The organism is Citrobacter sp. R56 (genome assembly GCF_016811995.1).
In the GTDB taxonomy this organism is placed as follows: Bacteria; Pseudomonadota; Gammaproteobacteria; order Enterobacterales; family Enterobacteriaceae; genus Citrobacter_D; species Citrobacter_D enshiensis.
In genome coordinates, this window is sequence record NZ_CP069159.1 from 3,047,136 (window position 1) to 3,104,806 (window position 57,671).

The 57,671-nt window shown below is 55.2% G+C and carries 55 protein-coding genes, 1 pseudogene and 1 riboswitch (2 of these 57 cut by a window edge); of the genes and pseudogenes, 30 read left to right on the forward strand and 26 right to left on the reverse strand.

Going from position 1 to position 57,671, the window contains the following annotated elements; translation table 11 throughout:
• The 5 genes from dps to ybiO form a co-directional block, all read left to right on the forward strand.
• A protein-coding gene (dps, locus tag JM656_RS14460; protein WP_162383360.1) for a DNA starvation/stationary phase protection protein Dps crosses the window boundary here: on the forward strand, positions 1-264 show its 3' portion. The gene continues 240 nt to the left of window position 1, outside the view; 264 of the gene's 504 nt are visible here — the last part of the coding sequence; the start codon falls outside the window, past its left edge; the stop codon is at positions 262-264.
• Positions 265-629: 365 nt separating this feature from the next.
• Positions 630-1,376, forward strand: a complete 747-nt coding sequence (gene glnH / locus JM656_RS14465) for a glutamine ABC transporter substrate-binding protein GlnH (RefSeq protein WP_192611669.1) — start codon at positions 630-632, stop codon at positions 1,374-1,376.
• Between the two features lie 126 nt (positions 1,377-1,502).
• A complete protein-coding gene (gene glnP / locus JM656_RS14470) occupies positions 1,503-2,162 on the forward strand; it encodes a glutamine ABC transporter permease GlnP (RefSeq protein ID WP_203358390.1) in 660 nt (219 codons plus the stop codon).
• Positions 2,159-2,881 (forward strand): glutamine ABC transporter ATP-binding protein GlnQ, encoded by a 723-nt coding sequence (gene glnQ / locus JM656_RS14475; protein ID WP_192611668.1) that lies wholly within the window; start codon positions 2,159-2,161, stop codon positions 2,879-2,881. Before glnP ends, glnQ begins: the two co-directional genes overlap by 4 nt.
• 119 nt (positions 2,882-3,000) lie before the next feature.
• On the forward strand, positions 3,001-5,232 hold the full coding sequence (ybiO, locus tag JM656_RS14480) for a mechanosensitive channel protein (RefSeq protein ID WP_203358391.1): 2,232 nt from the start codon (positions 3,001-3,003) through the stop codon (positions 5,230-5,232).
• A gap of 5 nt (positions 5,233-5,237) precedes the next feature.
• On the opposite strand, the gene rlmF is transcribed toward ybiO, so the two are convergent.
• Entirely contained in the window at positions 5,238-6,164 is a 927-nt protein-coding gene (gene rlmF, locus JM656_RS14485) for a 23S rRNA (adenine(1618)-N(6))-methyltransferase RlmF (protein ID WP_203358392.1), read from the reverse strand.
• A gap of 287 nt (positions 6,165-6,451) precedes the next feature.
• Here rlmF and mcbA point away from each other — a divergent pair, with 287 nt between their 5' ends.
• The 5 genes from mcbA to ybiJ all read left to right on the forward strand — a co-directional run bounded on the left by mcbA (position 6,452) and on the right by ybiJ (position 10,920).
• Entirely contained in the window at positions 6,452-6,712 is a 261-nt protein-coding gene (mcbA, locus tag JM656_RS14490; RefSeq protein WP_203358393.1) for a DUF1471 family periplasmic protein McbA, read from the forward strand.
• Between the two features lie 304 nt (positions 6,713-7,016).
• Entirely contained in the window at positions 7,017-9,302 is a 2,286-nt protein-coding gene (locus JM656_RS14495; RefSeq protein ID WP_203358394.1) for a catecholate siderophore receptor Fiu, read from the forward strand.
• Positions 9,303-9,347: 45 nt separating this feature from the next.
• Positions 9,348-10,025, forward strand: a complete 678-nt coding sequence (gene ybiX, locus JM656_RS14500; RefSeq protein WP_203358395.1) for a PKHD-type hydroxylase YbiX — start codon at positions 9,348-9,350, stop codon at positions 10,023-10,025.
• A gap of 82 nt (positions 10,026-10,107) precedes the next feature.
• Positions 10,108-10,374, forward strand: coding sequence for a DksA/TraR family C4-type zinc finger protein (locus tag JM656_RS14505; protein WP_203358396.1), 267 nt, complete (start codon positions 10,108-10,110; stop codon positions 10,372-10,374).
• A 285-nt stretch (positions 10,375-10,659) separates the two neighbouring features.
• On the forward strand, positions 10,660-10,920 hold the full coding sequence (gene ybiJ / locus JM656_RS14510; protein WP_203358397.1) for a DUF1471 family protein YbiJ: 261 nt from the start codon (positions 10,660-10,662) through the stop codon (positions 10,918-10,920).
• A 108-nt stretch (positions 10,921-11,028) separates the two neighbouring features.
• On the opposite strand, the gene ybiB is transcribed toward ybiJ, so the two are convergent.
• The 3 genes from ybiB to rhlE all read right to left on the reverse strand — a co-directional run bounded on the left by ybiB (position 11,029) and on the right by rhlE (position 15,668).
• Positions 11,029-11,997: a DNA-binding protein YbiB gene (gene ybiB, locus JM656_RS14515; protein ID WP_203358398.1), complete on the reverse strand. Its 969-nt coding sequence runs from the start codon at positions 11,995-11,997 to the stop codon at positions 11,029-11,031.
• A 29-nt stretch (positions 11,998-12,026) separates the two neighbouring features.
• Positions 12,027-14,171 (reverse strand): ATP-dependent DNA helicase DinG, encoded by a 2,145-nt coding sequence (gene dinG / locus JM656_RS14520; RefSeq protein ID WP_203358399.1) that lies wholly within the window; start codon positions 14,169-14,171, stop codon positions 12,027-12,029.
• 105 nt (positions 14,172-14,276) lie between these two features.
• Positions 14,277-15,668 (reverse strand): ATP-dependent RNA helicase RhlE, encoded by a 1,392-nt coding sequence (gene rhlE, locus JM656_RS14525; RefSeq protein ID WP_203358400.1) that lies wholly within the window; start codon positions 15,666-15,668, stop codon positions 14,277-14,279.
• Positions 15,669-15,897: 229 nt separating this feature from the next.
• Here rhlE and cecR point away from each other — a divergent pair, with 229 nt between their 5' ends.
• The 5 genes from cecR to JM656_RS14550 are packed head-to-tail and all read left to right on the forward strand — an operon-like array spanning position 15,898 to position 21,540.
• Positions 15,898-16,575, forward strand: coding sequence for a transcriptional regulator CecR (gene cecR / locus JM656_RS14530; protein WP_203358401.1), 678 nt, complete (start codon positions 15,898-15,900; stop codon positions 16,573-16,575).
• Positions 16,572-17,567: a secretion protein HlyD gene (hlyD, locus tag JM656_RS14535; RefSeq protein WP_203358402.1), complete on the forward strand. Its 996-nt coding sequence runs from the start codon at positions 16,572-16,574 to the stop codon at positions 17,565-17,567. The genes cecR and hlyD overlap by 4 nt, the downstream gene beginning before the upstream one ends.
• Positions 17,560-19,296, forward strand: coding sequence for an ATP-binding cassette domain-containing protein (locus JM656_RS14540; RefSeq protein ID WP_203358403.1), 1,737 nt, complete (start codon positions 17,560-17,562; stop codon positions 19,294-19,296). Before hlyD ends, JM656_RS14540 begins: the two co-directional genes overlap by 8 nt.
• Positions 19,289-20,422, forward strand: coding sequence for an ABC transporter permease (locus tag JM656_RS14545; RefSeq protein ID WP_203358404.1), 1,134 nt, complete (start codon positions 19,289-19,291; stop codon positions 20,420-20,422). The genes JM656_RS14540 and JM656_RS14545 overlap by 8 nt, the downstream gene beginning before the upstream one ends.
• 11 nt (positions 20,423-20,433) lie before the next feature.
• Complete coding sequence (locus tag JM656_RS14550; RefSeq protein WP_192611653.1) at positions 20,434-21,540, forward strand: ABC transporter permease; 1,107 nt, start codon at positions 20,434-20,436, stop codon at positions 21,538-21,540.
• Here the strand turns inward: JM656_RS14550 and JM656_RS14555 are convergent.
• Positions 21,502-21,912, reverse strand: a complete 411-nt coding sequence (locus tag JM656_RS14555) for a YbhQ family protein (protein ID WP_203358405.1) — start codon at positions 21,910-21,912, stop codon at positions 21,502-21,504. The two genes, JM656_RS14550 and JM656_RS14555, sit on opposite strands and share 39 nt — an antisense overlap.
• Before the next feature lie 133 nt (positions 21,913-22,045).
• On the opposite strand from JM656_RS14555, the gene JM656_RS14560 reads away from it, so the two are divergent.
• From JM656_RS14560 to JM656_RS14570, 3 genes are read left to right on the forward strand one after another with little or no spacing between them, the layout of a single operon-like run.
• Positions 22,046-22,807 (forward strand): endonuclease/exonuclease/phosphatase family protein, encoded by a 762-nt coding sequence (locus JM656_RS14560; RefSeq protein ID WP_203358406.1) that lies wholly within the window; start codon positions 22,046-22,048, stop codon positions 22,805-22,807.
• Positions 22,804-24,045 (forward strand): cardiolipin synthase ClsB, encoded by a 1,242-nt coding sequence (clsB, locus tag JM656_RS14565; RefSeq protein ID WP_203358407.1) that lies wholly within the window; start codon positions 22,804-22,806, stop codon positions 24,043-24,045. The genes JM656_RS14560 and clsB overlap by 4 nt, the downstream gene beginning before the upstream one ends.
• A complete protein-coding gene (locus JM656_RS14570; protein ID WP_203358408.1) occupies positions 24,045-25,007 on the forward strand; it encodes a YbhN family protein in 963 nt (320 codons plus the stop codon). The genes clsB and JM656_RS14570 overlap by 1 nt, the downstream gene beginning before the upstream one ends.
• Before the next feature lie 48 nt (positions 25,008-25,055).
• Here the strand turns inward: JM656_RS14570 and JM656_RS14575 are convergent, their stop codons facing one another.
• The 6 genes from JM656_RS14575 to moaA form a co-directional block, all read right to left on the reverse strand.
• Positions 25,056-25,760: a Bax inhibitor-1/YccA family protein gene (locus tag JM656_RS14575; protein ID WP_203358409.1), complete on the reverse strand. Its 705-nt coding sequence runs from the start codon at positions 25,758-25,760 to the stop codon at positions 25,056-25,058.
• 51 nt (positions 25,761-25,811) lie between these two features.
• On the reverse strand, positions 25,812-26,264 hold the full coding sequence (moaE, locus tag JM656_RS14580) for a molybdopterin synthase catalytic subunit MoaE (protein WP_203358410.1): 453 nt from the start codon (positions 26,262-26,264) through the stop codon (positions 25,812-25,814).
• 1 nt (position 26,265) lies between these two features.
• Positions 26,266-26,511: a molybdopterin synthase sulfur carrier subunit gene (gene moaD / locus JM656_RS14585; RefSeq protein ID WP_203358411.1), complete on the reverse strand. Its 246-nt coding sequence runs from the start codon at positions 26,509-26,511 to the stop codon at positions 26,266-26,268.
• Entirely contained in the window at positions 26,504-26,989 is a 486-nt protein-coding gene (gene moaC, locus JM656_RS14590) for a cyclic pyranopterin monophosphate synthase MoaC (protein WP_203358412.1), read from the reverse strand. Before moaC ends, moaD begins: the two co-directional genes overlap by 8 nt.
• Positions 26,990-26,991: 2 nt before the next feature.
• Complete coding sequence (gene moaB, locus JM656_RS14595; RefSeq protein WP_203358413.1) at positions 26,992-27,504, reverse strand: molybdenum cofactor biosynthesis protein B; 513 nt, start codon at positions 27,502-27,504, stop codon at positions 26,992-26,994.
• 20 nt (positions 27,505-27,524) lie between these two features.
• Positions 27,525-28,514, reverse strand: a complete 990-nt coding sequence (gene moaA / locus JM656_RS14600; protein WP_192611643.1) for a GTP 3',8-cyclase MoaA — start codon at positions 28,512-28,514, stop codon at positions 27,525-27,527.
• Positions 28,502-28,647: riboswitch (molybdenum cofactor riboswitch) on the reverse strand. (Overlaps the previous gene by 13 nt.)
• 266 nt (positions 28,648-28,913) lie before the next feature.
• Here moaA and yvcK point away from each other — a divergent pair.
• On the forward strand, positions 28,914-29,822 hold the full coding sequence (gene yvcK, locus JM656_RS14605) for a uridine diphosphate-N-acetylglucosamine-binding protein YvcK (RefSeq protein ID WP_203358414.1): 909 nt from the start codon (positions 28,914-28,916) through the stop codon (positions 29,820-29,822).
• Between the two features lie 56 nt (positions 29,823-29,878).
• Here yvcK and uvrB read toward each other — a convergent pair whose 3' ends face one another.
• The gene (gene uvrB, locus JM656_RS14610; protein WP_203358415.1) at positions 29,879-31,900 is read right to left on the reverse strand and encodes an excinuclease ABC subunit UvrB; all 2,022 of its coding nucleotides are present in this window, start codon (positions 31,898-31,900) and stop codon (positions 29,879-29,881) included.
• A 583-nt stretch (positions 31,901-32,483) separates the two neighbouring features.
• Between uvrB and JM656_RS22350 the strand changes: the two are divergent.
• Positions 32,484-32,636 (forward strand): annotated as a pseudogene (locus tag JM656_RS22350) (ABC transporter ATP-binding protein); the annotation flags it as partial.
• On the opposite strand, the gene bioD reads toward JM656_RS22350, so the two are convergent.
• Genes bioD through bioB form a run of 4 tightly spaced genes read right to left on the reverse strand, consistent with a single transcriptional unit; the run spans position 32,602 to position 36,226 of the window.
• The gene (bioD, locus tag JM656_RS14615; RefSeq protein WP_203358416.1) at positions 32,602-33,300 is read right to left on the reverse strand and encodes a dethiobiotin synthase; all 699 of its coding nucleotides are present in this window, start codon (positions 33,298-33,300) and stop codon (positions 32,602-32,604) included. The pseudogene JM656_RS22350 and the gene bioD sit on opposite strands and share 35 nt — an antisense overlap.
• Positions 33,293-34,048, reverse strand: coding sequence for a malonyl-ACP O-methyltransferase BioC (gene bioC, locus JM656_RS14620; RefSeq protein ID WP_203358417.1), 756 nt, complete (start codon positions 34,046-34,048; stop codon positions 33,293-33,295). Before bioC ends, bioD begins: the two co-directional genes overlap by 8 nt.
• On the reverse strand, positions 34,035-35,189 hold the full coding sequence (gene bioF / locus JM656_RS14625) for an 8-amino-7-oxononanoate synthase (protein ID WP_203358418.1): 1,155 nt from the start codon (positions 35,187-35,189) through the stop codon (positions 34,035-34,037). Before bioF ends, bioC begins: the two co-directional genes overlap by 14 nt.
• The gene (gene bioB, locus JM656_RS14630; RefSeq protein ID WP_203358419.1) at positions 35,186-36,226 is read right to left on the reverse strand and encodes a biotin synthase BioB; all 1,041 of its coding nucleotides are present in this window, start codon (positions 36,224-36,226) and stop codon (positions 35,186-35,188) included. Before bioB ends, bioF begins: the two co-directional genes overlap by 4 nt.
• Before the next feature lie 86 nt (positions 36,227-36,312).
• On the opposite strand from bioB, the gene bioA reads away from it, so the two are divergent.
• Positions 36,313-37,602, forward strand: coding sequence for an adenosylmethionine--8-amino-7-oxononanoate transaminase (gene bioA, locus JM656_RS14635; protein ID WP_203358420.1), 1,290 nt, complete (start codon positions 36,313-36,315; stop codon positions 37,600-37,602).
• A gap of 65 nt (positions 37,603-37,667) precedes the next feature.
• The gene (locus tag JM656_RS14640) at positions 37,668-38,144 is read left to right on the forward strand and encodes a kinase inhibitor (RefSeq protein WP_203358421.1); all 477 of its coding nucleotides are present in this window, start codon (positions 37,668-37,670) and stop codon (positions 38,142-38,144) included.
• Between the two features lie 48 nt (positions 38,145-38,192).
• Here the strand turns inward: JM656_RS14640 and hutH are convergent, their stop codons facing one another.
• From hutH to hutI, 5 genes are all read right to left on the reverse strand, one after another.
• On the reverse strand, positions 38,193-39,713 hold the full coding sequence (gene hutH, locus JM656_RS14645) for a histidine ammonia-lyase (RefSeq protein WP_203358422.1): 1,521 nt from the start codon (positions 39,711-39,713) through the stop codon (positions 38,193-38,195).
• A 1-nt stretch (position 39,714) separates the two neighbouring features.
• Positions 39,715-41,400 (reverse strand): urocanate hydratase, encoded by a 1,686-nt coding sequence (gene hutU, locus JM656_RS14650; protein WP_203358423.1) that lies wholly within the window; start codon positions 41,398-41,400, stop codon positions 39,715-39,717.
• A gap of 136 nt (positions 41,401-41,536) precedes the next feature.
• On the reverse strand, positions 41,537-42,274 hold the full coding sequence (locus JM656_RS14655) for a histidine utilization repressor (RefSeq protein ID WP_203358424.1): 738 nt from the start codon (positions 42,272-42,274) through the stop codon (positions 41,537-41,539).
• A gap of 39 nt (positions 42,275-42,313) precedes the next feature.
• Positions 42,314-43,255 carry a formimidoylglutamase gene (gene hutG / locus JM656_RS14660; protein ID WP_203358425.1) on the reverse strand — a complete coding sequence of 314 codons (942 nt, stop codon included), beginning with the start codon at positions 43,253-43,255 and terminating at the stop codon, positions 42,314-42,316.
• The gene (hutI, locus tag JM656_RS14665) at positions 43,252-44,475 is read right to left on the reverse strand and encodes an imidazolonepropionase (protein ID WP_203358426.1); all 1,224 of its coding nucleotides are present in this window, start codon (positions 44,473-44,475) and stop codon (positions 43,252-43,254) included. Before hutI ends, hutG begins: the two co-directional genes overlap by 4 nt.
• Before the next feature lie 229 nt (positions 44,476-44,704).
• Here hutI and JM656_RS14670 point away from each other — a divergent pair, with 229 nt between their 5' ends.
• Positions 44,705-45,988, forward strand: a complete 1,284-nt coding sequence (locus JM656_RS14670) for a putative acyl-CoA thioester hydrolase (RefSeq protein ID WP_203358427.1) — start codon at positions 44,705-44,707, stop codon at positions 45,986-45,988.
• Positions 45,989-46,075: 87 nt separating this feature from the next.
• Here the strand turns inward: JM656_RS14670 and pgl are convergent, their stop codons facing one another.
• The gene (gene pgl / locus JM656_RS14675) at positions 46,076-47,071 is read right to left on the reverse strand and encodes a 6-phosphogluconolactonase (protein ID WP_203358428.1); all 996 of its coding nucleotides are present in this window, start codon (positions 47,069-47,071) and stop codon (positions 46,076-46,078) included.
• 162 nt (positions 47,072-47,233) lie between these two features.
• On the opposite strand from pgl, the gene JM656_RS14680 reads away from it, so the two are divergent.
• The gene (locus JM656_RS14680) at positions 47,234-48,052 is read left to right on the forward strand and encodes a pyridoxal phosphatase (RefSeq protein ID WP_203358429.1); all 819 of its coding nucleotides are present in this window, start codon (positions 47,234-47,236) and stop codon (positions 48,050-48,052) included.
• Here the strand turns inward: JM656_RS14680 and modC are convergent, their stop codons facing one another.
• The 4 genes from modC to JM656_RS14700 form a co-directional block, all read right to left on the reverse strand.
• Positions 48,053-49,111, reverse strand: coding sequence for a molybdenum ABC transporter ATP-binding protein ModC (modC, locus tag JM656_RS14685; RefSeq protein WP_203358430.1), 1,059 nt, complete (start codon positions 49,109-49,111; stop codon positions 48,053-48,055).
• A gap of 2 nt (positions 49,112-49,113) precedes the next feature.
• Positions 49,114-49,803 (reverse strand): molybdate ABC transporter permease subunit, encoded by a 690-nt coding sequence (gene modB / locus JM656_RS14690; RefSeq protein WP_192611625.1) that lies wholly within the window; start codon positions 49,801-49,803, stop codon positions 49,114-49,116.
• A complete protein-coding gene (gene modA / locus JM656_RS14695; protein WP_203358431.1) occupies positions 49,803-50,576 on the reverse strand; it encodes a molybdate ABC transporter substrate-binding protein in 774 nt (257 codons plus the stop codon). The genes modB and modA overlap by 1 nt, the downstream gene beginning before the upstream one ends.
• A 166-nt stretch (positions 50,577-50,742) precedes the next feature.
• Positions 50,743-50,892, reverse strand: a complete 150-nt coding sequence (locus JM656_RS14700) for an AcrZ family multidrug efflux pump-associated protein (RefSeq protein ID WP_203358432.1) — start codon at positions 50,890-50,892, stop codon at positions 50,743-50,745.
• Positions 50,893-51,020: 128 nt separating this feature from the next.
• Here JM656_RS14700 and modE point away from each other — a divergent pair, with 128 nt between their 5' ends.
• From modE to galM, 6 genes are all read left to right on the forward strand, one after another.
• Positions 51,021-51,809, forward strand: coding sequence for a molybdenum-dependent transcriptional regulator (gene modE, locus JM656_RS14705; RefSeq protein WP_203358433.1), 789 nt, complete (start codon positions 51,021-51,023; stop codon positions 51,807-51,809).
• 67 nt (positions 51,810-51,876) lie between these two features.
• Positions 51,877-53,349, forward strand: coding sequence for a molybdate ABC transporter ATP-binding protein ModF (modF, locus tag JM656_RS14710; RefSeq protein ID WP_203358434.1), 1,473 nt, complete (start codon positions 51,877-51,879; stop codon positions 53,347-53,349).
• 208 nt (positions 53,350-53,557) lie between these two features.
• Entirely contained in the window at positions 53,558-54,574 is a 1,017-nt protein-coding gene (gene galE / locus JM656_RS14715) for a UDP-glucose 4-epimerase GalE (RefSeq protein ID WP_203358435.1), read from the forward strand.
• 9 nt (positions 54,575-54,583) lie between these two features.
• Positions 54,584-55,630 carry a galactose-1-phosphate uridylyltransferase gene (gene galT, locus JM656_RS14720; RefSeq protein ID WP_203358436.1) on the forward strand — a complete coding sequence of 349 codons (1,047 nt, stop codon included), beginning with the start codon at positions 54,584-54,586 and terminating at the stop codon, positions 55,628-55,630.
• Positions 55,631-55,633: 3 nt separating this feature from the next.
• Positions 55,634-56,782, forward strand: a complete 1,149-nt coding sequence (gene galK, locus JM656_RS14725; RefSeq protein WP_203358437.1) for a galactokinase — start codon at positions 55,634-55,636, stop codon at positions 56,780-56,782.
• Positions 56,776-57,671: the 5' portion of a galactose-1-epimerase gene (gene galM, locus JM656_RS14730; RefSeq protein ID WP_203358438.1), read on the forward strand. It continues 145 nt past the right edge of the window; the window shows 896 of its 1,041 coding nt (coding positions 1-896); its start codon is at positions 56,776-56,778; the stop codon falls past the right edge of the window. Before galK ends, galM begins: the two co-directional genes overlap by 7 nt.

A 57,671-nucleotide genomic window follows, 5' to 3' on the forward strand; every position in this document is an offset into this window, starting at 1 on the left:
GCTGAACGCGCAGTACAGCTGGGTGGCGTGGCATTAGGCACAACGCAAGTCATTAATAGCAAGACGCCGCTGAAAAGCTACCCGCTGGACATCCATACCGTACAGGATCACCTGAAAGAGCTGGCCGATCGCTATGCAATAGTCGCTAACGATGTGCGTAAAGCCATCAGCGAAGCGAAAGATGAAGACACCGCGGATATCTTCACCGCCGCCTCTCGCGATCTCGACAAATTCCTGTGGTTCATTGAATCCAACATCGAATAAGCACGTCATAAGTAATCCCTCTAATAACCCTCGCTCTGGCGGGGGTTTTGCACTTTTATGGTGCGCCAAAGGATCCTCCCGCCCTGCTAAAGTGAATAAATTGTAATAATCACTTCACACAATCGTTAACGAGAGATTGTTTTAGCAACAATTTTTACGCTAAATAGTCGTACCGTTTGCACCAGGACAATTCTGCACTAATTCAGTGCCCCAAAACGGTGCGAAGCGTCGACTTTGCCCTGCTTATTGTGCAACGACATAAAACACATGCCTGTTAAAACAATGAGTTGCAAAGTTGGCATGTTTTTTTCATTACATTATCTGTTCTCGCAGGGGATCGCCCCGTGGATATAAAAGGAAATGCTATGAAGTCTGTATTAAAAGTTTCACTGGCTGCACTTACCCTGGCTTTTGCGGTGTCCTCTCACGCCGCGGATAAGAAACTCGTTGTCGCAACCGACACGGCCTTCGTTCCGTTTGAATTCAAACAGGGCGACAAATACGTTGGCTTTGATGTGGACCTGTGGGCTGCCGTAGCAAAAGAACTGAAGCTGGATTATGAACTGAAACCGATGGATTTCAGCGGCATTATCCCTGCGCTGCAAACCAAAAATATCGATCTGGCGCTGGCAGGCATCACCATTACAGAAGAACGTAAAAAAGCAATCGACTTCTCTGATGGCTACTACAAAAGTGGTCTGTTAGTGATGGTGAAAGCGAACAACAACGACGTCAAAAGCGTAAAAGATCTGGATGGTAAAGTCGTTGCCGTGAAGAGCGGAACCGGTTCTGTTGATTACGCGAAAGCCAACATCAAAACCAAAGATCTGCGTCAGTTCCCGAACATCGATAACGCGTATATGGAGCTGGGCACCAACCGCGCAGACGCTGTTCTGCATGATACGCCAAACATCCTGTACTTCATCAAAACTGCGGGCAACGGCCAGTTTAAAGCGGTCGGTGAGTCTCTGGAAGCGCAGCAGTACGGTATTGCTTTCCCGAAAGGCAGCGATGAACTGCGCGAGAAAGTGAACGGCGCGCTGAAGACACTGCGTGATAACGGCACCTATAACGAAATCTACAAAAAATGGTTCGGTACTGAACCTAAATAAAACAGCCTGAATATCGGCTCGTCGTGCCCGGTGGCGCTCACGCTTACCGGGCCTACGTTTTAGCCCCTGTCCACATCCGGCAACATGGGCATTTGAATAATTTCACCACGGTAACAGGAACGACATATGCAGTTTGACTGGAGTGCCATCTGGCCCGCCATTCCGCTTCTCATTGAAGGCGCCAAAATGACCTTGTGGATTTCGGTCCTCGGTCTGGCCGGCGGTTTGGTTATCGGGCTGGCAGCAGGCTTTGCGCGCACCTATGGCGGTTGGATTGCCAACCACGTTGCGCTGGTCTTTATTGAAGTCATCCGCGGTACGCCCATCGTCGTGCAGGTAATGTTTATCTACTTCGCACTGCCAATGGCGTTTAACGATCTGCGGATTGACCCGTTCAGCGCCGCCGTCGTCACCATCATGATCAACTCTGGCGCCTATATCGCCGAGATTACGCGTGGGGCCGTGCTCTCAATACATAAAGGTTTCAGCGAAGCCGGACTGGCGCTTGGGCTCTCTCGCACAGAGACCATTCGTCATGTCATTTTGCCACTTGCGCTGCGCCGCATGCTGCCGCCGCTGGGTAACCAGTGGATCATCAGCATTAAAGATACTTCACTGTTCATTGTTATCGGCGTGGCTGAACTCACTCGTCAGGGCCAGGAGATCATTGCCGGTAACTTCCGCGCACTGGAAATCTGGAGCGCCGTTGCGGTGTTCTACCTGATCATTACGCTGGTACTGAGCTTTATTCTGCGTCGTCTGGAAAGAAGGATGAAAATCCTGTGATTGAATTTAAAAACGTCTCTAAGCATTTTGGTCCAACCCAGGTGCTGCATAACATCGATCTGAACATCCGTCAGGGCGAAGTGGTCGTTATTATCGGGCCTTCCGGCTCCGGTAAATCCACCCTGCTGCGCTGCATCAACAAACTGGAAGAGATCACCTCTGGCGATCTGATCGTCGATGGCCTGAAAGTGAACGATCCGAAGGTGGACGAGCGCTTAATCCGCCAGGAAGCGGGGATGGTGTTTCAGCAGTTCTACCTCTTCCCGCATCTGACGGCGCTGGAAAACGTCATGTTCGGTCCACAACGCGTACGCGGTGCGAAAAAAGAGGACGCGGAGAAACTGGCCAAAGAGCTGCTGGCGAAAGTCGGGCTGGCGGAACGTGCTCATCACTATCCGTCTGAGCTTTCCGGCGGCCAGCAACAGCGCGTGGCGATCGCCCGTGCGCTGGCGGTGAAGCCCAAAATGATGCTGTTTGATGAGCCGACCTCTGCGCTCGATCCTGAACTGCGCCACGAAGTACTGAAAGTGATGCAGGATCTGGCGGAAGAAGGTATGACGATGGTGATCGTGACGCACGAGATCGGCTTCGCCGAGAAAGTGGCCTCGCGTCTGATCTTTATCGACAAAGGCCGCATTGCGGAAGACGGTAACCCGCAAACCCTGATTGAAAATCCACCCAGTCAGCGTTTACAGGAATTTTTACAGCACGTCTCCTGATCCCCGCTCCACCTCCCTTCTTTTGGAAGGGAGGTTCCCTGCGAATTGTCCCATTTCAAATCCCTCCTCCCCCATCCTCTATACTTATCTTTTTGTTTTACTTTCTCACTGGAGGAGTCATGCGGTGGATTCTGTTCATCCTCTTCATTCTACTGGGCGCTCCCGCCCATGCAGTCGCGATACCCGGCGTAACGACGGGCACGCCGTCTCAAGCGGACGCGACACCCACAACGGAACCTGATGTCGAACAAAAGAAAGCGGCCTATGCAGCGCTCGCGGACGTACTGGAAAACGAGACGTCGCGTAAAGAATTGATTACGCAGTTACGGTCAGTCGCGAAGACGCCTCCCGCAGAGCCGGTGCCTAACATCACGCCCCCCACGCTTGCTGAAGAAAAAACCGTGCTGGAGAATGTCACTGACATCAGTCGCCACTACGGCGATGCGCTCTCCGGGAAGTTTGCCCAACTCTATCGCAATATTACCGACGCCCCGCACAAACCCTTCAATTCACAATCGTTTACAAATGCTCTGACCCATTTTTTAATGCTGGCGGCCTCCGTCTTCACCTTTTACTGGGTCATCCGTCTGTGTACGCTGCCGCTGTATCGCAAAATGGGTCAGTGGGCGCGTAACAAAAATCGCGATCGCAGTAACTGGCTACAGCTACCGGCGATGATTGTTGGCGCGTTTATTATCGACCTGCTGCTGCTGGCGCTGACGTTATTTGTCGGGCAGATACTGAGCGACAAAATGAACGCCGGTAGCCGCACCATCGCATTTCAGCAGAGTCTGTTCCTCAACGCGTTTGCGCTGATTGAATTTTTCAAGGCTATCCTGCGCCTGATATTTTGCCCTGGCGTGCCAGAGCTGCGTCCATTTAATCTTCAGAATGACGGAGCACGCTACTGGAACCGCCGCTTAAGTTCGCTCAGCAGCCTGATTGGCTATGGATTGATTGTCGCCGTCCCTATTATCTCCAACCAGGTGAATGTCCAGGTCGGGGCGATGGCTAACGTCATCATCATGTTGTGCATCACCTTATGGGCACTGTATCTGATCTTCAAAAACAAGCAGGAGATCACTGAGCATCTGCTGGATCTGGCGGAACGTTCGCTGGCGTTTTTTAGTCTGTTTATCCGCGCCTTTGCCCTGGTGTGGCACTGGCTGGCCAGCGCCTATTTCATCGTGCTGTTTTTCTTTTCTCTGTTTGATCCCGGCAATAGCCTGAAATTTATGATGGGTGCCACGGTACGCAGTCTGATCATTGTTGGCGCCGCCGCGTTTATCTCCGGAGTCTTCTCTCGCTGGATAGCCAAAACCATCACCCTGTCTCCCGAAACGCAGCGAAACTACCCTGAGCTGCAAAAGCGGCTCAATAACTGGATTTCTATGGCGCTGAAAGTGGCGCGATTCCTGACGGTCTGTATCGCCGCGATGCTACTGCTGAATGCCTGGGGATTATTCGACTTCTGGAACTGGCTGCATTACGGCGCGGGTGAAAAAACGGTGGATATCCTGATCCGCATCGCGCTGATTCTGTTTTTCTCTGCCATTGGCTGGACTGTACTGGCCAGCCTGATAGAAAACCGTCTGGCCTCCGATGTCCACGGGCGTCCGCTGCCCAGCGCCCGCACGCGCACGTTGCTCACGCTGTTTCGTAATGCGCTGGCGGTGATCATCAGTACCATCACCATCATGATTGTGCTCTCGGAAATCGGGGTCAATATCGCGCCGTTACTGGCAGGCGCCGGGGCGCTGGGGCTGGCGGTTTCATTTGGCTCGCAAACGCTGGTGAAAGATATTATTACCGGGATCTTTATCCAGTTTGAAAACGGCATGAACACCGGCGATCTGGTGACGATTGGTCCGTTAACCGGGACGGTGGAACGGATGTCTATTCGCTCAGTGGGTGTACGTCAGGATACCGGGGCTTATCATATTGTTCCGTGGTCCTCGATTACCACCTTCGCCAACTTTGTACGCGGTATTGGTTCGGTCGTGGCGAATTATGATGTGGATCGTCATGAAGATGCTGACAAAGCTAACCAGGCACTGAAAGATGCCGTTGCGGCGGTGATGGAAATAGACGATGTGCGCGGCCTGATTATTGGCGAGCCGTCATTCTCCGGCATTGTGGGCCTAACCAATACCTCATTTACGCTGCGCGTATCGTTTACCACATTGCCGCTGAAGCAGTGGACTGTCCGCTTCGCGCTCGACACTCAGGTCAAAAAACACTTTGACCTCGCCCATATCCGTACGCCGGTACAAACCTATCAGGTTCTACCGGCACCAACAGGGGGGACTGCGGCGGCACAACCTCTGCCGCCTGACGAACCGACGCTCTAGGCCGGTCAGCGTTTCTGCGTCATAAAGCGGCGACGCTGATCGTTATCCATAAAGGTCCAGGCGATAAAGCGACTCTGCTTTTGCCCCTGGGCCATCTCTTTTTTAACGACTTTGACCGCACCAACATCCGTTAAGGCACGATACAGCGGGGGCAAATTCTCACCGCGCGAGACCAGCGTGGTAAACCACATTACCTGACGGCCAAACGCCTGGCTTTCCGCGATCATTTTTTTGATGAACGCCACTTCGCCGCCTTCACACCATAACTCCTGCTGCTGCCCGCCAAAATTCAGCGCATCGTCTTTATCCTGCCCCAGGTTACGGCGTTTACGCTCGCTGCCGGCACGCGCAGAAGCGGCCGAGTCATGGAATGGCGGGTTACACAGGGTGGCTTCAAACTGTTCATTTTTATGAATAATGCCGTTGAAAATCGCCGTAGGATCTTTTTGTCGACGCAAACGGACTGACCGGGTTAACCCCGGATTTCCCTTAATAATCGCCTGGGCGCTGGCGAGCGCCTCATCGCTGGTTTCGCTTCCGGTAAAGCGCCAGCCATATTCATGCGCCCCAATCAGCGGGTAAATACAGTTCGCCCCCACGCCCACGTCCAGGATGCTCGCCGTGGTTGGAATGGTTCCCGTCGTCTCACCGAGCAGATCCGCCAGATGGTGGATATAATCCGCGCGCCCCGGTACCGGTGGACACAAAAAACCGTCCGGAATATCCCAGCTCGTCACGGCGTAGAAATGCGCTAACAGCGCTTTGTTCAACGCTTTTACTGCCAGCGGGTTGGCAAAATCAACGCTTTGTTCGCCGCCTGGCGTGCGAACGAGAAATTGCGTCAGCTCTGGCGTGACCTGGCATAATGTCGCAAGATCGTAACGACTGTGGTGACGGTTACGGGGGTGTAATCCCGGTTTCTGGGGGGACATGGCATTCTCCTTTTAGCAGCGGCGTAAGATACCCGTATAACGCAACGCGGTAAACATGCTTAAGCGGCGAAAACCTTTATGACGCCAGAAGGTTATCGACAAAGCGCATAAATTTTACTGCCAGAGCCCCCCAAATAAGCAATATTTATATCCTTGATTTGTCAATATTCGTCAATATATATCGTTCAAAAAATGAGCGCATCTTCATCGATTTTTTGCGTTAATTGTCGTCCTCTGACGTCCTAAACTTATCAGGCACTACCTGTTGTTTCTCAGAGGAAGTCATCATGAAAAAATGCCTCACTTTACTTGCAGCCACCGTACTTACCGGCCTGACGTTTGCCTCATTTGCCGCACCGCCAATCACCAGTCCAGAAACCGGACAGCTAAGAGCGTCTGGTACCGTTTCCGCTTCAGGAGCGACTAACCTGAGCGATCTGGAAGATAAACTGGCTGAAAAAGCGCGTGAGCAAGGCGCTAAAGGTTTTGTGGTTAACTCCGCAGGCGGTAACAATCAGATGCACGGCACTGCAACCATCTACAAATAATGTTCTTACCTGCTCAACTGCATTCATCCTGGATGCAGTTTTCCTCCTCTCCTGTCGCTCTTTCGCTTCTTCAATATCCGCTTAATTTGTAAACACCGCGTGTGAAATTTGAAGACCATGTAAATAAATGTATTTATTTTTTTACGAATGAATGATAGAAAGTCGCGCCAAGTGATAATCCTTATCAAAATCATTATCACTTACGATTTCACGCCGACGAGACCTGCAGTGGCATGACATCCGCAGAGATGTCCACTTCGCGGCGTGGAAATATCAATCAAATAATAAAAAGTCGCTAATTAACATGGATAAAAATCGCAACCTGCCTTCCAGTAGCTTCCATTCGCTCACGTTTTTTGCCGGTCTGTGTATCGGACTTTCGCCTGTTGCACAGGCAGTCGCCGCAGATGATCAGGCAAAGAAACAGGATGATACGTTAGTCGTGGAAGCCTCCCCCCCGTCGCTTTACGCCCCGACGCAATCCGCCGATCCGAAATTTTCGCGCCCGGTGGCGGACACCACACGCACAATGACGGTGATTTCAGAACAGGTGATCAAAGATCAGGGCGCCACCAATTTGACCGATGCTCTGAAAAACGTGCCCGGCGTTGGCGCTTTCTTTGCAGGCGAGAACGGTAACTCCACCACCGGCGATGCGGTTTATATGCGTGGCGCCGATACCTCAAACAGCATCTACATTGACGGCGTGCGTGACATTGGCAGCGTCACGCGCGATACCTTCAACACGGAGCAGGTTGAAGTGATCAAAGGCCCGTCCGGGACCGATTACGGCCGCAGCGCGCCGACGGGCTCGATCAATATGATCAGCAAACAGCCACGTACCGACTCGGGCATTGATGCCTCTGCCAGCGTGGGGAGCGCATGGTTCCGCCGTGGTACGCTGGATATTAATCAGGTGATAGGCGAAACCACCGCCGCTCGCCTGAACCTGATGGGCGAAAAAACGCACGACGCGGGCCGTGATAACGTTAAAAATGAACGTTACGGCGTCGCCCCTTCCGTCGCTTTCGGTCTGAGTACACCGACTCGTCTGTATCTGAACTATCTGCACGTGACCCAGCACAACACGCCAGACGGGGGGATCCCGACCATTGGTTTACCTGGCTATTCTGCCCCTTCTGCTGGCACATCCGCGCTCAACAGTTCTGGCAAAGTGGATACGCACAATTTTTACGGCACGGATTCTGACTACGACGATTCCACGACCGACACCGCCACCATGCGTTTCGAACATGACCTGACCGACAGCACCACCCTGCGTAACACCACACGCTGGTCACGCGTCAAACAGGATTATCTGATGACCGCCGTGATGGGCGGCGCATCGAACATCACGCAGCCTGACAGCAACGTTGACTCCTGGACCTGGTCCCGTCTGGCGAATACCAAAGATGTCAGCAACAAGATCCTGACCAACCAGACCAACCTGACGTCGACGTTTTATACCGGTTCCATCGGGCATGACATCAGCACGGGTGTTGAATTTACCCGTGAAACCCAGACCAACTACGGTGTAAATCCTCTGACGCCGCCTCCGGTCAATATTTACAACCCCAATAGCAACGTTCACATTGGCGGGCTGACCCGTAATGGCGCAAACGCCAATGGCCAGACCGACACCTTCGGCATCTACGCGTTTGATACCCTGCAAATCACCCGCGACATTGAACTCAACGGCGGCATTCGACTCGATAATTACCGTACCGAGTACGATAGCGCCACCGCCTGTGGCGGCACTGGACGCGGAGCGGTGGCGTGCCCGGCGGGTGCAGCGAAAGGTTCTCCGGTCACGACAGTGGACACCGCGAAATCGGGTAATCTGGTGAACTGGAAAGCAGGCGCGCTGTACCATCTGACGGACAACGGCAATATTTATGTTAACTACGCCATTTCTCAGCAACCGCCAGGCGGAAATAACTTTGCCCTTGCCCAGAGCGGCAGCGGCAACAGCGCTAACCGTACTGACTTCAAACCGCAGAAAGCGAAAACCAGCGAAATTGGCACCAAGTGGGAAGTGCTGGATAAACGTCTGCTGTTAACCGCCGCGATATTCCGTACCGATATCGAAAATGAAGTTGAACAGAACGACGACGGGACGTACTCCCAGTACGGGAAGAAGCGCGTAGAAGGGTATGAACTTTCCGTTGCCGGGAACATCACGCCAGAGTGGCAGGTTATCGGCGGCTACACCCAACAGCACGCTACCATTCGCGACGGCAAAGATGTGGCGCAGGATGGTTCCTCTTCCCTGCCGTATACGCCGGAACACGCCTTTACGCTGTGGAGCCAGTATCAGGCCACCAATGATCTCTCCGTCGGGGCTGGCGCGCGCTATATCGGCAGCATGCACCGGGGTTCCGACGGTGCAGTCGGCACGCCATCTTATACCGAAGGCTATTGGGTCGCGGATGCAAAACTGGGATACCGCGTGAACCGCACTCTCGATTTCCAGTTGAACGTCTACAACCTGTTTGATACTGACTACGTCTCCTCGATTAACAAGAGCGGATACCGTTATCATCCGGGTGAACCGAGAACCTTCCTGTTCACGGCCAATATGCATTTCTGATTTGCATCGCGTGGGGCCACGGCCCCACTTTTCGGAGAATCGCACATGATGTACCACATTCCGGGCGTTTTAACGCCGCAAGGCGTCGCGCAATGTCGACAACAACTCGAGCAGGCTGATTGGATCGATGGTCGGGCGACCACTGGCGCTCAGGGGGCTCAGGTCAAAAATAACCAGCAGGTTGATACCGGAAGCGAACTGTATATAGCTTTACAGAAAGCGGTACTGTCAGCCATCAACCAGAGCGCCCTGTTTTTCTCAGCCGCCTTGCCGAAAACAATTTCCATGCCGTTGTTTAACCGCTATCAGGATAATGAAACCTATGGTTTTCACGTTGATGGCGCAGTTCGCAGCCACCCGGAAAGCGGCTGGATGCGCACCGATCTTTCCGCAACCTTATTCCTAAGTTCGCCGGAGAGCTATGACGGTGGGGAACTGATTGTTAACGATACCTACGGGCAGCATGCGGTGAAGTTACCGGCCGGCGATGTGGTGCTGTATCCCTCCAGCAGCCTGCATTGCGTCACCCCCGTAACACGGGGAGTCCGCGTTGCATCATTTATGTGGGTCCAGTCGATGATCCGCGATGATAAGAAACGCGCGATGCTATTTGAACTGGACAAAAATATCCAGTCGCTCAAAAGTCGCAACGGCGAAAGTGACGAGATCCTCTCTTTACTCAACCTCTACCATAATCTGCTGCGTGAATGGTCTGAAATCTGAGAAGACGCTGTCTTGACGGTACGATTATTGCCCCCACATTCACTACAATTACCCTATGAAATGAATGTGGAGGTAACGGCTTATGGCATCCGGATGGGCAAATGACGACGCCGTGAATGAGCAGATCAACAATACCATTGAAGATGCTGTCGCACGCGTTCGCGGGGAATTACCCCAGGGTGAAAGTCTGCATGAATGCGAAGAGTGTGGCGATCCTATACCCGAAGCCCGGCGCAAAGCCGTTCCGGGAGTGAGATTATGTCTCGCCTGCCAGCAGGAGAAAGATTCAAGAAACGAAACATTCTCAGGATATAATCGCAGAGGATCGAAAGACAGCCAGTTACGTTGACTTATCTTTACCGAAAAAATCGCGCAACGCGTTTTTCTTTACGCTCACGGTTTTTGGCGAACTGCGTAGCAAAATGTGCCGTTATCCTTTGCTCTGTAAACGGCAACAACAAGAACTGTAAATGCATAATCCGAATTTATTAATAATCAATAAGTTATTTGTCATTCAATATTTTTGATTAACGCCGTCAATTCTATTCGATTTTATCTCTCGCTAAATAACGTGATACTTATCACATCGACGGAACATCGTCTTACTAACAGAATAACCTGCGAGAAATTAACTATGAAAACCATCAAATATGCTGTTGCCGCTATCGCTCTGTCTGGACTCTCTTTTGGCGTTTTCGCTGCCGAGCCGGTAACGGCTGCACAAGCACAAGACATGAATAAAATCGGTGTAGTTTCTGCGGAAGGCGCCACTACCCTGGACGGTCTGGAAGCGAAACTGGCTGAAAAAGCCGCTGCTGCTGGCGCAAGCAGCTATAGCATTACCTCTGCATACAGCAACAACAAAATGAGCGGTACTGCGGTTATCTACAAATAATTTTTTGTCTGTATGCCAACAGACGCCCTGCTCCATCCCTCATAGACCTGTGTGTTACCCTTTGTTTGCCCGTCCACCACTGGACGGGCTTTTTTTTACCTGAATCCGTTAAAAACTCTGACCAACGCGTGCCAGACCGTCTGTCAGTGTCTCCACCTCGCCAGTTGCCACCAGACAGCAGGCCATTTGAATTTTCAACGCGTCAGGAACCGGCTCGCTACCCATCAGACAGCGCTCAATCCAACGCGCCGTGGTTTCTGGATCTTTCGCGACAGGCAGTGGCACCGGCTCCTCGGGCATCTCACGTTGACGATCCACAATCACCTGCACTCCACGCTTATCGATCAGGCTAATTTGCGGGCAGCGCTGCGGATTGGCGTACACTTCCCCTTCGGTGCCATGCATCAGCAGACTGCGTCCGCCAATGTCACCAAAGAACTTCGCCACACGTGGGACATATTCCGGATGAGAAACGCTGGCGAGACGTAAGGCGGCATCTTCTGCAAAAGGCGTCGCCAGCTTCGCCAGCGTGTGTGCACTGTTACGCACCCCCATTCGCCAGCGCATCGCCAGCTGTTTTTCCAGCGGCGGGCACAGTGTGCCGACGGGAATGAACACCGGTTGGTGTCCGTCGAGTTTTGCCTGCGCCTGACCGACGCTCAGGGTCGGCGTAATTCCCAACAGTTCAAAAATGGTTTCGGTCAATACGCGAGTCGGATCTTCGCTCACCCCGTGAACCACCACCGGAAAACCCAGTTTACGCAGCAGGATAGCCAACAGCGGCGTCAGGTTCGCCTGTTTACGCGCCCCGTTATAGCTGGGGATCACGATAGGCATCGGTTTTGCCACTGGCGGTGTCAGACGAATAGTGTGCTTCTGCATCGCTTCATAGAAGCCCAGCATTTCGGCTTCGCCCTCTCCTTTAATGCGCAGCGCAATCAGTACGCCGCCCATTTCCAGGTCAGGGACTTCCCCCTTTAGCATATGGGTATACAGGCCGCGTGCGGTGTCCTGGTCCAGATCGCGGGCATGATTTTTACCTCGCCCAACCTCTTTGATGATTTTGCGGTAATCCATCGAAAACTCCTTGCGGGGTGCACACACCATTAGCGCCGTCTGCGGCGAGTCGCTTTTGCTTTTGTTTTTACTATAACGTCTGGCACGACAGGTTGCTCTATCGGAAAAATGGGTAACGCATTCAGTAAACGCTTGCCGTAATTTTTGGTCAACAGACGCTTGTCGTAAATCACCACTTCCCCCCAGCAGCCGTGGCTACGGATCAATCGCCCCACCTGTTGGATTAAATTAAACGACGCGCTGGGCAAACTCTGCACTTCAAAGGGGTAACGGTTCAGGCTTTTCAGCCACTCCCCTTCGGTGATGACCACCGGGCTGTCGATGGGCGGGAAAGCAATCTTGTGAATATGTACCTGGGTGAGCAAGTCGCCTTTCAGATCCAACCCTTCCGCAAAAGATTGCAGACCCACCAGCACGCTGCGTTCGCCATTTTCCACCCGCTTGCGGTGCAACTCCACCAGCCGGTATCGCGGCTGATCGCCCTGAACTAACAACAGCAGACGTAAATCCGTCACATGCTCAAGAAACCGTTGCATCGCCCTGCCACTGGCAAACAATACCAGCATGCCCTGGTGTTTTTTGCTCTCAAGCGCCTGACGAAAATAGGCCGCCATCTCCGCAATATGTTGCTCTTCGTTATCGATAAGCGGCTCATACTGCATTTGCGGTATGACGATTTTCCCCTGTTCTACATGGTTGAAGGGCGAGTCGAGGGCCACGAAACGGTCGCCCGCTTTCTCCTTCAGTCCACTCATCTCCTGCAAGCGAGAGAAACTGTTCAGCGAACGTAGCGTGGCGGAGGTCACTACAATATGCGGCACGCTGCGCCAGAGCAGCCTTTCCAGCTGATCGCTGACGCGGATCCCGACACAGTGAAACCAGACGTGCATTTGCCCGTCGCGCACATCACGGGTGGCCCATTTGGAAACCGGCGCGCCGGACGATTGCGCCAGCGACGCCAGACGCCACAGCTTGCTTTGCGCTTCGAACATGCCCAACGCACGGTTCATCTGCAAAATCACCCGATGCAGGCGAACGATGTCGTGGGTGCCGGTTTTTTCACTGAGATCGTTGAGAAACAGTTCCGCCAGCCCGCGCAACATTTCGGTGAGTTTCGCCAGCCGCTGACAAATCTCCATCACCTCTGCGGGCAATTCGCCCATTGAGAAGCGATGCTCCGCCTCCTGGGTGGCGGGCATATAAAGATTCAGAATCGCATTCAGCGAGGCAATCAGTTCATACAGCTCTTCGCAGTGCGCGTTCAGACGCTCAGGGATAGCCAACGGCGGCGTGGTTTTTGGCCGAAACTGTTCCAGACAGGTCGCCACCAGTTTGCTAAACAGATCGAGTTGCAGGCGATACCAGGGCGCCGTGATTTCAGCACTCATTTCCAGCGCATCGCGTGCGACATCGGGCAGATGATGCCCTTCATCCAGCACCAGCAGCAGATTTTTCGGATCCGGCAAAACCGCTTCGCTCTCCATTGCCGCCATCACCAGCGCATGGTTTGCCACCACCACTTCGGCTTCCTGGATCTCACGGCGCGCCACAAAGAACGGACATTCGCGGTAATAGTGGCAGTTACGGTTGAGGCAGCCGGCTTTGTCGGTGCTCAGACGCTGCCACAGTGAATCATCAATGGCGATATCGGTATGATCGCGTAAACCATCCCACTTGTAGCTGTCCAGATCGCCCTTCAGCCGGGCGCAGCGTTTTTGCTCTTCCTGATTGTTAGGTGTGAGTTCATCGTCAAGAAACGCCAGCAGATCCTGTTGGTCAGGTTCGGTGCTGGCCAACGCTGCCAGATTGCGCGGACACACATACCGCCCACGCCCAAAGGCGGCGGTGAACTTAAGATCGGGAATAATTTTTCGCAGCAGGGGAAGGTCTTTGCTGTAAATCTGATCCTGCAAAGCCACGTTGGCGGTACTCACCACCAGCGTTTTTTGTTCTTCGCGCGCGATGGCGATACCGGGGATCAGGTACGAGAGGGTTTTCCCGACGCCGGTCGGCGCTTCGATCGCCAGATGCCGTCCGTCTTCCCCGGCCAGCGTTTTAGCGACGTCAGCAATCATCTGCCGCTGCGGCGCACGGGGAATAAAGTCGGGGATCTGTTCCTGAAGCGCCTTATACCAGGCAGCAATTTGCGCTTTTAGCGCAGCGGTCAATGCCATGAGAAAACCTGAAATACTGTATAAACAGCCACTATTGTGGCACTTTCCTGGACGGGTCGCAAAAAGAAAAACCCGACCATTCGGTCGGGCTTCCCGTTTACTGCATTACTCTGCCGAAGACAGTCTGCGCGGACGGCGTGGCGGGCGCGGCTTATCGCTCGCCGGTTTCGCATCACCTGACCGGCGCGAAGGTTTGGCCCCGGCTTTAGGCGCACTACCTTCTGAACGACGCGGTTGCTGCTGACCACGGCCTGCACCGCCCTGACCTTGCCCCTGTGGGGATCGGCCACGACCGCCGCCGCCGCCGCCACCACGTTGCTGCTGGCGACCGTTTTGAATCGGCTCTGCTTTAATGGACGGGTCCGGCTCATAGCCCGGCAGCGCGATACGCGGGATCTCTTTTTTCAGCAGTTTTTCGATGTCACGCAGCAGTTTGTGTTCATCAACACAGACCAGCGACAGCGCTTCACCGGTTGCCGCCGCACGCCCGGTACGACCGATACGGTGGACGTAATCTTCCGGCACGTTCGGCAATTCATAGTTCACCACATGCGGCAACTCTTCAATATCCAGGCCACGCGCTGCGATATCCGTGGCGACCAGTACGCGAATGTCACCGGATTTAAAATCAGCCAGCGCACGCGTACGCGCCCCTTGCGATTTATTGCCGTGGATGGCCGCGCTACGAATGCCGTCTTTATTCAACTGCTCCGCCAGGTGGTTAGCGCCATGTTTGGTGCGGGTGAAGACCAGCACCTGCCGCCAGTCGCCCTGACCAATCATCTGCGACAGCAATTCACGTTTGCGTTTCTTATCAACAAAATGGACGTGCTGCGTCACCTGCTCGGACGCCGTGTTACGACGCGCGACTTCGATTTCCAGCGGATTACGCAGCAATTTTTCAGCCAGCGCTTTGATGTCGTCGGAGAAGGTCGCGGAGAACAGCAGGTTCTGACGTTTCGGCGGCAATTTAGCCAGCACACGACGAATGTCGTGGATAAAACCCATGTCCAGCATGCGGTCAGCTTCATCCAGCACCAGAATTTCAATCTGATCCAATTTGACGGCGTTTTGATGTTCCAGATCGAGCAAACGGCCAGGGGTTGCCACCAGCACGTCTACGCCGCCACGCAGTTTCATCATCTGCGGGTTGATGCTTACCCCGCCGAAAACCACCAGCGAGCGAATGTTCAGGTATTTGCTGTAATCCCGCACGTTCTCGCCAATTTGCGCGGCCAGTTCACGGGTTGGAGTCAGGATCAACGCTCGTACCGGGCGACGTCCCTTAGCATGCGGTTCATTGGAAATAAGATGCTGCAGCAGCGGCAGCGTAAAGCCCGCTGTCTTACCCGTACCCGTTTGCGCACTGGCCATCAGGTCACGGCCTTGCAGCACCGCAGGGATCGCCTGCTGCTGGATAGGGGTGGGTTCACGGTAGCCCTGCTCTGCAACGGCGCGCAAAATATCAGGATTTAAACCCAGGGAATCAAAAGACATAACTACTCCGAACCGCCCCGACCGTTCCCGGTGTAGTTTTCAGGGAGATACTCGCAAAAGAGATGACAAAAACCACAGTGTCATGAAGGGGCGGAGTGTAACAGTTTTTGTGACGTACCGCATAAATTATCCCGGAGCGTACCTGAAACAAAATAAAGCGCCGGGCTGGACAAGCGTAAAAATCAGTCATAATGTTAATCAATCGATTGATTAATACTTAGGTCATGCCATGAATACCTCAACCATGACGACCAAAGGCGAGCAGGCGAAGAGCCAGCTGATTGCCGCTGCCCTTGCGCAGTTCGGTGAATATGGCCTGCATGCCACCACCCGCGATATCGCCGCGCAGGCCGGGCAGAATATCGCCGCCATTACCTACTATTTTGGCTCAAAGGACGATCTCTACCTCGCCTGCGCCCAGTGGATTGCCGACTTTATTGGCGGGCAGTTTCGCCCCCACGCCGAGGAGGCGGAACACCTCTTCGCCCAGCCGCAGCCCGATCGCGGTGCGATGCGCGAACTGATTCTGCGCGCGTGTAAGAACATGATCATGCTGCTGACCCAGGAAGACACGGTGAATCTCAGCAAATTCATCTCACGCGAGCAGCTCTCGCCAACGGCGGCCTATCAACTGATACACCATCAGGTTATCGCCCCACTGCATACCCATCTGACGCGGCTGATTGCGGCCTATACCGGCAGTGATGCCGAAGATACCCAAACCATTTTGCATACCCATGCGCTGTTAGGGGAAGTGCTGGCGTTTCGTCTGGGAAAGGAAACGATCCTCAAGCGCACAGGCTGGTCGCAATTTGATGAGGAGAAAACTGCGCTGATTTACCAGACGATCACCTGTCATATCGATCTCATTCTGCAAGGTTTAACGCAAAGGAGTCTGGACTCATGAAGAAACCCGTCGTTATCGGACTGGCCGTAGCGGTGCTTGTCGCCGTGATTGCTGGTGGAACGTGGTGGTACCAAAGTCGGCAGGATAACGGGCTGACGCTGTATGGTAATGTGGACATTCGCACCGTCAATTTAAGCTTCCGCGTCGGCGGCCGACTCGCTTCACTGGCGGTTGACGAAGGCGATACCATCACCTCCGGGCAGGTGCTGGGCACACTCGATAAAGCGCCGTATGAAAACGCATTAATGCAGGCCAAAGCGGGCGTCTTAGTCGCAAAGGCACAGTATGACCTGATGCTGGCAGGCTATCGCGATGAAGAGATTGCCCAGGCCGCCGCCGCCGTCAAACAGGCGCAGGCCGCCTTTGACTACGCGCAGAACTTTTATCAGCGTCAGCAGGGATTGTGGAAAAGCCGTACGATCTCCGCCAACGATCTGGAAAACGCCCGCTCGTCCCGTGACCAGGCGCAGGCAACGCTGAAATCGGCGCAGGACAAACTGAGCCAGTACCGCACCGGTAACCGCCAACAGGATATCGCCCAGGCGAAAGCCAGCCTTGAACAGGCGCAGGCGCAACTGGCGCAAGCCGAACTCGACTTGCAGGATACCGCACTGGTCGCTCCCTCTGACGGGACGCTGTTAACCCGCGCCGTGGAGCCGGGCAGCATGCTGAATGCTGGCGGCACGGTTCTCACCCTCTCGCTGACGCGTCCGGTCTGGGTTCGCGCCTACGTCGATGAGCGTAACCTGAGCCAGGTACCGCCGGGTCGAGAAATTTTGCTGTATACCGATGGCCGCCCCGATAAGCCCTATCACGGCAAAATCGGTTTTGTTTCTCCGACCGCAGAATTCACCCCGAAAACCGTCGAGACCCCGGATCTTCGCACCGATCTGGTTTATCGCCTGCGCATTGTGGTAACGGACGCCGATGATGCGCTACGCCAGGGAATGCCAGTGACACTGAAGTTCGGTAATGAGGCGCGGCATGAATGACGCCGTCATTACGCTAAACGGACTGGTTAAACGCTTCGCGGGAATGGAAAAGTGCGCCGTGGCTCCGCTCGACTGCACGATTCACGCGGGCTATGTCACCGGGCTGGTGGGGCCGGACGGTGCCGGGAAAACCACCCTGATGCGGATGCTAGCGGGACTACTGAAGCCCGACGGCGGCCAGGCTTCGGTGATTGGTTTTGATCCGATTCGCGACGACAGCGCGCTGCATGCCGTGCTCGGTTATATGCCGCAAAAATTTGGCCTGTATGAAGATTTGACCGTCATGGAGAACCTTAACCTCTATGCCGATCTGCGCAGCGTCACTGGCGAGACGAGAAAAAAAACGTTTGAGCGTCTGTTGGAATTCACCTCGCTCGGCCCATTTACCGGGAGGCTGGCCGGTAAACTCTCTGGGGGTATGAAACAGAAGCTGGGGCTGGCCTGTACGCTGGTCGGCGCGCCAAAAGTTCTGCTGCTCGATGAACCCGGCGTCGGCGTGGACCCGATTTCACGACGCGAGCTGTGGCAGATGGTGCATGAGCTGGCGGGTGACGGAATGCTGATTCTGTGGAGCACCTCGTATCTGGATGAAGCCGAACAGTGTCGCGACGTGCTGCTGATGAACGAAGGTGAACTTCTCTATCAGGGCGAACCGACGGCACTGACGCAAACCATGGCGGGCCGCAGTTTCTTAATCAGCAGTCCGCAGATAAACAACCGCAAGCTGTTGCAGCAGGCGTTAAAACTGCCGCAGGTCAGTGATGGCATGATTCAGGGGAAATCCGTTCGCCTGATCCTGAAAAAAGAGGCCACGGCTGACGATATTCGCAACGGCGAAGGGATGCCGGAAATCGCGATTGATGAAACTGCGCCTCGCTTTGAAGATGCGTTTATTGATCTGCTCGGCGGAGCGGGAACGTCAGAATCCCCGCTTGGCGCAATCCTGCATACGGTAGAGGGAACGCCCGGCGAGACGGTGATTGAAGCAAAGCAATTGACCAAAAAGTTTGGGGATTTTGCCGCGACCGACCAGGTGAATTTTGCCGTCAAGCGTGGAGAGATTTTTGGCCTGCTCGGCCCCAACGGCGCGGGGAAATCCACCACCTTTAAAATGATGTGTGGTCTGCTGGTGCCGACCTCTGGTAAAGCGCTGGTCCTGGATATGGATCTGAAGGTCAGCTCGGGCAAGGCGCGTCAGCATTTGGGCTACATGGCGCAAAAATTCTCCCTCTACGGCAACCTGACGGTGGAGCAAAACCTGCGTTTCTTCTCCGGCGTCTACGGTCTGCGGGGACGCGCGCAAAACGAAAAAATTGCGCGGATGAGCGAAGCCTTTGGTCTGAAAAGCATTGCGTCGCATGCCACTGATGAACTGCCTCTGGGATTTAAACAGCGCCTGGCGCTGGCCTGCTCGCTGATGCACGAACCGGATATTCTCTTTCTTGATGAACCAACCTCAGGCGTAGACCCCCTAACCCGCCGCGAATTTTGGCTGCATATCAATAGCATGGTCGAAAAAGGCGTGACGGTCATGGTCACCACCCACTTTATGGATGAAGCGGAATACTGTGACCGTATTGGGCTTGTGTATCGCGGGAAACTGATCGCCAGCGGCACCCCGGATGACCTGAAAGCGCAGACCGCCGACAACGACACGCCGGACCCGACGATGGAGCACGCGTTTATCACCCTCATCCACGACTGGGACAAGGAGCATACGCATGAGTAACACCGTACTCTCCTGGCGCCGGGTGCGCGCCCTGTGCATCAAAGAAACGCGCCAGATCGTTCGCGATCCCAGCAGTTGGCTGATTGCGGTGGTGATCCCGTTGCTGCTGCTGTTTATTTTTGGCTACGGCATCAACCTCGACTCCAGCAAGCTGCGGGTGGGGATCCTGCTTGAGCAGCAGAGTGAAGAGGCGCTCGACTTTACGCACACCATGACGGGCTCACCCTATATCGACGCCACCATCAGCGATAACCGTCATGAGCTTATCGAAAAGATGCAGGCCGGGCGCATTCGCGGTCTGGTGGTGATCCCGGTCGATTTCGCTCAGCAAATGGCGCGGGCCAATGATACCGCCCCGATTCAGGTGATCACCGACGGCAGCGAGCCGAACACGGCAAACTTTGTGCAAGGCTATGTCGAGGGGATCTGGCAGATCTGGCAAATGCAGCGGGCGGAAGATCGCGGGGAAGAGTTTAAACCGTTGATTGACGTACAGACCCGCTATTGGTTTAACCCGGCCGCCATCAGCCAGCATTTTATTATCCCGGGGGCGGTCACCATCATTATGACGGTGATCGGCGCCATCCTCACCTCACTGGTGATCGCGCGCGAATGGGAACGCGGCACCATGGAAGCGCTACTTTCCACCGAAGTCACCCGCGTGGAATTACTGCTGTGTAAGCTGATCCCCTATTACTTCCTCGGGATGCTGGCGATGCTGCTCTGTATGCTGGTTTCGGTGTTTATTCTCGGCGTGCCGTATCGCGGTTCGCTGTTGATCCTGTTTTTTATCACCAGCCTGTTTTTACTCAGCACGTTGGGGATGGGACTGCTCATCTCGACCATTACCCGTAACCAGTTTAACGCCGCCCAGGTCGCGTTGAACGCCGCCTTTTTGCCCTCGATTATGCTGTCGGGGTTTATCTTCCAGATCGACAGCATGCCTGCAGTGATCCGCGCGGTGACGTACATTATTCCGGCGCGCTATTTCGTCAGTACCCTGCAAAGCCTGTTTCTGGCCGGTAATATCCCGGTGGTGCTGATGATCAACGTCCTGTTTTTAATCGCGTCGGCAGTCATGTTTATTGGTCTGACGTGGCTCAAAACCAAACGTCGGCTGGATTAGGGGAGAAGAGCATGTTTCATCGCTTATGGACGTTAATCCGCAAAGAGCTACAATCGCTGCTGCGCGAGCCGCAGACCCGCGCGATCCTGATTGTGCCGGTGCTGATTCAGGTTATTCTGTTTCCCTTTGCCGCCACGCTGGAAGTCACCAACGCCACCATCGCCATTTATAACGAAGATAACGGCAAGCATTCGGTCGAGCTGACCCAACGTTTTGCCCGCGCCAAAGCCTTTACGCATATTCTGCTGCTCAATAGCCCGCAAGAGATCCAACCGACCATCGATACCCAGAAAGCGCTGTTACTGGTGCGCTTCCCGGCAGATTTCTCGCGGAATCTGGATACCTTCCAGCAGGCGCCGATGCAGCTGATTCTTGACGGACGCAACTCCAACAGCGCGCAAATCGCTGCCAACTATTTGCAGCAAATCGTCAAAGATTACCAGCAGGAGCTGATGGACGGTAAGCCCAAACCCAACAACAGCGAGCTGGTCGTGAGAAATTGGTACAACCCGAATCTGGACTATAAATGGTTCGTGGTGCCGTCACTGATCGCCATGATCACCACCATTGGCGTGATGATCGTGACCTCGCTTTCCGTTGCCCGTGAACGCGAGCAAGGTACGCTGGATCAACTGTTAGTTTCCCCTCTGACCACCTGGCAAATTTTCATCGGCAAAGCCGTCCCTGCGCTGATTGTTGCTACCGGGCAGGCCACTATCGTGCTGGGCATCGGCATCTGGGCATACCAAATTCCCTTTGCCGGTTCGCTGGCCCTGTTCTACTTCACGATGGTGATTTACGGTTTATCACTGGTCGGTTTCGGGCTGCTGATCTCATCGTTGTGCGCCACTCAGCAACAGGCGTTTATCGGCGTGTTTGTCTTTATGATGCCGGCGATTTTGCTCTCGGGGTACGTTTCCCCGGTCGAGAATATGCCCGTCTGGTTGCAGAATTTAACGTGGATAAACCCTATCCGCCACTTTACGGATATCACCAAGCAGATTTACCTGAAGGATGCGAGTTTGAAGATTGTCTGGGGAAGTTTGTGGCCGCTACTGGTGATAGCAGCCACAACGGGATCAGCGGCGTATGCGATGTTTAGACGCAAAGTGATGTAACTTTTTCTCTTTCGCCAGTAACGAAACCACCGCGGGTCCGGCAAGGATTGCCAGCCCCGCAACAGCCAACAGTACGTTGTTTTGCAAAACACGAGACAGCAGCCACAGCGCAATCATTGCCGCGCCGAAATACCAGGTTGTGGTCAGCTCTTCCAGTACATCCGCAACGTCACGCCAGCGCTGTTCATGGTGGCGTTGTAACGCCAGCATCAGCAACACTGTCACGCCGTAAACCACGCAAAGCCCGAGCCCTACGTGTACCAGTGTACCGCTCATCCAGCCCGTCACCAGCAACGCCACTACCAGTAAATGCAACACAATCTGCCAGCAACTTAGACCCGTTGCGACACGAACACGTTGTTGCCACCTCATGGCTAATCTCCTGAAGGATTTTTGTCTAATTACTCAGAGTACCGGACTTTACGGAAAATTCCGTAAGACCGCATCTTTTTGTGACGACGACTACACTATTTTTATTCAGGAAAGTGATGCAAACAGGAGAATTATGCCCGGACAAACGCAGCGATTTTCATTCAACGTGCTCACCCTCAATACCCACAAAGGTTTCACGGCGTTTAACCGTCGTTTTATTTTGCCGCAACTGCGGGAGGCGGTGCGAACCGTCAGTGCGGATATTGTCTGTTTGCAGGAAGTGATGGGCGCCCATGAAGTTCACCCCCAGCGCATTGCAAACTGGCCGGAGACTCCCCATTACGAGTTTCTCGCCGATACCCTGTGGCGTGATTTCGCTTACGGGCGTAATGCCGTTTACCCGGAGGGGCACCACGGCAACGCCGTACTCTCGCGCTATCCCATTGAATATGATGAAAATCGTGACATCTCCGTTGGCAACAGCGAAAAACGCGGCGTGCTTTATTGCCGCATTATGCCGCCGCAGTTGAGCCGACCGATCCACGTCATGTGCGTACATCTGGGCTTGCGTGAAACCCATCGCCAGAAGCAGCTCAACATGCTGGCCGACTGGGTAAACAGCTTACCCGTTGGCGAACCGGTAATTGTCGCCGGGGATTTTAATGACTGGCAACAACAGGCTAACCGTCCGTTAAAGGCCCGTGCGGGCCTGGAGGAGATCTTCACTCGCGCCCACGGTCGCCCGGCGCGAACGTTCCCGGTGCGCCTGCCGTTACTGCGCCTTGATCGCATTTATGTCAAAAACGCCAACGCCAGCGCCCCCACGGCGCTACCGCTGCATCACTGGCGACACTTATCTGACCATGCGCCTCTGAGTGCGGAGATTCATCTATGAAATGCGGCTGGCGTGAAGGCAATCAGATTCAGTTACTGGAGAACGGCGATCGGTTTTACCCTGCCGTGTTTGACGCCATCGCCCAGGCGGAGCAGAAAATCATTCTGGAAACCTTTATCTGGTTTGACGATGAGGTAGGAAGACAACTGCACGCGGCCCTGCTCAATGCCGCCCAACGTGGCGTACACGCCGAAGTGTTGCTGGACGGGTACGGTTCCCCGGATCTCAGCGACGCTTTTGTTGAAGCGCTGACGGCGGCAGGGATTATTTTTCGCTATTACGATCCCCGCCCCCGCCTGCTGGGGATGCGCACCAATCTGTTCCGCCGGATGCACCGAAAGATTGTGGTGATCGATGCCCGGATCGCCTTTGTTGGCGGGATTAACTACTCCGCCGAACAGATGTCCGACTATGGCCCTGAGGCCAAACAGGATTACGCCGTTCGGGTTGAAGGGCCGATTGTGGAGGATATTCTGCAATTTGAGCTGGAGAACCTGCCGGGACAGCGCGCAGCGCGCCGCTGGTGGCGGCGCCATCATCGCGCGGAAGAAAATCGCCAGCCAGGCGAAGCGCAGGCGTTGTTTGTCTGGCGCGATAATGACGAACACCGCGACGATATCGAACGCCATTACCTGAAAATGCTCACTCAGGCAAAACGCGAAGTGATGATTGCGAACGCCTATTTCTTCCCGGGCTATCGCCTGCTGCATGCGATGCGCAACGCGGCCCGACGCGGCGTGCGCGTAAAGCTTATCGTGCAGGGTGAACCCGACATGCCGATTGTCAAAGTCGGCGCGCGGCTGCTCTACAACTATCTGGTCAAAGGCGGCGTACAGATTTTTGAATATCACCGTCGCCCTCTGCATGGCAAAGTGGCATTGATGGATGACCACTGGGCAACCGTAGGTTCCAGTAACCTTGACCCACTCAGTCTGTCGCTCAATCTGGAAGCGAACATCATCATTCATGATCGAACATTTAACCAGACGTTACGCGACAATCTCAGCACAATCATTGCCGATGATTGCAAACAGGTTGATGAGTCGATGTTGCCCAGACGCACCTGGTGGAATCTCACCAAAAGCGTACTGGCGTTCCACTTTTTGCGTCACTTCCCCGCGCTGATCGGCTGGCTTCCGGCCCATACTCCGCATTTAACACGGGTTGAACCACCAGCCCAGCCAGCGATGGAAACTCAGGACCGGGTAGAAGCGCAAGATACGGGGGGCAAACCCTGATGGCTAAATCGCGTGCACGCTGGCGGCGGGCTAAAAAAATCCTCACCTGGCTGTTTTTTATTGCCGTCATCGTACTGCTGGTGGTCTACGCCAGCAAAGTCGACTGGAGCGAGGTCTGGACGGTTGTCCGCGACTATAACCGGATGGCCATGGCTGGCGCTGTTGGGCTGGTGATCGTCAGCTACCTACTCTACGGCTGTTATGATTTGCTCGCGCGCCTCTACTGTGGGCACCGGCTGGCAAAGCGGCAGGTGATGCTGGTCTCTTTCATCTGTTACGCCTTCAATCTGACCCTCAGTACCTGGGTTGGCGGTATCGGGATGCGTTACCGACTGTATTCCCGTCTCGGCTTACCGGGCAGCACGATCACGCGGATTTTCTCACTCAGCATCGCCACCAACTGGCTGGGTTACATCGTGCTGGGGGGCGTGATCTTTACCTTTGGCGTGGTGCAACTGCCTGACCATTGGTATATCGATGAAAATACGCTGCGTATTCTGGGCGTGACGTTGCTTTTGATCATTATGCTGTACCTGTGGTGCTGCGCCTTTGCGAAGCATCGACATCTCACCATCAAAGGGCAAAAGCTGGTGTTGCCCTCCTGGAAGTTCGCCCTCGCACAGATGGCCATTTCCAGCATTAACTGGATGGTGATGGGGGCGACCATCTGGCTGTTAATGGGGCAGTCCGTAAACTATTTCTTTGTCCTTGGCGTGTTACTGGTGAGCAGTATCGCAGGCGTCATTGTGCATATTCCGGCAGGGATTGGGGTACTGGAAGCCGTTTTTATCGCCCTTCTCGCAGGAGAACATACCTCTCAGGGTACGATAATCGCCGCCCTGCTCGCCTGGCGGGTGCTCTATTATTTTATTCCGTTGCTGCTGGCGTTGATCTGTTATCTGGTACTGGAGAGTCGGGCGAAGAAATTGCGGGCAAAAAACGAGAAGGCGATGGCGAAGTGATTTTTGCCGGATGGTGTTCAGTACGAACGCCATCCGGCACCACAGCAATTAACGGCGATTACCGAAAATGCGCAGCAGCATCAGGAACAGGTTGATGAAGTCCAGATACAACGTTAATGCGCCCAGTATGGAGTACTTGCGCAGATTAGCGCTGTCACGGACGTCGATCTGCTCGCCAATGTTTTTCAGCTTTTGCGTGTCGTAGGCGGTCAGTCCGACAAACACAATCACCCCGATATAGGTCACCGCCCACATCAGCGCTTCGCTTTTCAGCCAGAAGTTGACCAACGATGCCAGAACGATACCAATCAGCGCCATAAACAGCATGTTGCCGAAACCACTGAGATCGCGCTTAGTGGTGTAACCGTACAGGCTCATCGCACCAAACATGCCGCCCGAGACCACAAAGGTGCTGGCGATGGAAGAGTAGGTATAGACGATAAAAATGCTCGACAGCGTTAATCCCGTCAGCGCGGAATAAAGCATAAACAGCGTGGTCGCCATCCCGGCGCTGAGTTTATGCACCATCGCAGACAGCACAACCACCAACGCAAGCTGAGCGATAATCAAACCAAAGAAGGTGATTTTGCTGGAAAAGATAAACATCATCAGTTCAGGCGTATTGGCGGCATACCACGCAATAAACGCCGTCAGCAGTAAACCGCAGGTCATCCAGCCATAGACTTGCGCCATGTAGGTTTGCAGGCCGGGACGTGCCTGCACGATAGAATCGGATCGTGGAAATCGGTCCATGATAATCTCCTGGTTGAAAGTGATACCTGTCACTAAGCGTATCACATTATCTCACCAGCGTTTCGCCGCCTGTTGATCGCTATCACGCGCTTCTACCCAGCGGTCGCCCTCCGGCGTCGCTTCACGCTTCCAGAACGGCGCACGCGTTTTCAGATAATCCATAATGAACTGTCCGGCTTCAAACGCGCTGCTGCGATGCGCGCTGGTCACGCCGACAAAAACGATTTCATCGCCTGGCCACAATTCGCCGATGCGATGAATCACCGTCACCCGCCCCAGCGGCCAGCGGCTACGCGCTTCATCGACGATATCCGCCAGCGCCTTTTCCGTCATGCCTGGGTAGTGCTCCAGCGTCAGCGCCTTCACGCTGTCGCCAAGATTATGATTGCGGACTTTCCCGGTGAACGTGACAACGGCACCATCTTCATCGCGTTCCGCCAGCCAGGGATACTCTTCCCCTACGCTAAACGGGGCAGGCCCGACAATAATTCGCGTTTCAGCCATCTCAGCCTCCCGTCACTGGCGGGAAGAACGCCACTTCATCACCGTCAACCAACGGTTGATCAAAGCTGACTAATGTCTGGTTAACCGCAGCCAGCAGTTTGCCATCTTCCAGCGCCAGCGCCCAACGATCGCTTTGTGCCGCCAGATGCTGACGCAGCGCATCCACCGTGGTGAACCTGGCTGGCAGTTCCAGCGCATCGGTATTGACCAGTTCGCGCACCTGCGCGAAGAAAAGCACCTTAATCATCGGCATCCACCTTAAAATCGCCCGACTTGCCGCCGCTTTTCGCCAGCAAGCGTACCGGGCCAATCACCATGTCTTTTTGCACGGCTTTGCACATGTCGTAGATGGTCAACGCCGCAACAGATGCCGCGGTCAGCGCCTCCATTTCCACACCGGTCTTCCCGGTCAAACGGCAGACAGATTCGATACGCACACGGTTGTGCTCCGGTTCCGCCTTCAGTTGTACTTCTACTTTGCTCAACAGCAGCGGATGACACAGCGGGATCAGCTCCCAGGTGCGTTTGGCGGCCTGAATCCCGGCAATACGGGCGGTCGCAAAAACGTCGCCTTTATGGTGACTGCCAGCGATGATCATCGCCAGCGTTTCGCTATGCATCGTGACAAAGGCTTCCGCGCGCGCCTCGCGAACGGTTTCCGTTTTGGCGGAGACATCCACCATGTGCGCTTCGCCAGCGGCGTTAATATGGGTCAGTTGCGACATACTTATTTCTTCAAATGGGGGTGGAAATTGCACGGACGCGTGCGGGCATCCAGTTGCGGCGCAATAATATTGTCCCACGCGGTGCGACACGCTTTGGTGGAACCCGGCATGGCGAAAATTAGCGTTTTGTTGGCCACGCCTGCCACCGCGCGAGACTGCAACGTCGCGGTGCCAATCTCTTCAAAAGAGAGCATGCGGAACACTTCGCCAAACCCTTCAACTTCCCGGTCAAACAGCGGCAATAACGCTTCCGGCGCCTGGTCACCTTCAGTCAGCCCCGTCCCACCGGTTATCAGCACCACCTGCACGTCGTCGCTGGCAATCCAGGCGGAAACCTGGGCACGAATGGCGTAACGGTTTTCTTTTACGATGGCTTTATCGACCACTTTATGGCCAGCTTCCAGCGCGGAATCACGCAAAAAATGGCCTGACGTGTCATCTTCTTCGCCGCGACGGCTGGAAATCGTAAGAATAGCGATACGGGTTGGGATAAATTCAGTACTTACCTGACTCATCTGAAATCTCCTTTTAGCGTTTATCCACCAATGTACGATAAATTTTGCGTAATTCCGGTCTGGTTCTGATGCAGGAAATGGGTCTGTTTTTTCTCCAGCAGTGCGGCCGAAATGCGGTCTTCCAGCGCATGCTGTTGAGCGTCATCTTCCAGCAGATCGCGCAGACTGACGCCGCCTTCGCCAAACAGGCACAGGTGGAGTTTACCCACTGACGACACGCGCAGACGGTTACACGTTGCGCAGAAATCTTTCTCATACGGCATGATCAGACCAATTTCACCGGCATAGTCAGGGTGACAGAACACCTGTGCCGGGCCGTCGCTGCGCTTGCGTAGCTGATGGAGCCAGCCGCGACGCAACAGTTCGTCACGCAGCACCTGACCAGAAATATGGTGTTTACGGAAGAGTTCGCTCCCCTCTCCTGTTTCCATCAGTTCGATGAAACGCAGTTGGATGGGGCGCGCCTGAATCCAGGCAAGGAAGGTGTCCAGCTGATGGTGATTCACATCGCGCATCAACACGGTATTAACTTTGACCTTTTCAAACCCGGCGTCAAAGGCGGCATCGATTCCTGCCATCACCTGCTGAAATTTATCCTGCCCGGTAATGGCATGAAACTGGCGGGCGTCGAGGCTGTCGACGCTAACGTTGATGCCGGTCAGACCGGCGTCGCGCCAGTTCGCCGCATCACGCGCCAGGCGGTAGCCATTAGTGGTGACAGCAATCTGGCGGATCGCGGCATTTTCACGCACGGCGGCGATGATGTCGGTAAAGTCACGACGTAAGGACGGTTCGCCGCCCGTCAGACGCACTTTCTCTGTGCCGAGGTTCGCAAATGCGCGCGTAACCCTGCGAATTTCGTCGACGGTCAGAAAGCCATTATTGGTGACCCCGCCAGGCTTGTAGCCATCCGGCAGGCAGTAGGTGCAACGAAAGTTACACACATCGGTAATCGACAAACGTAAGTAGTAAAACTTACGCGCGAAAGCATCGGTAAGTTGTGAGCCCATGTACACCTTTCCAAATACGGGAGGCGGAGTCATTTCTTCCTGCGCCCTGGTGACAAGCACGTTTACGCGTTGTCACGGCCAAAGCACCGTATCAGTTGACCCAGGTGCAGAGGCTAGAGTGTTTATTGTGGTTATGCCGATACTAGCGTGTAAACGTTTTTTACGCCATCTACACTTACGCTGTATAATCATATATATAACGTCATGATCGTGCACTTTTGCTACAGAATAAGCAAAAACCACAGTTTTGCATTGATATACATCATTTTGCTGTACCTTACCCCTCGCCATAAAGAGGTAGACGGCAAGATTTTATTTCCACTCAGCCTACCTGGCTAATTGCTGAAAACCCGCGATTTGCGCTACTGTAATGCAGATCTTTTGACACCAGGAATTTATATGCGCAATCGCACGCTGGCAGACCTCGACCGTGTTGTGGCTCTCGGCGGAGGGCATGGATTAGGACGCGTTCTTTCTTCACTCTCGCCATTAGGTTCACGCCTGACCGGTATTGTTACGACGACAGACAACGGCGGCTCAACAGGACGTATTCGCCGTTCAGAAGGCGGTATTGCCTGGGGCGATATGCGTAATTGTCTGAACCAGTTAATTACTGAACCCAGCGTCGCTTCGGCCATGTTTGAGTATCGTTTTGGCGGTAATGGCGAACTTTCCGGGCATAACCTCGGAAATTTGATGTTAAAGGCGCTGGATCACCTTAGCGTAAGGCCTCTTGAGGCCATCAATTTAATTCGTAATTTGCTGAAAGTGGATGCGCATTTAATTCCGATGTCGGAGCTGCCGGTAGATCTGATGGCAATCGACGATCAGGGGCATGAAGTGTACGGCGAGGTCAATATCGACCAGTTGTCTATGCCGCCGCAAGAGTTGATGCTGTCGCCGAAAGTCCCTGCCACCCGCGAGGCCGTGCAAGCCATTAGCGAAGCGGATCTGATTTTGATTGGGCCGGGCAGTTTTTACACCAGCCTGATGCCTATCCTGCTGCTGGACGATCTGGCGCAAGCGTTACGACGTACCCCAGCGCCGATGGTGTATATCGGCAATCTGGGGCGCGAGCTAAGCCTGCCCGCCGCCAGTTTATCCCTTGTCGATAAGCTCACCATTATGGAGCAGTATGTCGGGAAGAAAGTGATTGATGCTGTCGTGGTCGGGCCGAAAGTTGATGTCTCCGCCATCACCGACAGAATTGTGATTCAGGAGATTCTGGAGGCCAGCGATATTCCGTATCGTCATGACCGTCAGTTACTGCACTGCGCGCTGGAAAAAGCGGTACAGACGCTCGGTTAAATCGGTAGGCCTGATGGCGACGCTAACGCGTCTTATCAGGCATACCGCGAAGTCCCCTAAGACGCCGCAATAAACAATTCACGTAACTGGTGCAACTGATCGCGGATCTGCGCAGCTTCTTCAAACTCCAGATTCTGCGCATGCTGCATCATTTGCCCCTCCAGCTCATGGATTTTTTGCTGCAACGCTTTCGGCGTCATGTCCAGCTCAACCACATCGGACTTCGCCCCTGCGCGAGACTTCCCTCTTCCCTTCGCTTTTGTCTTCGCGATGTTTTGACCCAACGCCAGAATATCGACCACTTTTTTGTTCAGCCCCTGCGGGATGATGCCGTGTTCTTCGTTGTACTGCTGCTGCTTCTCTCTGCGACGTTCCGTCTCGCCAATGGCCTTCGCCATCGACGCGGTAATTTTATCGCCGTAGAGAATGGCTTTGCCGTTGATATTGCGCGCCGCGCGCCCGATGGTCTGTATCAGCGAACGTTCAGAACGCAGGAAGCCTTCTTTGTCGGCATCGAGTATCGCCACCAGCGAGACTTCCGGCATATCCAGCCCTTCACGCAACAGGTTAATCCCCACCAGCACGTCAAACTCGCCCAAACGCAGGTCGCGAATAATTTCCATACGCTCAACGGTGTCGATATCGGAGTGCAGGTAGCGAACACGTTCGCCGTGTTCTTCCAGATATTCTGTCAGGTCTTCCGCCATCCGTTTGGTCAGCGTGGTCACCAACACGCGCTCGTTGATCGCCGCGCGAATACGGATTTCGGAGAGTAAATCATCCACTTGCGTCGCCACCGGACGGACTTCAATAACCGGATCCAGTAGCCCGGTCGGTCGCACCACCTGATCCACCACATCGTCACCGGATTTCTCCAGCTCATAGTTACCTGGCGTTGCAGATACGTAGATGGTTTGCGGTGCCAGCGCTTCGAACTCTTCAAACTTCAACGGACGGTTATCCAGCGCTGACGGCAAACGAAATCCGTACTCGACTAACGTCTCTTTACGCGCCCGGTCACCGCGATACATCCCGCCAATCTGTGGAATGGTCACGTGGGATTCATCCACCACCAGTAGACCGTCTGCAGGCAGATAGTCAAACAGCGTCGGCGGCGGTTCGCCCGGCCCGCGCCCGGAAAGATAACGGGAGTAGTTTTCGATACCGGAGCAATATCCCAGCTCGTTCATCATTTCCAGATCGAATTGGGTACGCTGTGATAAACGCTGTTCTTCGAGCAGTTTGTTGTTCGCCAGCAGGTTCTTACGCCGCTCCGCCAACTCGACTTTAATCTCTTCCATCGCCTGCACAATACGTTCACGCGGGGTGACATAGTGCGTCTTAGGGTAAATGGTATAGCGCGTAATCGTTGACTCCACCTGCCCGGTCAGCGGATCAAACAGCGACAAACGTTCCACCTCTTCATCGAACAATTCGACGCGCAGTGCGATGTCGTCAGACTCCGCCGGGAAGATGTCGATCACTTCGCCGCGCACACGGAACGTCCCGCGCTGGAAAGCCTGATCGTTTCGGGTGTATTGCAATTCCGCCAGACGACGCAAAATGGCGCGCTGGTCGATGATCATGCCCACCGTCAGGTGCAGCATCATTTTCAGGTATAAATCGGGGTCGCCCAGACCATAGATGGCGGAAACAGAGGCCACCACCACCACATCCCGACGCTCCAGCAGCGCTTTGGTGGCCGACAGGCGCATCTGTTCAATGTGTTCGTTCACCGAGGCATCTTTCTCGATAAACGTGTCGGAACTGGGCACATAGGCTTCGGGCTGGTAGTAGTCGTAGTATGAGACGAAATATTCCACCGCGTTCTCCGGGAAGAACTCTTTCATTTCGCCGTACAGCTGCGCCGCCAGCGTTTTATTCGGCGCCAGCACCATTGTGGGGCGCTGCAAATCCGCAATCACGTTGGCAATGGTGAACGTTTTTCCTGAACCCGTGACGCCCAGCAAGGTCTGGTGCGCCAGACCATCTTCCAGCCCAACCTCCAGACGACGTATCGCCTCAGGCTGATCGCCAGACGGTTTAAATGCGGAATTCAGTTTGAACGGTTTACTCATGAGCAGCTACCTGAAGCAATGGGCGGGCAGGTGTGTAATTTTACTCGGGATAACTAATATTGCCAGCAAAATATACTGGATGAAAAAACAGTAGCACGGTAAAGTATTTCTGTTACGCGGGTAAAAACCACGTCATCACAGTGCAAAATTTAGCCCCAGACGAGATAAAAAACCACCCGATGTCGGTTATCCCCAGACCTATGACTTTTTTAACATTTGTCAAGCAGTGTAATGCGCGTTTTATGGCAATCCATGACACTTTTCCTGCAGCCATTGCTTTTATTTAACAAGCTGTTTTATAAAGAATATTTCTTTAAGCCGTCTTTCGCATCAATTCAGTCGCAGGCCGCGTATTCTCTCGCTTACGTTATGTTTTCTAACTCTAATGCACAAGGTTATCCACAGGAATAGTGGATAACTGCTTCCAGCCCGTATGGACTGCCGCCTGGCAAAATCGACCTTCTGGTCATTTTCGGGCAACTAAAAAAAAATTATCGCTAATTTTTGATTTTTATCAGCTAACAGCGCGCCCCCTACCAGACGAGATCTTGCTCGCATTTTCACCATTTTGTTGGTGGCACTGCTTTTGCTGGGGGAGCAACGTATGCCGTTGATTCGCCGGGCCGCCGACCGCCTTTGCCTCCTGCACCGGGGACGCAACGTGGCGCAGGGACAACTGACCCAGCTAAACGACAAGCTTCTTAATCAGTGGATGACGCCCGCTCCAGAGCGCTGAGATCGAGGTAATGACCTGTCGGGGCGTATTCCGGCGACTCAGCCAGCCAGGGGATTTCCCCTAACAGCGGCGCCGGGAGCACACGCGATAACGTCGCCATATACTCCTGATGACGTTTCCCAGTCGGCGTCACGTCGTTGGCGACCCAGCCTGCGAGCGTTAAACCCGCTTGCTGTACCGCCTGCGCTGTCAGCATGGCATGGTTGATACATCCCAGTTTAACACCCACCACCAGAATCACCGGTAGTTGCTCGGCCTGGACCCAGTCAGCAAAGGTCAGCGTCGTTGAGAGCGGCGTAAACCAGCCTCCTGCCCCCTCAACCAATACCCAGTCAGCCTGGGCTTCTAACGCCCGTAAACCGTCAGACATCACCGTCGCGAGAATGGGCCTTCCCTCATCGGCGCTGATAATATGCGGCGATGTCGGCTCGGCAAAGGTGTACGGATTGATGTCCTGATACGCCAGCCTCAGAGTACTGTTGCGCTGTAATGCCTGCGCATCGCCGTTGCGTAAACCGTCCGTCGTCATCTCACTGCCCGACGCCACCGGTTTGTAACCCACTGTACGGTAACCCCGCAGAGCGGCGGCCTGCAGTAGCGCACAACTGGCAACAGTTTTCCCAACTTCGGTGTCAGTGCCGGTGACAAAATAACGCTTAGTCACGTTCAATCACTCCCAAAAAAAGATGATAAGTCAGCGGGTATTTCCCCTGCTGTTGCGGCCAGGCTAGTTGCAGTTGCTGGAGCTGGCTGCGGGTGAGCACCCTCTGTTCGCGCCCTTCGTGCAGATGGGTCGCTCCAATGCCTTTGAGCGAACGCATCGCGCTCAGCGCATCGTCAAACCAGAGCGTGATAGCCTGAATCCGGTGCCGGGCGCGCCAGCCTCTCAGGGCGTTTTCGATGGCAATGCCGTCTAAAAAGTGGTTTGCATGCGCCCGATTATCGACCGCCCGCCACGCCTGACGCAGCTCCGGCAACGACCCTTGCGCCAGAGTGGTGAATGCTACCTGTCCGCCGGGGCGTACCACGCGATACAGCTCCGACAACGCCTGGGGTAAATCACTGCACCATTGCACCGCAAGGTTACTCCAGGCCAGATCGAAGCTCGCCGTGGGTTGCGAAATCGATTCAATATCCGCCATCAAATAATGGTCTGCGGCCTGCTGACGACGCGCCTCCTCGAGCATTTGCGCCGAGAGGTCGAGCGCCGTTACTTCGCTGCCCTGCGTTCGCCAGTAGCAGCTCATGCGCCCCGGCCCGCAACCGGCATCCAGTACCTGTGAAAACGCGCGATCCGGCAACAACCCAAGTAACGCATCCGCGCTCTGACGTTGCAGTTCGGCATGTTGTTCATACTGCGTCGCTGCTCGTCCGAACGCCGCCGCGATGGCCTGCTTATCAAACTGCGCCATGCAGCACCTCCAGCAAACGATCGATGTCCTGTTTTTCATGCGCCTGGGTCAGCGTCAAACGTAGCCGCGCGGTGCCCGCCGGAACGGTGGGCGGGCGAATTGCGGTCGCCCAGCATCCCTGGCTGCGCAACGTTTCCGCCAGCTGTAATGCGCGCGCGTTATCGCCGACGATCAGCGGCTGGATTGCGCTGTGCGAAGGCGCCAGGGCGAACGCCGTGGTATCCACGCCAGCACGAAAATGTTCAATTAATGACGCCAGTTTTTCTCTGCGCTGGCAGCCTTCATCGCTACGGATCACCGCCAAAGCGGCGCGTAACGCCTGGGCCTGAGCGGGTGGCATACTGGTGCTGTAGATCAGGTGACGGGCAAACTGCAGCAGATACTCTGCCACACTGTCGGAACAGAGAATGGCCGCCCCGCTGACGCCAAACCCTTTGCCGAATGTCACCACCAGCAGTTCAGGCTTCACCTGCTGCTGCCAGCAGCTCCCTCGCCCCTCCTCGCCGGTAACGCCAATACCGTGCGCATCATCCACCAGCAGCCACGCGCGGTGCTGTTGTGCGGTACACTGGATCTCGGCCAGCGGCGCGCTGTCGCCATCCATGCTGAATACCCCTTCGGTCACCACCAGTTGTTGACCCGACGTCGGGGCGGCCAGCAAACGCGACAGATGTTCGGGGTTGTTATGCGTGAAACGACGCAGTTGCGCAGGGCTGAGGCTGGCGGCCTCCAGCAGCGACGCGTGGCTTAGCCGGTCTGCCACGATGCGATCGTCTTTTGCCATCAGTGCGGCAATGACCGCCTGGTTTGCCGCAAAACCGGAGATGAATAACAGCGCACGCGAATACCCCAGCCACTGCGCCAGCTCTTCCTCCAGCGCCTGATGGGCAACGGAATAGCCACTGACATGACCCGAGCCGCCGCTTCCCACCCCAAAGCGCTCCGCGCCTTGCTGCCAGGCGCAGATAATCTGCGGATGGTGACTCAGCCCGAGGTAATCATTGCTGGAAAAATTGAGATATTGACGATCGCCCGCATGAAGCCAGCGCCCGGCGCCCTGCATCACCGCGTGACGGCGGCGCAACGCATCGGCAGAACGACGCGCTGTCAGCGCATCGTCGATTTTTTGCTGCCAGGTCATACGGTTGCCGCGTTGTAGTAATCGTCGGTGTCCGGGGTCATCAGCGCCTGCTCGAGGCGTTGCTGCTGTTCGTTGTCACCCGCCAGAACGGCTGTTTGCTGCGGGTTCAGCCCCAGCTTGCGGAACAACTGCAGGTCTTTATCCTCTTCCGGGTTTGGCGTGGTCAGCAGTTTACAACCGTAGAACACCGAGTTTGCGCCCGCCATAAAGCACATGGCCTGGGTCTGTTCGTTCATCTGTTCACGGCCTGCGGAGAGACGGACAAACGAGGTGGGCATCATGATACGCGCCACCGCAATGGTGCGAATAAAATCAAACGCGTCTACGTCGTCATTATCAGCCAGCGGCGTCCCTTTCACCTTCACCAGCATGTTGATAGGCACGCTTTCCGGCGGTGTCGGCAGGTTGGCTAATTGCAGCAACAGTCCGGCCCGATCGTTTACCGTTTCACCTAACCCCACGATGCCGCCAGAGCAGACCTTAATGCCCGCCTCGCGGACTTTGTCCAGCGTGTCGAGACGCTCCTGATACGAACGGGTGGTGATAATGTTGCCGTAGAACTCGGGTGAGGTGTCGAGGTTGTGGTTGTAATAGTCCAGACCTGCGTCAGCCAGGCGCTTCGCCTGGGTGTCGTTGAGCGTGCCCAGCGTCATGCACGCTTCCAGCCCCAACTCTTTCACGCCCTGCACCATCTGTTCCAGATACGGCATATCGCGTTCGTGCGGATTCTTCCAGGCCGCCCCCATGCAGAAGCGGGTTGATCCTGCATTTTTCGCTTTACGCGCCGAGTCCAGCACCTGTTCAACTTCCATCAAACGTTCCGACTCCAGGCCCGTTTTGTAGCGGGAACTCTGCGGACAGTATTTGCAGTCTTCCGGGCAGGCGCCGGTTTTAATCGACAACAGCGTACTCACTTGCACCTGTTGCGGGTCAAAATGTTGACGGTGAATCTGTTGCGCTTCAAACAGCAAATCCAACAGCGGTTTTTCAAATAATTCTGTGACTTGCGACATTGTCCAGCGAGCGTGGTGAGCCATCGGGCTTCTCCAAAGGGTGTTGTTAATTTTTGATTCGGTGTAGACTCGTAAACCTAAATCTTTTTAATTTGGTTTACAAGTCGATTATGACAACGGACGATCTTGCCTTTGACCAACGCCATATCTGGCATCCTTACACGTCAATGACCTCACCGCTCCCGGTGTATCCGGTGGAGCGCGCCGAAGGTTGCGAACTGATTTTGTCTAACGGCGAACGCCTGGTGGACGGCATGTCCTCCTGGTGGGCGGCGATTCATGGCTACAATCACCCACAGCTCAACGCGGCAATGAAAACGCAGATCGACGCCATGTCGCACGTGATGTTCGGCGGTATCACCCATGCCCCTGCCATCAATCTGTGCCGTAAACTGGTGGCGATGACCCCAGAGCGGCTCGAGTGCGTTTTTCTGGCGGATTCCGGTTCGGTCGCGGTGGAAGTGGCGATGAAAATGGCGCTGCAATACTGGCGGGCATTAGGCGAATCCCGCCAGCGCTTCCTGACGTTTCGTAACGGTTATCACGGGGATACGTTCGGCGCGATGTCCGTCTGTGACCCGGAGAACTCCATGCATAGCCTGTGGAAGGGCTATCTGCCGGATAACCTGTTCGCTCCCGCGCCACAAAGCCGGATGGACGGTGAGTGGGATGAACGGGATATGGTGGCATTTGCTCGTCTGATGGCCGCGCACCGCACCGAGATTGCGGCGGTCATTCTGGAGCCGATAGTCCAGGGCGCGGGCGGCATGCGGATGTACCATCCTGAATGGTTGCGCCGCATTCGCAAAATGTGCGACCGCGAAGGCATCCTGCTGATTGCCGATGAGATTGCGACCGGATTTGGCCGTACGGGTAAACTGTTTGCCTGCGAGCACGCCGACATCACGCCGGACATTCTGTGTCTGGGGAAAGCGCTGACCGGCGGGACTATGACCCTCTCCGCCACCTTAACCACCCGCGCTATCGCTGAAACCATCAGCAACGGCGAAGCCGGATGCTTTATGCATGGCCCAACATTTATGGGCAATCCACTGGCCTGTGCCGTGGCGACCGCCAGCCTGTCGCTGCTGGAAAGCGGAGAGTGGCAACACCAGGTTGCTGCTATCGAAACCCAGTTACGCGCTGAATTATCCCCTGCCGCGCAGTCGCCGTGGGTGGCGGATGTGCGCGTGCTTGGCGCCATTGGCGTAGTGGAAACCACGCATCCGGTGAATATGGCAGCGCTGCAACGCTTCTTTGTGGAACACGGGGTGTGGGTACGCCCGTTCGGTAAACTGATCTATCTGATGCCGCCTTACCTTATTCAACCTGAGCAACTGCGTAAACTGACGCAGGCCGTGAATGACGCCGTGACGCAGGAAACATTTTTTATCCATTAATCGGCGGTAAGCCCGTCTGATACTGACTACACTTTTTTGCGGATCAGCAGATTGACGGAGGGTGCATGATACTTATCAGCCACGACCTGCGCGACGGGGAAAAACTGCCCCATCGTCAGGTGTTCAACGGGATGGGCTATGACGGAGATAATATCTCTCCGCACCTGGCCTGGGACGATGTTCCGACCGGGACGAAAAGCTTTGTCGTGACCTGTTACGATCCCGACGCGCCCACCGGTTCGGGTTGGTGGCACTGGGTTGTCGCCAACTTACCTGCCGACACGCGCGTTTTACCGCAAGGTTCAGGCTCCGGTCTTTCGCCGCTGCCAGAAGAAGCGATTCAGACGCGCACGGATTTTGGCAAAGCGGGCTACGGTGGCGCTGCGCCGCCAAAAGGGGAAACGCACCGCTATATCTTTACGGTGCATGCCCTGAATGTGGAACGCATTGAGGTCGATGAAGGCGCCAGCGGTGCGATGGTCGGGTTTAATGTCCATTTCCATTCGCTCGCCAGCGCGTCAATTACCGCGATGTTTAGTTAAGTGTCGTTTTGCCGGGTAGCGGCGCAAGCGCCTTACCCGGCCTACGGGTTACAAAAACGCAGGTACCAGGCGCAGTAAATCCCCCCGCGCCAGTAACGCAGTGGCGCACTCGATATCCGGGGCGAAGAAACGATCCTGGGTGTAGTGCGGAACCTGTTCACGTAATACCTGGCGCGCCTGCTCCAGCAGTGGACTGGAGGTTAACCCTTCACGCAAATCAATCCCCTGACAGGCTGCCAGCCACTCCACGGCGATCACGCCTCGCGTATTGGCGGCCATTTCCCACAACCGACGACCCGCCGCCGGCGCCATAGAAACGTGGTCTTCCTGGTTCGCCGATGTTGGCAGACTGTCGACACTGTGCGGATGCGCCAGCGCTTTATTCTCGCTGGCCAACGCCGCCGCCGTCACCTGCGCTATCATAAAGCCGGAGTTAACCCCGCCATTTTTCACGAGGAACGGCGGTAGCTGCGACATGTGTTTGTCCATCATCAACGCAATGCGTCTTTCCGACAGCGCGCCAATCTCTGCGATCGCCAGCGCCAGATTATCCGCCGCCATCGCCACCGGTTCCGCATGGAAATTGCCACCGGAAATCACATCGCCCTCTTCGGCAAACACCAGCGGGTTGTCCGAAACCGCGTTGGCTTCAACAAGCAGCACCTCCATGACCTGACGCAGTTGCGTCAGACACGCGCCCATCACCTGCGGCTGACAGCGCAGAGAGTACGGGTCCTGCACTTTTTCGCAGTTATGGTGAGAGTCGGAAATCGGACTGCTTTCGGTCAGCACGTGGCGGTAAAGCGCTGCGGCATCTATCTGTCCGCGTTGCCCACGCGCGGCATGAATACGCGCATCAAACGGGCGACGTGACCCCAACACGGCTTCCGTGGTCAGCGCTCCGCACACCACGGCGGAAGCAAATAGCTCTTGCGCCTCAAACAGACCGCGCAGGGCAAACGCGGTAGACGCCTGGGTGCCGTTAAGCAGCGCCAGCCCCTCTTTTGCCGCCAGCGTGACAGGCTCCAGACCCGCTTTACGCAGCGCATCCTTCGCCGGTAACCACTCACCCTGCCAGCGCGCCTTGCCCTCGCCGAGCAGCGTAAGCGACATGTGCGCCAACGGCGCTAAGTCGCCTGACGCCCCCACCGATCCTTTTGCCGGAATCTGCGGGTAGACCCCGGCATTGACCAGTGCGATCAGCGCTTCAATCACACTCAGACGAATGCCGGAAAATCCACGGGCCAGGCTGTTGATTTTCAGCACCATCATCAGACGCACCATCGCGTCGTCCAGCGGTTCGCCAACCCCTGCGGCATGTGAAAGCACCAGCGAGCGCTGCAAATTTTGCAGATCTTCGGTGGCGATGCGCGTCTGCGCCAGCAGGCCGAAACCGGTGTTGATCCCGTAAGCCGTGCGCCCTTCAGCCACGATGTTATTCACACAGGCGACGCTGGCATTGATGCCATCAATCGCACAGGCATCCAGACTCAGTTGCACAGGCTGCTGCCAGACGTCGCGCAGTTGTTCAAGGCTCAGTTGGCCCGGCGTTAACATAAGCGTATTCATATCAACGATTTCCTTGAGTAGCCGCGATCATCGGCAAGTTCAGCCCTTGCTCGACGGCGCATTCGACGGCGATGTCATAACCGGCATCGGCATGGCGCATAACGCCCGTTGCCGGATCGTTGTGCAGTACCCGGGCGATGCGTGCTGCCGCCTCATCAGTGCCGTCACAGACGATCACCATCCCGGAATGCTGGGAGAAGCCCATTCCCACGCCGCCACCGTGATGCAGCGAAACCCAGGTTGCGCCGCTGGCGGTGTTGAGCAGCGCATTCAATAGCGGCCAGTCGGAGACCGCATCAGAGCCGTCGCGCATCGCTTCGGTTTCACGGTTCGGGCTGGCGACAGAACCGGAATCGAGATGGTCACGACCAATCACAATCGGCGCGGAGACTTCGCCGCTGCGCACCATTTCGTTAAACGCCAGCCCCAGTTTTTGCCGCCACTCCAGTCCGACCCAGCAAATACGCGCAGGAAGTCCCTGGAAGTTGATGCGTTCACGGGCCATATCCAGCCAGTGATGCAAATGTTTATCGTCTTTGACGATCTCTTTTACTTTGGCATCGGTTTTATAAATATCCTGCGGATCGCCGGAAAGCGCCACCCAGCGGAACGGGCCAATCCCACGGCAGAACAGTGGTCGAATATAGGCAGGAACAAAGCCTGGAAAATCAAACGCTCTTTCAACGCCCATCTCTTTGGCCATTTGGCGAATATTGTTGCCGTAGTCAAAGGTCGGGACGCCCATTTCGCTAAACGCCAGCATTGCCTGGACGTGCGTCGCCATTGAGCGTTTCGCCGCCAGTACCGTGCCTTGCGGGTCAGAAATCGCTTTCTGCTGGTACTCTTCCCAGCTCCAGCCGGAAGGCAGATAGCCATGCAGCGGATCGTGGGCGCTGGTCTGATCGGTTACCATGTCCGGGCGTACGCCCCGTTTTACCAGTTCTGGCACGATGTCCGCCGCATTGGCGCACAGGGCGATAGAGACGGCTTTACCTTCACGGGTGTATTTTTCAATACGCGCCAGCGCGTCATCCAGGGATTCCGCCTGTTCATCGACATAGCGGGTACGCAAACGGAAATCGATACGGCTCTGCTGGCATTCAATGTTCAGTGAACAGGCACCGGCCAGCGTCGCGGCCAGCGGCTGAGCGCCCCCCATCCCACCAAGCCCGGCGGTCAGCACCCAGCGTCCCGCCAGATTGCCCTGATAGTGTTGGCGTCCGGCTTCAACAAATGTTTCATAGGTGCCCTGGACGATCCCCTGACTGCCAATGTAGATCCAGCTTCCGGCCGTCATTTGGCCGTACATGGCCAGACCTTTCGCATCCAGCTCGTTGAAGTGCTCCCAGGTCGCCCAGTGCGGAACCAGGTTGGAGTTGGCGATCAACACGCGCGGCGCATTTTCATGGGTTTTGAATACGCCTACCGGTTTGCCGGATTGCACCAGCAGGGTTTCATCGTCATTCAGTTGGGTCAGTGCTTTAACGATGGCGTCATAACATTGCCAGTCGCGCGCGGCGCGCCCAATCCCGCCATACACCACCAGCTCGTGGGGATTTTCAGCAACATCGGGATCAAGGTTATTCATTAACATGCGCAGCGGCGCTTCGGTCAGCCAGCTTTTGGCTGTTAAGGTCGTCCCTCTTGGGGCACGGATATCCTGCTCACGATATTTGCTTTGGGGCATGTCAGATTCCTCACGAACGCTCAGATAAGTCACTAACATATACTTGTCTATACAAGCTATCGCAAGGACGCAATTAACAGAAATGATACATTTTTGTTATATTGCGTCAGCAATCACGGTTTTCGCTGTTGTCCGGTCAGGACATAAAATGGCCTTGCAGGCGATAACGCGACCCCGGAAAGAGTAAACGCGCATGGGAGACGATCTGCGTTGCAGACCAGGTGGTACGACGGATCAGCAGGCACGGGTCATGTTCTTTGATATTTAATAAAGCGCACTCTTCCGCCGTGGCGCGCACCGCCTCGACAATGTGCTCCCCTTCCGTCAGCGGGGCGATCAACGACAAATAGGCATGCGGCGTTGTCTGCTGGTAATCCTGAGAGAGATACTCCGGCACCACCTCTGCATTCACACAGCGATCCTCAATTTGCACCGGCAGAGCGTCTTCGTAATGCACCATAATAGAATGGAAAATGGGCGTGCCTTCTTTGACGTTGAGCGCCGCCGCCTGCAATGCCGTCGCCTGCGTGCTCTCCAGTGTCAGCACTTCACAGCGGTGCTGGTGGTGACGGGCAACGATTTCGTCTGCAATGCTGCGGATTTCAAACAGCGCCGATTGTCCTTTCGGCTCCGCGACAAATGTCCCGACCCCCTGCAGACGCACCAGCAGCCCCTCATCGGTTAGCTCCCGCAGCGCCCGGTTGATGGTCATTCGACTGAAACCATACTGCGCCACCAGTTCCGCTTCCGACGGAATACGGTCATGGGGTTGCCAGATCCCGCTGGCGATTTTTTCGCTGATGGCCTGTTTGACCTTTTCATAAAAGGGCGCAGGCGCGCTGGCCGTGGCAGAACGTGAGCGAGAGGGAAACATGCAAGAGCCTTCCTTATGCGTATAAAAGTGGGTCTGGTGTTAGTGCCACCAGTGCGCGATTTGCCAGCCAAGCCGCGCCGCAACTCGCGCTGCTTTGCCATCATCGTCAAAGCGGGGGTTAAATTCAACCATATCCACCGCCTGAAGTTTACCGCTTCGACAAACAGGTTCCACCAGACGCATCACAGTGGCCAGCGGCACCCCCAATGCGGAGGGGGCGGAAACCGCAGGCATTTCCCAGACGGGAAGCACGTCGAGATCGATAGTCAGATAGATTTTGTCCACGCTGGCGATAAACTGCGACAGCTGTGGTTGTGCGTCGCCGCAGTCCAGATCCTCAACGACCGTCACCTTACGCCGTTGCGCTTCATCCCATAAAGCAGCGGTATTTGCCGCCCGACTCACGCCAAAGCAGGCATAATGAAACTCGCGCTCCTGCGCCTCGCAGAGCTGGGCCAGTTGCCGAAACGGCGTGCCGGACGTAGCCCTTTCCGCCTGGCGAAGATCGAGATGCGCATCCAGATTGAGGATCCCGATGCGCGCATCCGGGAACGCATCCAGAACACCAGCCCCATGACCAAATGCGGTTTCATGCCCACCGCCTAACACCAGGGTACGCATATTGGCCTGCTGACACTGTCGTACTGCGTCACGCAAAGCGTGTTGCGCCGCTTCAAGATCGGGGGCCTGCGCGATGATATTGCCTAAATCCACCAGCCGGTCATGCCCCTGATGCGCCGCCAGATTCGCCAGCGCTTTTCGCAGCGCATCCGGTGCGCCCGCCGCACCCGGGCGCCCCTGATTACGCTTTACACCTTCATCACAGGCAAACCCCAGTAACGCGATGTTCTCCGGGTATGAGGATGGGGAGAATGTCGGGCTGAGCGTGATTGTCTGGAACAGGCGCAGCGCATTGGCGGCTTCCGCGCTGTCATCACGCCCCTGCCACAAAGAACGAGGAGTCGGTTGCCATTGCGTCATTTTATCTGCCCTCTGAAAACGCGTTGATACAGCGGGTTACGGCCCGGCTCATACAGGATTTCAACCGGAAGCGCCGCATCCCAGACCACAAAATCAGCCACATAGCCTGCTTTGAGCTGCCCATGGGTTGCCTGTCGCCCGAGCGCGCGCGCAGCATGGCGTGTGACGCCTGCCCACGCCTCTTCCGGCGTTAACCCAAACTGAACGCAGGCCATGTTCATCGCCAGATGCAAGCTAATGAACGGGCTGGTGCCTGGGTTAAAATCGGTGGCGACAGCCATCGGCACCTGGTAGCGGCGCAGCAGTTCAACCGGTGGGCGCTGGGTTTCTTTGAGAAAATAAAACGCCCCCGGCAGCAGGACGCCAACGGTACCGCTTTGGCGCATCGCCGCCACGCCCGCTTCGTCCAGATATTCGATATGATCGGCAGACAGACCGTGATAGCGACTGACCAACTGCGCACCGCCCAGCAAAGAGAGTTGCTCAACATGCCCCTTAACCGGGATCCCCAGCGCTTGCGCGGTCTGAAAAACACGCTCGCTTTGCGCGAGGTTAAAACCGACGCTTTCGCAGAACAGATCCACGGTCTCAAACAGCCCCTTTTCCCATAAATGAGGCAGCATCGACTCGCACACCTGCGTGATGTAACCGTCAGGATCGTCGCGATATTCCGCAGGTGTGGCGTGCGCCGCCAGTAACGTAGGACTGATTTCCACGGTGTTCTCAGACGCCAGCGCCGCGATAACCTGCAGCATCTTCTCTTCGGTAGGTAAATCCAGCCCGTAGCCAGACTTTATCTCCAGCAACGTGACGCCTTCTTTAATGAGACGCGCCAGTCTGGCCCGTGCGATGGCAAGCAGATCGTCAGCGGAGGCTTTTCGCGTCGCCGACACGGTCGAATTAATACCGCCGCCCTGCGCGCTAATCTGTTGATACGAAACCCCGTTCAGCCGCTGTTCCCATTCTGCGGCGCGGTTGCCGCCAAAGATCAGGTGCGTATGGCAGTCGATCAATCCCGGCGTGACCAGGCGACCCTGCATATCAAACGTCTTGCCCTGCGTCGCCTCTAATGATGACTCGGGGACAATATCCAGTATGTTGCCCTGACGCACCACCAGCGCATGCCCCTCGACCATGCCATACGGCGTGTTGCGTTCGGGATCCATGGTCGCCAGCCGGACATTGCGCCAGATAACGTCATCAGGTAAAAGTTGCCGCATTCCATCCACCACTTGTCATAGGTTGTATAGACATTTATTTTTATTCCAGCGCTATTGTCAACCGGGGGGACGATAAATGTTGCTTATTTGTGACGTGTCGGCCCAATCCACGGGGCATCCGCTTCCTAAAATGAACTTTTTGCCTTTTCGCCTTCCCGTTTCGCCCAACTTAGTATAAAAAAGCAGGCTTCAATGGAATTAATTTAACTTTCAAAGCCCGGAGCAACCCGTGAACACATTATCGGTTTCCCGTCTGGCGCTGGCACTGGCTTTTGGCGTGACGCTGACCGCCTGTAGCTCTACGCCGCCCGATCAAATCCCTTCCGATCAGACTGCGCCAGGAACGTCCTCGCGTCCGATCCTGTCGGCGAATGAAGCACAGAACTTTGTTGCTGCTCATTATTTCGCTTCACTGACGCCGAATACGGCACCGTGGTCGCCTTCTTCTATTTCTCTGCCAGCGCAGCCTGACTTTGTGGTCGGCCCGGCAGGCTCGCAGGGCGTCACGCATACGACGATTCAGGCGGCAGTAGATGCGGCAATTACTAAACGTACCAATAAGCGTCAGTTTATCGCGATCATGCCAGGCGAATATCAGGGTACCGTGTACATTCCGGCCGCACCTGGCAGCCTGACGCTGTACGGTATGGGCGAGAAGCCGATTGATGTGAAAATTGGATATGCCATTGACGGCGATATGAGTATTGCTGACTGGCGTCGCGCGGTAAACCCGGGCGGTAAATATATGCCGGGTAAACCTGCGTGGTATATGTTTGACAGCTGCCAGAGCCAACGTAACGCCAACATTGGCGTCATGTGTTCAGCGGCTTTCTGGTCACAGAATAACGGCCTGCAATTGCAGAACCTGACGATCGAAAACAATCTCGGTGATAGCGTAGATGACGGTCACCACCCAGCCGTTGCCCTGCGCACCGACGGCGACAAAGTTCAGATCAACAATGTGAACCTTCTCGGTCGTCAGAACACCTTCCTGGTGACCAACAGCAGTGTACAAAACCGTCTGCAAAATGATCGTCAGCCGCGCACGCTGGTCACCAATAGCTACCTCGAAGGGGATGTGGATATTGTTTCTGGTCGTGGTGCCGTGGTGTTTGACAACACGGACTTCCGCGTTGTGAACTCCCGTACCCAAAAAGAAGCCTACGTTTTCGCCCCAGCAACGCTGTCCAACGTCTTCTACGGCTTCCTTGCTACCAACAGCCGTTTCACAGCAAGTGGTGATAATGTCGCGCAACTGGGCCGCTCGCTGGATGTCGATACCAACACCAACGGTCAGGTGGTGATCCGCGATAGCGTGATCAATGAAGGCTTTAATATGGCCAAACCGTGGGCTGATACCGCGATTTTCAAACACCCGTTTACGGGAAACACCGGTACGATGGATGATAAGGGTGAGATTCAGCGCAACCTGAACGACACCAACTTCAACCGCCTGTGGGAGTACAACAACCGCGGGTTAGGCAGCAAAGTGGTTGCAGAACCGAAGCAGTAATCGCAGTCCTGGCCCGGTAAGCGCATGCGCTACCGGGTCATGCGCCGGATAATGGCTGAAACGCCTTATCCGGCCTGCGACACACAATTAGTACGCGTTAACCACCACCCACATTGGGCCCTGACCCACCGCATAGCGCGCTTTTTCGCTTAGCAGCCCCTGCTCTCCGACAATGTCATACACCGCAATATGATGCGACTTTTGCCCGGCGGCGATCAGATATTTCCCCTGATGATCAACATTGAAGCCACGCGGCTGGGTTTCCGTCGGCTGGTAACCTTCTTTGGTCAGCACGCTACCATCTTCAGAAACGCTGAACACCGTAATCAGACTGGCAGTACGATCGCAGGCATACAGATGACGGCCATCCGGCGTAATGTGAATGTCTGCCGCCCAGCGCGTGTCGGAGAAATCGGCAGGCATCATATCCAGCGTTTGTACACACTCCACGTTGCCATGAGGATCGTTGAGTTCCCAGACATCCACAGAGCTGTTCAGCTCATTCACGCAGTAGGCGTATTGCTGGTTCGGGTGGAATGCCATGTGACGCGGACCTGCACCTTCAACCGTCGTCACTTCCGCCGGTTCCTGCGCCACCAGTTTGCCGTCGTCGCTGAGCGTAAACAGGCAAATGCGATCCTGTTTGAGCGCCGGAACCCACAAGGTACGATTATCCGGCGAGATATTCGCAGAGTGGCATCCCTCCAGCCCTTCAACAACATCCACCACCTCAACAGGCAGTCCATCTTCCAGACGCGTCACGCTGACGTTTCCGGCATTGTAGGATCCGACAAAGACAAAGCGCCCCTGGCGATCGGTGGAAATATGCGTCGGACTGCCCGGCAATGCGGACTGTGCAGCAAACGTCAGTGAACCGTCGTCTGGCGCAATGCGATACGCCAGTACGCGAAACTCCGGACGCACGCCAACGTAGAGATAGCGCTTATCCGGACTGACCACCATCGGCTGAACCTGGCCGGGTACGTCAACCACCTGCACAAGCGTCAACACGCCTTCATGATTCAGGCTCCAGACGTGAATTTGCTGGCTTTCAGGGCTGGCGGTATAAACTGTTTGCTTCATGAATGCTCCTTTGCTTTGGCAACTGGCTGCAATAACCGGATACAGCTTAACGTAGTCGCTTTTAACGATGAATTCTGAATTAACGCTCAGAATTTTGCCCGACTCTCTTCTCGGTGTACCATTCTCTCAGACAAAACTCTCAACCTTAACCTGGAAATATCTATGACCGCTCGCGTGATTGCTCTGGATTTAGACGGTACATTGCTGACCCCGAAAAAGACCTTGCTCCCCTCCTCTCTTGAGGCACTTTCGCGCGCCAGAGAAGCCGGGTATCAACTTATCATTGTCACCGGTCGTCATCACGTTGCGATTCACCCTTTTTATCAGGCGCTGGCGCTGGATACACCTGCAATTTGCTGTAACGGCACCTATTTGTATGATTATCATGCAAAAAGCGTACTGGAATCGGATCCAATGCCGGTGAGTCAGGCGCTGCAGTTAATCGATATGCTTGATGAGCACCAGATCCACGGGCTGATGTACGTGGATGACGCCATGCTCTATGAGCGCCCAACCGGGCATGTGATTCGCACCACTAACTGGGCGCAGGCTCTGCCGCCGGAACAGCGCCCGACGTTTACCCAGGTGCCTTCGCTGGCACAGGCCGCGCATGAGGTGAATGCTGTCTGGAAGTTCGCCCTGACGGACGAAGACATTCCTAAACTGCAACAGTTTGGTCAGCACGTCGGACAGACTCTGGGTCTGGAGTGCGAATGGTCATGGCACGATCAGGTTGATATTGCGCGTAAAGGCAACAGCAAAGGAAAACGCCTGACACAGTGGGTTGAGGCCCAGGGAGGCTCAATGCAAGACGTGATTGCATTCGGCGATAACTTTAATGATATCAGCATGCTGGAAGCCGCTGGTACCGGCGTCGCCATGGGCAATGCCGAGGATGCGGTGAAAGAAAGGGCCAATATTGTCATCGGCGACAACACCACCGACAGCATTGCGGCGTTTATCTATTCTCATCTGCTGTAATCAGGCGGTAATCGACACGCTCTTGATTTGCGCATACAGCCACAGGCCAGGTTTGATTCCTAACTCATCCCTGGCCCACGGGCTGATCCTCGCCCACAGGGTCCTGCCCCCAATCTCCAGTTGTACTTCAACCTGCCCTTTGTCGTCATAACACTGCGCCACTTTTGCCCGCAAAATATTACGGATACTGGTTTGCTGCGGCGGTTGCAGCACCAGTGACACATCCGAGGCCTGAATGCGAATGCGCATCGCGGTTTGCAGCGGCTCATCAAGCTTGCTCACCCACAGATGCTGATCCCCAAGGGCCAGCGCCGTCATCGCATAATGCGGATGGTGTTCCAGTACGCTAACTTTCAGAATACTGCTCTGCTGCTCCTGCGGCAGCCACGGGTGCATGACATTGCTCCCCCACACCTCCTCCAGCGCGCCAAAGGCTTTCACCTGACCGTTTTCCAGCACCATGACTTTATCCGCCAGGTGCAAGATCTCATCAAGGGAGTGGCTGACATACAGCATGGGAATATTAATTTCACGCGCCAGGCGTTGCAGATAAGGCAGCAACTCACGCTTACGCGGAATATCCAGCGAGGCCAGCGGTTCATCCAGCAACAGCAGTTCTGGCGCCGTCAGCAACGCCCGCCCGATGGCCACGCGTTGCTTCTCGCCGCCGGACAGACTTCCCGGCAAACGATCCAGCAGCGGTTCAATACCCAGCAAGGCCACCAGTTTATCAAACTGCCCGGCCATGCTTTTCGCCATTCCGTAACGAAGATTGCCGCGCACTTTATAATGCGGGAACAGGCGAGCATCCTGAAAAACATATCCCACGCGCCGCTTTTCAGGGGTTAAACAAATGCCGTTTTCGACATCGTTCAGCACCCGACCGTTGAGCACTATGCGCCCGGTTTGCGGGCGCGTCAGACCACTGATGGCGTTAATGAGCGACGTTTTCCCCGCGCCGGAAACACCAAAAATCGCGGTGATCCCGTTGGCAGGTAACGTTTCGTCGAGCGTCAGGCAATGTGTGCCTAATGTCTGGGAGAAGTTGAGTTCCAGCATCGTTATCTCCCCGTCCGTTCACGGCTAATACGGGCCAGCCATTCCGAAACCAACAGGGAAATCAGCGCCAGCACGATAGAAATCAAACACAGTCTCGCCGCCGCGCTTTCCCCTCCAGGAGTCTGGATCAGGGTATACATCGCGGAAGGAATGGTGCGCGTTTCACCGGGGATATTGGAAACAAAGGTAATGGTTGCCCCAAACTCGCCGAGCGAACGGGCAAACGCCAGCACCGTGCCGACAATAATGCCCGGCAAGGTGAGCGGCAACGTAATGGTCAGAAACACGCGCCAGCGGCCTGCGCCGAGCGTGCGGGCGGCCTGTTCCAGTTTGACGTCCACCCCCTCCAGCGCCAGGCGAATGGCCCGCACCATCAACGGGAAGGACATGACGGCGGCCGCCAGTACCGCGCCGCGCCAGCTAAACGCAAAGGTGATGCCGAACACATCATACAGCCACTGGCCGATAAACCCGCGTCGCCCCATCGCAACCAGCAGGAGATAGCCCACCACCACGGGCGGTAACACCAACGGAAGATGCAGCACGCTATCGAGCAGGGCTTTGCCTGGAAACGTGCACCGGACAAGTAACCAGGCAAAAAAGATCCCAAACGGCAGGCTAAACAGCACGGCCAGGGAAGAAACTTTCAGGCTCAGTAAAACGGCCTGCCATTCTGGATCGGTCAGTATCATTACTTCGTCGTAAATCCATAACGTTTAAAAATGTCAGAAGCCTGCGGTCCTTTCAGGTAGTCATAGAACGCGCTGACCGTGGCGTTTTTGTGTCCATCGACAATCGCTACCGGATATTCTACTTTTTTATGTGAATCTTCCGGGAAGGTACTCACTACCTTCACACCTTTACTGGCAACAGCATCAGAGCCGTAAACAATCCCCAGCGGCGCTTCGTTACGTTCCACTAACGCCAGCGCACCGCGAACATCTTCAGCCGGTGCCAGTTTCGCCGCCAGAGTATCCCATGCGCCCAGTTTTTGCAGCGCCTCTTTAGCGTAGATGCCAGCAGGAACGTGCTCGGGGTCGCCAACGGCCAGACGTCCGCCGTTCAGCAGCTGCGTCCAGGGGGTTTTGCTGTCGATAGTGAATGCTTTCTGCTCGCTCGCTTGCGGTGCGACAACCACCAGGCTGTTACCCAGCAGCGTTTGACGCGAACCGGTATCTATCGCTTTTTTATCTACGGCGTAATCCATCCATTTCTGATCGGCAGAGATAAACAGATCGGCAGGCGCGCCCGCCTCAATCTGGCGTGCCAGCGTTGAAGAAGACGCAAAAGAAGAGACAACGTCAACGTTCTTCTCTTTTTTGTACTGTGCGGCAATATCCTGCATCGCGTTGGTCAGTGACGCCGCCGCAAAGACGGTGATTTTCCCTTCATCCGCCAGCGTTTGACCAGCAACTGTTAAAGATAATGTTGCTCCGGCAAACAGGCGTAACCATGTACGAGCCATCTGTAACTCCTTTTGAATATCGTTATGTAGCTGCAAATATAACGATATTGCCAACATTTGCCCAGCGGTTATTCACGCCCATGAGAGGTGACACAAAGAAAATATCGGCAGGGAAAGCAGGATCTTGAGAAAACAAAAACGCCCGACTGAGCGGGCGTTTGGGGAATTAATGGTTCTGTCTGGGCTGGTCTTTTTTACCGATACCGGAGAAAATGTTGAACACTTCTCCCAGGCCGTAGATCATTCCGAGGATGACGGCCATGACTACAGGTACCATGATTACGGCGAATACCAGACTTTTCAATAACTCTAACATGGTCAACTCCAGATATAATCCTTCAGTTATTCTAACCTTATAAACGAGAAAAGCACTCCCCTTTTGTGCTATCGGCTTTGCGCGCCCGCCGTTTTCCGTCACAATAACCTTTTTGCCAGGATCTTGTTATGCAAGCCGAAATCCTTCTCACCCTGAAACTTCAGCAAAAATTGTTTGCGGACCCACGACGCATTTCTCTGCTTAAGCACATTGCGCTTTCCGGCTCCATTAGTCAGGGAGCGAAAGATGCAGGCATCAGTTATAAAAGCGCCTGGGATGCGATCAACGAGATGAACCAGCTCAGCGAGCAGACGCTCGTAGAGCGCGCAACGGGCGGCAAAGGCGGCGGTGGCGCGGTGTTGACGCGCTATGGTCAACGACTGATCCAGCTTTACGATTTACTGGCGCAGATTCAGCAAAAAGCCTTCGATGTGCTGAGCGACGACGATGCGTTACCGCTCAATAGTCTGCTGGCGGCCATCTCCCGTTTTTCACTGCAAACCAGCGCCCGCAACCAGTGGTTTGGCACGATCACCTCGCGTAACCACGATCAGGTACAGCAGCACGTCGACGTCCTGTTAGCCGACGGCGAAACGCGACTGAAAGTGGCGATCACGGCGCAAAGCGGCGAACGTCTGGGCCTGAATGAAGGTAAAGAGGTGCTGATCCTTCTGAAAGCACCCTGGGTGGGCATTACCCAGGACGATGCCACCGCACAGGCAGCCGACAATCAGCTTCAGGGCACCATCAGCCATATCGAACGCGGCGCCGGGCAATGTGAAGTGCTGATGACGCATCCGGATGGTCAGACCTTGTGCGCCACATTGCCGCTTGAAGAGGCCGCCAAACTGGAAAAAGGTGCCAACGTGACGGCGTATTTTAACGCCGACAGCGTGATTATCGCCACGTTGTGCTAAGCACATTGACATTGTTTCACGAAAGACGTATCCCTGTGGTTCATCGCTGCAAAAAATGGGATATAAAATGTCATCGTTGCATATTTCGCAAGGCACGTTTCGTCTGAGCGATACCAAAACGCTTCAACTGAACACGTTTACGTTGAATGCGGGTGATAGCTGGGCGTTTGTGGGCGCCAACGGCAGTGGAAAATCCGCGCTGGCGCGAGCACTGGCGGGTGAACTTCCCTTATTAAAAGGCGAACGCCAGTGCGGGTTTACGCGCAGGACTCGCCTCTCATTTGAACAGTTGCAACAACTGGTCAGCGATGAATGGCAGCGGAACAACACCGATCTGCTCAGCCCTGGCGAAGAGGATACCGGGCGTACGACGGCGGAAATTATCCAGGAAGAGGTCAAAAACCCCTCCCGTTGCGCGGCGCTCGCAGAGCAGTTTGGCATCTCCGGGTTACTCACCCGACGGTTTAAATACCTCTCCACCGGCGAAACACGCAAAACCCTGCTCTGCCAGGCGCTGATGTCTGAACCCGACTTGCTGATCCTCGATGAGCCGTTTGACGGGCTGGACGTGGCTTCCCGCCGCCAGTTAGCAGAGCTTCTCGCCACCCTGCATCAATCGGGCTATACGCTCGTGCTGGTCTTAAACCGCTTCGATGAGATACCTGACTTCGTGCAATTTGCTGGCGTCCTCGCAGACTGCACGCTGACAGAAACCGGCGAAAAATCCGCTCTGTTACAACAGGCGCTGATCGCCCAACTCGCCCACAGCGAGCAACTGGCAGGTATGCAATTACCAGAACCCGATGTCCCTTCCGCGCGCCACACCCTGCCGGAGACAGAGGCGCGGATTGTGCTGAAAGACGGCGTCGTTTCCTACAACGATCGCCCTATCCTCAACCGCCTGAGCTGGCAGGTAAATCCGGGTGAGCACTGGCAGATTGTCGGTCCTAATGGCGCAGGGAAATCGACGCTACTTAGCCTGGTCACCGGCGATCATCCCCAGGGCTATAGCAACGATCTGACGCTGTTTGGCCGTCGTCGCGGCAGTGGTGAAACCCTGTGGGATATCAAAAAACACATTGGCTATGTCAGCAGCAGTCTGCACCTTGACTACCGTGTCAGTACCACGCTACGTAATGTGATCCTGTCAGGCTTTTTTGATTCAATCGGCATCTATCAGGCTGTCTCGGACAGGCAGCGCAAGCTGGTGCAGCAGTGGCTGGATATTCTAGGAATGGATAAGCGCACCGCCGACGCGCCGTTCCATAGCCTCTCCTGGGGACAGCAGCGGCTGGCGCTGATTGTACGCGCGCTGGTGAAACACCCCACGCTGCTGATCCTTGATGAGCCGCTACAGGGGCTGGACCCGCTAAACCGTCAGCTTGTCCGCCGCTTTGTCGATGTACTGATCGGTGAAGGGAAAACTCAGCTGTTGTTTGTCTCTCACCACGCCGAAGACGCGCCAGACTGTATCACCCATCGCCTGGAGTTTGTGCCGGATGGCGACGGGTATCTCTACCGGCAGACAGCACGGCAGTGATTTTCATCCGTGGGCGCGTCAATGCGCCCTTTTTTTTCGGACAAACACCGCAACCGTTCCTTAATCCTATGATTTACAATGACGTCATTGAATGCAGGACATAAAAATACCGAAGTGTAAACGATTCCACTAATTTATTCCGTGTCACACTTTTCGCAACTTTGTTATGCTATGTTTATTCCATACCATAGGCTTAACGGAGCGAATTATGAGAGTTTTGGTTACAGGTGGTAGCGGTTACATAGGAAGCCATACTTGCGTACAGTTGCTGAAAAACGGCCACGACGTCATCATCCTTGATAACCTCTGCAACAGTAAGCGCAGTGTACTGCCCGTTATTGAACGTTTAGGCGAAAAGCATCCGAGTTTCGTTGAAGGCGATATCCGCAACGAAGCGCTGATGACCGAAATCCTGCACGATCACGCGATTGATACCGTGATTCACTTTGCCGGACTGAAAGCCGTTGGCGAATCCGTCGCTAAACCGCTGGAATATTATGACAACAACGTTAACGGCACCCTGCGTCTGATCGGCGCCATGCGCGCTGCTGGCGTCAAAAACTTCATCTTCAGCTCCTCCGCCACCGTTTACGGCGACCAGCCGAAAATTCCTTATGTCGAAAGCTTCCCGACCGGGACGCCGCAAAGCCCGTACGGCAAAAGCAAACTGATGGTCGAACAGATCCTCACCGATCTGCAAAAAGCGCAGCCGGACTGGAGCATCGCGCTGTTGCGTTACTTCAACCCGGTCGGCGCACATCCGTCAGGCGATATGGGCGAAGATCCGCAGGGCATTCCGAATAACCTGATGCCTTACATCGCCCAGGTGGCGGTAGGCCGTCGTGACTCCCTCGCCATTTTTGGCAACGACTATCCGACCGAAGACGGCACCGGTGTGCGCGACTACATCCACGTGATGGATCTCGCCGACGGGCACGTCGCCGCAATGGAAAAACTGGCCGGTAAACAAGGCGTACACATTTATAACCTTGGCGCAGGTGTCGGCAGCAGCGTGCTGGACGTCGTCAACGCCTTCAGCAAAGCCTGCGGCAAACCGGTGAACTACCATTTTGCCCCGCGTCGCGAAGGCGATCTTCCCGCCTACTGGGCGGATGCCAATAAAGCAGACCGCGAACTGAACTGGCGCGTCACCCGTACGCTTGACGAAATGGCGCAAGATACATGGCACTGGCAGTCACGCCATCCGCAGGGATATCCGGATTAAGGAACAATCATGACGCAATTTAACCCTGTCGATCATCCACATCGCCGCTTTAATCCGCTCACCGGGCAGTGGATTCTGGTTTCGCCGCATCGTGCGAAACGCCCCTGGCAAGGGGCGCAGGAAACGCCGTCTAACGACGTCCTGCCTGCTCACGATCCAGACTGTTTCCTGTGTGCAGGCAACACCCGCGTGACCGGTGATAAAAACCCCGACTACACCGGGACCTACGTTTTTACCAACGACTTTGCCGCCTTAATGTCCGACACGCCGGACGCGCCGGAGAGCCACGATCCACTGATGCGTTGCCAGAGCGCGCGCGGCACCAGTCGGGTTATCTGTTTTTCTCCGGATCACAGCAAAACCTTACCCGAATTGAGCGTTCCGGCACTGACGGAAATCGTTAAAACCTGGCAGGAACAAACGGCCGAGCTGGGTAAAACGTATCCGTGGGTGCAGGTTTTCGAGAACAAAGGTGCGGCAATGGGCTGTTCCAACCCGCATCCACACGGTCAGGTTTGGGCTAACAGCTTCCTGCCCAACGAAGCCGAACGTGAAGATCGTTTACAAAAGGCTTATTTCGCTGAGCAGGGTTCTCCGATGCTGGTGGATTACGTTCAGCGTGAACTGGCCGATGGCAGCCGCACCGTCGTGGAAACCGAGCACTGGTTAGCGGTCGTCCCCTACTGGGCAGCCTGGCCGTTTGAAACATTGCTGTTGCCAAAAGCGCATGTATTGCGCATGACCGATCTGACCGATGACCAGCGCGCCGATTTGGCGCTGGCGTTGAAAAAACTGACCAGCCGTTATGACAACCTGTTCCAGTGCTCATTCCCCTACTCTATGGGCTGGCACGGCGCGCCATTTAACGGCGAAGAGAACGAACACTGGCAACTGCACGCACACTTTTATCCGCCGCTGCTGCGCTCCGCAACCGTCCGTAAATTTATGGTTGGTTACGAAATGCTGGCAGAGACTCAGCGTGATCTGACGGCTGAACAAGCGGCAGAACGCCTGCGTGCGGTCAGCGACATCCATTTTCGCGAATCCGGAGTTTAAAAAATGAGTCTGAAAGAGAACACACAATCTCTGTTTGCAGAAATTTTTGGCTACCCTGCCACCCACACCATTCAGGCGCCAGGCCGCGTTAATCTGATCGGTGAACATACCGATTACAACGACGGTTTCGTGCTGCCCTGCGCTATCGACTATCAGACGGTGATTAGCTGTGCGACGCGCGACGATCGTAAAGTCCGCGTCATTGCCGTCGATTATGACAATCAGATTGACGAATTCTCCCTCGATGCCCCCATCGTCACCCACGACAGCCAGCAATGGTCAAACTACGTACGCGGCGTGGTAAAGCACCTGCAAAAACGTCACGCGGGTTTTGGCGGCGCTGATTTAGTGATCAGCGGTAACGTGCCACAGGGCGCGGGGTTAAGCTCTTCCGCTGCGCTAGAAGTGGCCGTGGGCACCGTGTTCCAGCAACTTTATCATCTGCCGCTGGATGGCGCGCAAATCGCGCTCAACGGTCAGGAAGCAGAAAATCAATTTGTTGGCTGCAACTGCGGCATCATGGATCAGCTGATCTCCGCGCTGGGCAAGAAAGACCATGCCTTGCTTATCGATTGCCGTTCACTGGGCACCAAAGCGGTATCGATGCCAAAAGGCGTGGCGATCGTTATCATCAACAGCAACTTCAAACGTACGCTGGTGGGCAGTGAATACAACACTCGCCGCGAACAGTGCGAAACGGGCGCACGCTTCTTCCAGCAGCCTGCCCTGCGCGATGTCAGCCTTGACGCCTTCAACGCCGTAGCAAGTCAGCTGGATACGGTGGTGGCAAAACGCGTTCGTCACGTCCTGACCGAAAACGCGCGTACCGTTGAAGCGGCAAACGCGCTGGAGAACGGTGACCTGAAACGGATGGGTGAACTGATGGCCGAATCTCACGCCTCCATGCGTGATGATTTTGAAATCACCGTACCGCAGATCGATACGCTGGTTGAGATCGTCAAAGCGACCATCGGCGAAAACGGCGGCGTGCGCATGACCGGCGGCGGCTTCGGCGGTTGCATCGTCGCGCTGATTCCGGAAGCGTTGGTACCCGCCTTACAACACGCCGTTGCTGAGCAGTACGAAGCAAAAACCGGTATCAAAGAAACCTTCTACGTCTGCAAACCTTCACAAGGAGCCGGACAGTGCTAAATGAAACCCCAGCGCTGGCACCCGATGGTCAGCCGTTTCGCCTGCTGACCCTGCGCAACCGCGCAGGGATGGTGGTCACGCTGATGGACTGGGGCGCCACGCTTCTTTCCGCCCGCATCCCCCTGGGCGACGGGAGTGTTCGCGAAGCCTTGCTGGGCTGCTCCAGCCCGGAACAGTATCCCGAACAGTCGGCGTTTCTCGGCGCATCGGTCGGGCGTTATGCTAATCGCATCGCCGACAGCCGCTACAGCTACGCGGGTGAAACGGTCAGTTTGCTGCCAAGTCAGGGCGAGAACCAGTTGCATGGCGGACCCGATGGTTTTGATAAACGTCGCTGGCAGGTGGTCAACCAGAACGATTGTCAGGTATTGTTTGCGTTGACGTCTGAGGATGGCGACCAGGGCTTCCCGGGGCGTCTGTGCGCCACCGCGCAATATCGCCTGACCGAGGACAACCGCATATCAATCACCTATCGTGCGGCGGTGGATAAGCCCTGCCCGGTTAATCTGACCAACCACGTTTATTTCAACCTGGATGGCGATGTGACCGATGTCCGCAATCATAAGCTGCAGATTCTGGCTGATGATTATCTGCCGGTTGATGAAGGGGGCATCCCGCGCGAAGGTCTGAAATCCGTTGCCGGTACCTCATTCGATTTCCGCCATGCGAAAACGATCGCCAGTGCGTTTCTGGCTGATGACGATCAACGCAAAGTGAAGGGATATGACCACGCCTTTTTGTTGCAGGCCAGGGGCGATGCCCGTACCCCCTGCGCGCATCTGTGGTCACAGGATGAAAAATTGCAGATGAAGGTGTACACCTCCGCGCCAGCGCTGCAATTTTATTCCGGTAATTACCTGGGCGGCACACCGTCCCGTGGGCCAGACGC

Coding starts and splice junctions, on each gene's coding strand:
- glnH (WP_192611669.1), top strand. CDS start 630: ATGAAGTCTGTATTAAAAGTTTCACTGGCTGCACTTACCCTGGCTTTT.
- glnP (WP_203358390.1), top strand. CDS start 1,503: ATGCAGTTTGACTGGAGTGCCATCTGGCCCGCCATTCCGCTTCTCATT.
- ybiO (WP_203358391.1), top strand. CDS start 3,001: ATGCGGTGGATTCTGTTCATCCTCTTCATTCTACTGGGCGCTCCCGCC.
- rlmF (WP_203358392.1), bottom strand. CDS start 6,164: ATGTCCCCCCAGAAACCGGGATTACACCCCCGTAACCGTCACCACAGT.
- mcbA (WP_203358393.1), top strand. CDS start 6,452: ATGAAAAAATGCCTCACTTTACTTGCAGCCACCGTACTTACCGGCCTG.
- JM656_RS14495 (WP_203358394.1), top strand. CDS start 7,017: ATGGATAAAAATCGCAACCTGCCTTCCAGTAGCTTCCATTCGCTCACG.
- ybiX (WP_203358395.1), top strand. CDS start 9,348: ATGATGTACCACATTCCGGGCGTTTTAACGCCGCAAGGCGTCGCGCAA.
- JM656_RS14505 (WP_203358396.1), top strand. CDS start 10,108: ATGGCATCCGGATGGGCAAATGACGACGCCGTGAATGAGCAGATCAAC.
- ybiJ (WP_203358397.1), top strand. CDS start 10,660: ATGAAAACCATCAAATATGCTGTTGCCGCTATCGCTCTGTCTGGACTC.
- ybiB (WP_203358398.1), bottom strand. CDS start 11,997: ATGGATTACCGCAAAATCATCAAAGAGGTTGGGCGAGGTAAAAATCAT.
- dinG (WP_203358399.1), bottom strand. CDS start 14,171: ATGGCATTGACCGCTGCGCTAAAAGCGCAAATTGCTGCCTGGTATAAG.
- rhlE (WP_203358400.1), bottom strand. CDS start 15,668: ATGTCTTTTGATTCCCTGGGTTTAAATCCTGATATTTTGCGCGCCGTT.
- cecR (WP_203358401.1), top strand. CDS start 15,898: ATGAATACCTCAACCATGACGACCAAAGGCGAGCAGGCGAAGAGCCAG.
- hlyD (WP_203358402.1), top strand. CDS start 16,572: ATGAAGAAACCCGTCGTTATCGGACTGGCCGTAGCGGTGCTTGTCGCC.
- JM656_RS14540 (WP_203358403.1), top strand. CDS start 17,560: ATGAATGACGCCGTCATTACGCTAAACGGACTGGTTAAACGCTTCGCG.
- JM656_RS14545 (WP_203358404.1), top strand. CDS start 19,289: ATGAGTAACACCGTACTCTCCTGGCGCCGGGTGCGCGCCCTGTGCATC.
- JM656_RS14550 (WP_192611653.1), top strand. CDS start 20,434: ATGTTTCATCGCTTATGGACGTTAATCCGCAAAGAGCTACAATCGCTG.
- JM656_RS14555 (WP_203358405.1), bottom strand. CDS start 21,912: ATGAGGTGGCAACAACGTGTTCGTGTCGCAACGGGTCTAAGTTGCTGG.
- JM656_RS14560 (WP_203358406.1), top strand. CDS start 22,046: ATGCCCGGACAAACGCAGCGATTTTCATTCAACGTGCTCACCCTCAAT.
- clsB (WP_203358407.1), top strand. CDS start 22,804: ATGAAATGCGGCTGGCGTGAAGGCAATCAGATTCAGTTACTGGAGAAC.
- JM656_RS14570 (WP_203358408.1), top strand. CDS start 24,045: ATGGCTAAATCGCGTGCACGCTGGCGGCGGGCTAAAAAAATCCTCACC.
- JM656_RS14575 (WP_203358409.1), bottom strand. CDS start 25,760: ATGGACCGATTTCCACGATCCGATTCTATCGTGCAGGCACGTCCCGGC.
- moaE (WP_203358410.1), bottom strand. CDS start 26,264: ATGGCTGAAACGCGAATTATTGTCGGGCCTGCCCCGTTTAGCGTAGGG.
- moaD (WP_203358411.1), bottom strand. CDS start 26,511: ATGATTAAGGTGCTTTTCTTCGCGCAGGTGCGCGAACTGGTCAATACC.
- moaC (WP_203358412.1), bottom strand. CDS start 26,989: ATGTCGCAACTGACCCATATTAACGCCGCTGGCGAAGCGCACATGGTG.
- moaB (WP_203358413.1), bottom strand. CDS start 27,504: ATGAGTCAGGTAAGTACTGAATTTATCCCAACCCGTATCGCTATTCTT.
- moaA (WP_192611643.1), bottom strand. CDS start 28,514: ATGGGCTCACAACTTACCGATGCTTTCGCGCGTAAGTTTTACTACTTA.
- yvcK (WP_203358414.1), top strand. CDS start 28,914: ATGCGCAATCGCACGCTGGCAGACCTCGACCGTGTTGTGGCTCTCGGC.
- uvrB (WP_203358415.1), bottom strand. CDS start 31,900: ATGAGTAAACCGTTCAAACTGAATTCCGCATTTAAACCGTCTGGCGAT.
- bioC (WP_203358417.1), bottom strand. CDS start 34,048: ATGGCGCAGTTTGATAAGCAGGCCATCGCGGCGGCGTTCGGACGAGCA.
- bioF (WP_203358418.1), bottom strand. CDS start 35,189: ATGACCTGGCAGCAAAAAATCGACGATGCGCTGACAGCGCGTCGTTCT.
- bioB (WP_203358419.1), bottom strand. CDS start 36,226: ATGGCTCACCACGCTCGCTGGACAATGTCGCAAGTCACAGAATTATTT.
- bioA (WP_203358420.1), top strand. CDS start 36,313: ATGACAACGGACGATCTTGCCTTTGACCAACGCCATATCTGGCATCCT.
- JM656_RS14640 (WP_203358421.1), top strand. CDS start 37,668: ATGATACTTATCAGCCACGACCTGCGCGACGGGGAAAAACTGCCCCAT.
- hutH (WP_203358422.1), bottom strand. CDS start 39,713: ATGAATACGCTTATGTTAACGCCGGGCCAACTGAGCCTTGAACAACTG.
- hutU (WP_203358423.1), bottom strand. CDS start 41,400: ATGCCCCAAAGCAAATATCGTGAGCAGGATATCCGTGCCCCAAGAGGG.
- JM656_RS14655 (WP_203358424.1), bottom strand. CDS start 42,274: ATGTTTCCCTCTCGCTCACGTTCTGCCACGGCCAGCGCGCCTGCGCCC.
- hutG (WP_203358425.1), bottom strand. CDS start 43,255: ATGACGCAATGGCAACCGACTCCTCGTTCTTTGTGGCAGGGGCGTGAT.
- hutI (WP_203358426.1), bottom strand. CDS start 44,475: ATGCGGCAACTTTTACCTGATGACGTTATCTGGCGCAATGTCCGGCTG.
- pgl (WP_203358428.1), bottom strand. CDS start 47,071: ATGAAGCAAACAGTTTATACCGCCAGCCCTGAAAGCCAGCAAATTCAC.
- JM656_RS14680 (WP_203358429.1), top strand. CDS start 47,234: ATGACCGCTCGCGTGATTGCTCTGGATTTAGACGGTACATTGCTGACC.
- modC (WP_203358430.1), bottom strand. CDS start 49,111: ATGCTGGAACTCAACTTCTCCCAGACATTAGGCACACATTGCCTGACG.
- modB (WP_192611625.1), bottom strand. CDS start 49,803: ATGATACTGACCGATCCAGAATGGCAGGCCGTTTTACTGAGCCTGAAA.
- modA (WP_203358431.1), bottom strand. CDS start 50,576: ATGGCTCGTACATGGTTACGCCTGTTTGCCGGAGCAACATTATCTTTA.
- JM656_RS14700 (WP_203358432.1), bottom strand. CDS start 50,892: ATGTTAGAGTTATTGAAAAGTCTGGTATTCGCCGTAATCATGGTACCT.
- modE (WP_203358433.1), top strand. CDS start 51,021: ATGCAAGCCGAAATCCTTCTCACCCTGAAACTTCAGCAAAAATTGTTT.
- modF (WP_203358434.1), top strand. CDS start 51,877: ATGTCATCGTTGCATATTTCGCAAGGCACGTTTCGTCTGAGCGATACC.
- galE (WP_203358435.1), top strand. CDS start 53,558: ATGAGAGTTTTGGTTACAGGTGGTAGCGGTTACATAGGAAGCCATACT.
- galT (WP_203358436.1), top strand. CDS start 54,584: ATGACGCAATTTAACCCTGTCGATCATCCACATCGCCGCTTTAATCCG.
- galK (WP_203358437.1), top strand. CDS start 55,634: ATGAGTCTGAAAGAGAACACACAATCTCTGTTTGCAGAAATTTTTGGC.